Raw genomic sequence first — 54,592 nt, 5'->3', positions numbered from 1 at the left:
GCTCGTACCAAAGCGGCTGCACGGCGCATATGGACGCATTGTGCAAAATCACACCGCCGCCCTTTTCCCGCATTTGAGGCGCAAGACCTCTGGCAAGCCGGACGGCAGCCATGACATGCAGGTCGAAGTAGAATTGCCACTTTTCGTCATCGGCCTCCATGACAGTCTCGTTTGAGCCGGTGCCTGCATTGTTGATGAGGATATCCGCTCCCCCGGCTTCAGCAGCGGCGCGGATGACGCTGTTCGTTCCCTCGGCAGTCGCAACGTCGGCGGCAATGCCTGTCGCAGACACCCCGTATTTGGAAGCGATACGGGCGGCCTCTGCCTCAACTCTTTCCTTTCCTCTTGCAGCCAGAATGACGTTGGCGCCCTCCGCGGCAAGTCCTTCCGCAATCGTCAGGCCAATTCCGACACTGCCTCCGGTGATGACAGCATTCTTCCCTTTGAGACCCAGTTCCATTCTTTCTCTCTCCCCTTTTTGGCTTGTATAGAATTGCCGCCGATGTCCGTCATGACAAGTCGGTGGAATTGGTCGCTGGCATATCGGATGAGATTTGCCGGCAGCAGCAGGATAGCTTCGACGAACTGAAGCGTCTCGAAGTATCGAGCGATCGCGGGATTTCAGTGAAGCCACCTAACGCAGAAGGCCATCGCGCCCAAACTCTTCCCAGCCGCTCAGCGGCGAACGGTCATCGTCACCGCCACCTGTGGGATCAGACGAAGTCTTTTCGGTCTTCAGCGAACGGGTGAGCTTTCTCTTCCAGGACGCCTGCTGCCTTTTCTCGGCGGCGGCGATGACATCGTCTTCGCGCCACTCGTCCACCACGCTGCGGTTGAGCAGATCCTCGACAAACCTTGGATCGAAGACGTGGAACGTGATCTGTTTCGCCCGCCCGCGCAGTCTGACGGTGCGAATCCCGGCACTCTGCAGTCGCCCGTCCTTCAGCCACCGGTGCCTCTCCGTCGTCGTCATCGTCAGGATATCCTGGATCTCGCGGGGGATGACCGGAAGGCTTTCGATGTCCACAAGTGCCTCGGTGACGACAGCCGACACTGAGCGAAAAACGGTCTTCGAGGTTTCCGGCAGTACCAGTCTCAGGATCGAACCATCGATATCCAGCGATTTCCGGATCGCCAACGGCAACCGCGCCCGGATTTCAAGAAGAATGCCCTTGGCGCGCACGGATGAGCCGAGCGTCGCTGCTGGCGACAGCGCCCACTCCTTGAGCAGTTCCGGGGCATCGGTCTTTTCGGTCCTTGGCATGCCGACGAAATGGGCGTCGCCATAGTCGAAGTCAACACCGGGTGCGGTCTTCCCGGCATGCCGGAAAAGCGCTGACGGCCTAATTCAGTGCGTAGGTCACGACGCGGTGCGGATGCTCGACGCGGAACCTCGACAGCATTTCCGAAGCCTGTTGGGCTGCAAAGCCGGCATTCTCGACATCTTCCCGGGCCCAGTCATCGGCGTTGACGCGAATCGCATCGGCCATTCCCTGCGAGACCGCAGCGAAATGCTTGTTCCCTTCCACCAGTGCCTCTTTGGCAACACCCTCGAGGGCAATGGCGAGCCCGACCAGTAAATCCTCGCGCTCGCGAACGCTCAAGGTTTCGATCGCGGTGATGGGCGTGCTCATCTTGAATTCCTTCAAACGTGCTGTCGATCGGTCAAATAGGCCTCCGATAGACCGGTATCTGGTGACGATCCGACCTTGGGTCAACATTTCAGCTGCTGCATTCTCGCGCAATTTCGGGCGGCAGTTCACGCTGTGAAATGTTTGGTCACTTTAAATGAGTTTTGTTTTTCGCTTTATCAGGGCATCTGGGGGTGAAATCATCGAGACGCGTCGCGCTATGACGCATGATCAAGAGTGAAACTCATGGATAAGCCAATAGCTGTCAGTCGCCTGGCCAAGAATACGGTCTTCGGCAAGGGCGACGTTTTCGTGCTTTTCGGCGAACTGTTCGGTCGCGGCTATGCAACTGGCCTGCTTGACGAGGCACGCGCGGCTGGAATGGAGATCGTCGGCGTGACGGTTGGACGCCGCGATGAAAGCGGAAGCCTGCGCCCGCTCGATGCCGAAGAATTCTCAGCTGCCGAAGCTCGCCTGGGCGGCCGGATCATCAATATCCCGCTGATGGCAGGCTTCGACATGGACGCGCCCGACGGTGGTCCGACACCCACCGATATCCTCGGCGAAATGACCTTGGAGAACTGGCAGGACGAGAAACTTGACTGGGACTATCTGGCGCGCTGTCGCGCGACGGGGACAGCCCGGCTTACCAATGCGCTTGCCCAGGTGATGGATGTGCTTGACGGCATGATCGCCGATGGCAAGAACGTATTTTTCGCCCATACGATGGCCGGAGGCATTCCGAAGGCCAAGGTCTTCCTCGTGCTGGCCAACCGGATCTACAAAGGGCGCGGAGCGCGCCACATGTCGTCGCAGACCCTGCTCGACAGCGATATGGGCAAGCTCATCCTGCAGAATTTCGACGAGGTGTCGGCCGACACTTTCGGACATCTCATCGAGTTCAGCGCCGCCATACGCGACAGGATCGAGAACTCGGGCGGCACGGTCAGGTACACGGCCTACGGCTACCATGGCTCCGCAGTGCTCATCGATGGCGAGTATCGCTGGCAGACCTATACCAACTACACCCAGGGCTACGCCAAGATGCGGCTTGAAGGCATCGCGACGCGCGCCTGGGAAGCCGGGATCAAGGCGACAGTCTACAACTGCCCCGAAATTCGGACGAATTCTTCGGATGTCTTCACGGGCATCGAACTGCCGCTCATTCCGCTGCTGCTGGCGCTCATGCAGGAGGGCGGCGGTCAATGGGTCGACGACCAGTGGCAAGCCTGCGGGCAGCTTCTTGCGGACGGCTTTACGATGGAAGATGTCTTCCGCAAGATCGCTGAAATGCAGGCGAACGACGTCATGCGCCCCTTCTATGATTTTTCGGCGTGGCCTATGGCAAACAGCCAGAAGCAGACCGATCTTGTCATCGGCGCGTCGAGCGAGATCACCCAGATGCACCGCGATGGGAAGGCGCTGATCAGCGACCGCCTGAGTAGTCTGGTTGTGGAAGCCACCGGGAAACTGATATTCGGAGAGACCTCGGAGCCGTCGGGCCCTGTTCTCTGGCTCAACCACGATATTGTCGCGCGCCAGCTTTTGGCTTCGCATTCTGACAGCCTGCAGGACCATCAAGACCTCGCAGCTTGAGGCATCCTCAAATCGCAATGGACCGGCGATGTTTTGACGCCGGAGATTGAAACGGGCTGGCCCGCCGCTTGAGGCCTGCCCCAGGACGATCGACCGGATACTGCGCCCGACAGCAGCGTAAGCGCCATTAACTGACCTAACTGTGCTGAACTGCCGGTTCTCTACGCGGACCGGAGAGTTATGCGGGTGAGTTCCGCCGGCTTTCCCAAACGCAGGGCAAAACCCGGCCAAAGCCCCGTGCCGTTGTTCACATAGAGATGCATGCCTTCCACCTTGTAAAGGCCCGAAACGAACCCGTTATTGCCCCTCGCCACAAGGCTGGAAAGCCCGACGACCATTCCGCCATGGGTGTGGCCGGAAAGCTGAAGCGAGACCCCTGCCCTGGCGGCGCTTGCGGCTCCCATCGGCTGGTGATCGAGCAGGATAATCGGAGCCCCTTCGGGAGCGCCGAAAATGGCCGCACGCAAGTCCGGCCCAACATTGCCTGAATGTTCGGCGGAGCGGTCGGTTACGCCTGCTACGACGATCTTCGCCCCGTCGCGCTCGATGACGACATGCTGGTTCAAAAGCGGCTGAAGTCCCAGCATCCGGTATTCGCGCATCCATTCCTTGTAGTCGAAGAAGTACTCGTGGTTGCCGGGAATGGCCAAGACGCCGTCCCGCGCCCGCAGTTTCGCAATCGGCTGGACATCGAGACGTCGGTGCTCGACATCGCCGTCGATCAGATCACCCGTCATCACGATCAGGTCCACATCGAGAGCGTTCGCCTTCGACACCACCGCGTCTGCCCAGCGCCCGGGAAACAACCTGCTGATATGGAGATCGGTCAACTGCAGGAGGCGATATCCATCAAAGGCGGCGGGAAGACCGGATACCGGAATTTCGATATCCCTGAGCGCTGGAACGCGGATGGCTTGGCTCACGCCAAACATAGCGAGGCAAAGCGCAAAAATCCCCATTCCATAGCGCAACTCAGGACGAACGACTGGAAACGCACCCTTTATCGGCCAGAGGACAATCGAGACCAGGTCGAGGCCGATCTGGAATACCGCAAGCAGGACTGTCGCCCCGAAGATCACGTTGAAGGCGATGATGAGCGGCCTCGGAAACTCCGGCGAGAAAACCGATCCCGACGAAAGACGGCAGAACAGGAGGAATTGCGACGCAATCAGCAGGACGGCGGCGAGGAGCAATTTTATCGACCATGGCCATGGCAACGGTTCGATAAAGCGCACCACGACCAGAAGCCATGGCAGTCCGAGAATGATGTTGAACATGGATCAGAGGTTTTCCAGTGAAATAGATCGGGACGCGCAAGCCGCCTTTAGTTGGGAAACCAACCGATGGAAATCTATTTTTAAATGCGGTTCGGAAACGGTTCGACGCCCGGGCGGTAGAAATCATTGCTGATTTTCCCGCCCACGAGCCCCTGTCCGGCTTTTTCCACTCAGAACCGCTGCGGCGCGGCGGGTTTGTTTCCGAAGATGGCCTCAATGCGCTCCAGGACATCAGCGGTGAGCTTGTCCTTATGGCTGAGCGCCGCAAGATTGTCCTCCAGCTGGCTCAGGCGCGATGCGCCCAGGATCACGGTCGAAACATTGCGGTTCGACAGGCACCACAGAAGCGACAGATGGGTGATGGAGATTCCGATTTCGTCGGCAAGGTCGGCCAACTCGGAGACTCTCGCAAGCTGGGCGCGACCGGCTTCGCTCGACCATTTTTCCTTCAGCCACTCATAGCCCGGCAGGTTCATGCGCCCGTCGTTGGGAATGCCCTTGTTGTATTTCCCGGTCAAAACGCCGGAAGCCAGCGGCGACCAGATGGTCGTGCCCAGTCCCATCAGATCGTAGAGGGGCAGATAGTCGGCTTCGACCTTCTGACGCTCGAACAGGTTATACTGCGGCTGCTCCATCGTCGGCGGCGTGATGCGCAGGTCGCGGGCCACGGCATAGGCCTCCGTCAACTGTTGGGCAGACCATTCGGATGTGCCCCAATAGAGAATCTTCCCTTGAGCCACGAGATCGTGCATGGCGCGAACCGTTTCCTCGATCGGTGTATCGATGTCCGGGCGGTGGCAGAAATACAGATCGAGATAGTCCACCTGCAAACGCTTCAGGGCCGCATGGGCAGCGTCGGTCACATGCTTTCGCGAAAGACCGCGCTGCGTCGGCTTCTGGCCGCCCCAGAACACCTTGCTGGAAACGATGAAGCTGTCGCGGCTCCAGCCGAGTGTTTTGAGGGCCTCGCCCATGACGAGTTCGGACTTTCCGCTCTCGTAACCTTCGGCGTTGTCGAAGAAATTGACCCCGTTGTCATAGGCGTGCGCCATCATGCTGACGGCATCGCTGCCATCGACCTGCTTGCCGAACGTGACCCACGATCCAAACGAGAACTCGCTGACCTTCAACCCTGATTTTCCGAGACGGCGGTATTCCATGGCGTAGCTCCTCCCGCGATGCGCAAGAGGGCAACATAGCGCAAGGCGATGCGAAAGACAGTCCGGGCCGGCGACTATAGCGCTGACAGCAGGGCATGGATCGAAACCGGAGCAATCCTGCACTCGCCGGTTTAACGGTATCCAGCCGCCTGAAGTTCGAAGAGCTGCGCATACCGCCCGCCTTGCTGGAGCAGCTCGGTGTGGGTTCCGCTCTCCAGAATGCTGCCGTTTTCGAGGATAAGGATGCGATCCGCCATCCGGACGGTCGAGAAGCGATGCGAAATGAGAACCGCCGTCGTATTTTCGGCCAGGCTCTTGAACCGGGAAAAAACCTCCGCCTCCGATTTGGCATCCAAGGCCGCTGTCGGCTCATCGAGGATCACCAGCTCGGCATTCCGCATATAGGCTCGCGCGATAGCGAGCTTCTGCCATTCGCCACCGGAGAGATCGCGCCCCTTGTTGAACAGACGCCCGAGCGGCTGTTCGTATTTGAGCGGCAACTTGCTGATGACGGCGTCGGCAAGGCTCAGTTCGGCGGCGCCCTCGATCCTCTCCATGTCGGTCCGCGCCTCGATGCGTCCGACACCGATGTTGTCTGCGGCAGTGAAGCTGTAGCGCGTGAAATCCTGGAAGATGACCCCGACATGGGCGTGGATCTCGGCGATGTCCATTTGCCGAAGATCTACGCCATCGACGGTGATCCGACCTTCGTCGGGATCGTAGAGGCGCGTCAGAAGCTTGACGATCGTCGTCTTGCCAGCTCCGTTCTCGCCGACCAGCGCAAGGGTCTCGCCGCCACGTAATGTGAAGCTGAGGCCCCGGACGGCCCATATGTCGGTATCCGGATATCGAAACCCGACGTCGTCGAAAACGATGCCATCGCGTATCGGCTGAGGAAAGGGTTTTGGATCGACAGGTGAACTGATCGTCGGCTTGATTTCAAAAAACGAAAAGAGATCGTCGAGATACAGCGATTGCCCGGCGATCTGCGTGAACCCGAGGAGTATCTTCTGGAAAAGGCCATTGAGCCGCAGGAACGCTCCGGCGAGAAATGCGAGGTCACCGATCGAAAATACACCAACGATGGTCTGCCAGACGATATAGGCGTAGGCCCCGTAGTAGGTCAGGGTGCTGATCGCGGCGAGCAGTGATCCCCAGATCGCCCGGTGAATCGATAGCGTTCGTGTTTCTGCAAATATCGTCTCGGACAGCGATTTGAAACGGTCGACGAGGTACGTCCCGAGGCCGAAGAGCTTCATCTCCTTCGCGGTGCCGGCGCTGGCACCGATGAAACGAATGTATTCGAGCTGCCGACGCTCCGGTGTCCGGCCGCGCGTGAGGTCGTAAGACCTGATGTTGAAGCGCGTTTCTCCCCAGACGGCCGGAACGAAGGATAGCGCCAGCAGCAGAATGAGCCACGGTGCATAGGCCACCAGCCCGGCGGCCAGCGTGGCGACGGTAATCATGTCCTGGGCCTGCCCGAACATCTGCGGCAACAACGCATTGCGACCGGCCGCCTGCCGTCGGGCGCGCTCCAGCCTATCCTGATATTCCGGGCTTTCGAAGTGACGCAGGTCGAGCTTTGCAGCATGCTGCATCAGCTCGACGCTCACCGTATTGGAATGACGCTCGCCGAGGATAGAATCGACCAGCGTCGTTGCCCGCGTCAGCAGGTCGAGAGCGAAAACAAGTGCGAATTCCAGCGCCAGCAGCGGAAGAATGACGTTCAGCCGCCCGCTGGCCCACCACTCCGAGAGACTTGATGAGGCGGAATGGGTTGCGGCCAGGCGCACCACTTCGTCAATGATGAGCTTGCCGACAAAGAGGGCGAGGACCGGCTGGAGGGCGCGCACGAGCCTCAAGCACATGCTGGCAAGCGTCAGCCATCGGCTCGTTCTCCAGATTTGGGCGACAAGCCGCGCAAGAAGCCGCAGATTGCCCAGCTTGTCGCGGAGGCGGCTGCCGGATGATCCCGGTCCGCCAGCGGGGCCGGCGGGTTCAGACGCTTTCAAACCGGCAGCTTCGCCAGGACGAGACGTCACCTTTGACGGCGCTCTCAAGAGCGTTCGATCGTTTTCGCCGCGGCATCCAGCGCGCTGGCGATAATTTCAGCCGAATGGTCTTCCAGCGGACCGCGAAGCCGAAGTCGCAGAGCCAGCTTGACGTTTTCCATGGCTCGAATGATCGCCGCAGAGACAAGCGTGACGCCATCGCCACGCGCAGTCCCGACGCGTGCGACGAGGTCGTCTGCGGACGCTCTGTTGGCGATGAGAAATGCCTCGCCTTCGGAGGTGATGCGATATCGCTTCCGGCCAGGCTGGTCGATGTCGATGGTGGCGTAACCCATGTCCTCAAGCCATGCGAGGGTCGGATAGATTACGCCCGGGCTCGGCGAATAGCTGCCGCCCATGCGCTCCTCGATAGCTTTCATGAGGTCATAGCCATGCGAGGGATTGTCGGCAATCATCGTGAGAAGGAGGAGGCGCAGCTCCCCGTAATCGAAAGGACGTTTGCCCTCCCTGCCCCCGTGATGTCGGTGATGCTTGCTGTGGTGCCCGTGATGGCGACCGCCGTCGTGAGATTTGTTGTCCATGTTCCCGATATAGATCTCGATATATCGGGATTCAAGATTAAACGACCCTCTGCCGGGACCCGATTTCTGCGGTGATGTATTCGGCCAGCTTCTCGTCGGCCTCGCGGATGAACTTGGTCAACGCTCCACGGGTGAAGTTGCGATCCTTGTTGTTGACCGCTTTGATCCGCGCGCTATCGACCCCCAAGAGTTCGCGCCCGAAAAACCAAGCTGGCGCACAGGACGACGAACTCTCGGAAGACCTGCTTGAAGGCCGACCGGTTCACGCGGCGGAAAGGCGATGGTGCGGAAGTCCGGCTTCACGTGCCGCAGCAGCCAGATCACCTCGATGTTGCGATGGGCTTCTGCCTTCTGCCTCCAGTCGCCGACTCGAACGCACCCGGTTGATATAGCCGTACACGTAGAGCTTCAAAAGGTCGGCCGGATCATAACCCAGACGGCCGGTCTCCTTCGCGGCCACCTGTACAAAGCCTGCGGCAGCAAGATCGAGGCCATCCACGAAAGCCTTGATGAAGCGGACCGGGTTATCCGGCTCCACGTAATCGTCCATTGCTTCGGGCAGAAGCAACAATTGAGCGCGATCTGATCCTGAGAGATATGCCATGGCAAATTCTATCACGGAACCTTATTCTCTGGAATCTAGAGTCAAGTTTTCGTACCCTCCGTGAGATTTCCGCGATGATCTCTTGGAGGTATGATGCCACAATGGCCATGGCGAAATAGGCGGTCAGATGTCGACGAGTATGGTCGGAGTTCGCTTTGGCACTATGCTGCCGAGGGGAATCTTGTCGCGCTAGAAAATGAACTACGTAGCACTGACGATGTTTCCGCTGCCGATAAGGACGGATTCACAGCCTTACACGTAGCCGCTCAGAATGGGCACATTCCGATTGTTAGGAAACTGCTTGCTGCTGGCGCAGAGGTCAACGTTCTAGACTGTTACGGAAATGGACCGCTATGGACTGCAAGCAGGCAGGCGAGCTTGGCTATTGCAACAGAGCAGGCATTCGAAATTGCAGCGCTGCTGTTGAGAAGTGGGGCCAATCCGCATCATGTCAACAATGCCGGACGATCGCCCGTGATATGGGCGACCAGGAGTACCAAACTGCGAGAAACATATATTGCAGCAGGTGTGCCGGTCCCGACTAATCGAGAGTAGCGTTTTAGGACGGTCTGCAAGAGTTTCGCGACGCGGGACACACGTCGGGATGCGATCAGTCTTGCCTTACATGGCACGGCCTTCGAACGAGGCCAGTTGCAGCATGACGAGGGTGTCGGCGCTCTGCGTCTGGAGCGCCTCGCCATCTTCTTCCTGCCTGATGGAGCCGTAGCTGGCGTTTCCGCCTTCGGCGTATTGGGTCTGCGCGGCCTGCCTGCCGGACACAAAATTCCGGTCGGATTTGTACGGACCGCCTGTCTCAGTGTGGGGGTTGGACATGATGTGCTCCGAGAATTGCTTTGGGCTCGTAACGGGCTTGGCTTCTGATCGTTCCGTCATTCACGGCAATCAGCAGCGATTTGCGCCGCCGGTGCCGTGAGACGCTCTTTGCGATTGCGACTATTCGGGCTTCAGGCCACTTCCGCTTTCTGGTTTGGAAAAATAACCCAAATTTGGTCGCTCCTGCCACTCAACATTGTGTCGATTTTTCACCGGATTTACCGCAAGCTGATCACGAGCAAAGCCGTGGTCGCCTCTTTGCCTCGATAATAACACGCCGACCGCGCCCCAAGGATTTTCCCATGAAAAAATTGCTTCTCGTCGCCTCCGCCATGGCTTTCGCCTTCCCGCTTCTTGCCCAGGCGGAAACGCTGAAATTTCCGAGCGATGCACCGATTGCGTCCGTTACCATTCCCCATAGCTGGGCGCCGAAAGAAACCGAGACCGGCATCGATGCGACCTCCGACGACTCTGCAGTCTACTTCTCGATCGACGTCGCAGACGAGAAATCCTCCGACAAGGTCGTCAGCGATGCGATCGATTTCCTGACGAAGAGCGGCGTCAAGATCGATCCTGCAACCCAGAAGGACGAGGGCGACAACACCATCAACGGCATGAAGATGTCGACGCTCGGTTGGCAGGGCACCGACAATGATGGTGCCGTCGATGTGGAACTCGCCTTCCTGTCGCCTGTACCCGGCAAGCTGCTTGTCGTCACCTACTGGGGATCGAAGGATTCCGGCAGCAAGCACGACAAGGAGCTGACGTCGATCCTTTCGTCGCTGGTCGCCGTCAAATAGCGCCAAGCCGATAGACCTTGCCCCCGGGACACCGCAATAGCGTTGCCTCGGGGCTGGCGACCGGGATACCCCTCACCCGCAGCGGCGCGCACGCCGGTTGCGAGAGGCCAGACGTGCATCTGGCGCAACACTCCCATCAAATTCGTGACAAGGCCGCTAATGATAATTTGCTTTTATCGACTTTGACGGTAAAGCCGTGGGTGGGACAGACGGGAACGGCGCGGGACAGCGGCTTTTCCGACAGTCAATGCGCGAGAACGAGCTCAAGGACGATACGATGAACATCCGCATGTTTTCTGCGGCAGGGCTGATGATGGCCCTCGCCGGATGCACGACCGTTTCGAACGTTGCCACCATTCCGATGATGAAGGCCAATCCCGTTCAGGACTATTGGTCTGGCAGATCTGCCGGCAAGTTCTTTGCCGCCTACGGCCCTCCGATCTCCGACCATGACGACGGCGGCGGCCGGGTCTACAACTGGCGTGGCGGGTACAAGAAGGTCCGCGTCGAGACCAAGACTGCCGATGGAGCGCCGGGCAAGCCAGCCCGCACCGTCAATCTCAGCTGCAAGGCTGACATAACCACCTCGTCGGACTACGTTATCCGCTCGATCCGCATCGTTGGCGACATGCCCGGCGTGAACGGCCCATCTTATTGCGCCGAACTGCTCATCCCGACACCTCCTGCCGCCGCCAGCTAGTACACTGCCGACAGGATGGACATGGCGCAGGCGGCTCCAGGCCGCCTGTTTGCATTTTCGGGCTGTGCGGGGCGGCACCCCAGCGTGCCGGCTTGAACAACCCTGGCGCGATGCCCACCTTCATCCCTGAACGCTATCCGGCAAGCCTATCGTCCTGCCCCAGAACCATCAGAGTACGCCCATGACATCGATCGAACTTGGCCTTGATACTTTCGGCGACGTCACTTCGTCTGCCGACGGCGTGCCGCTCACCCATGCGCAGGTGCTGCGCAATGTCGTCGAGGAGGCCGTGCTGGCCGACACTCTGGGCATCGACTTCATCGGAATCGGCGAGCATCACCGCGCCGACTTTGCCGTGTCCGCTCCCGAAATCCTGCTGGCTGCTGCGGCCGTGCGCACGACGCGCATCCGGCTCGGCTCGGCGGTCACCGTGCTTTCCTCCGACGACCCTATCCGGGTGTTCCAGCGCTTCTCGTCCATCAACGCACTCTCGAACGGGCGCGCGGAGGTCATTCTCGGGCGCGGTTCGTTTACCGAGTCGTTTCCGCTCTTCGGCTTTGCGCTGCGCGACTACGAAACCCTGTTCGAGGAAAAGTTGGAGATTTTCGCAGCGCTGGTCTCGCAGAAGTCGGTCAGCTGGAAGGGCACTATCCGCCCGCCGCTGACCAACCAGCAGGTCTTTCCGCCGATCGAGACGGGGTCGTTGCGGACATGGATCGGTGTCGGGGGAAGCCCTGAGTCTGTCGTGCGCGCGGCACGCCACAACCTTCCCCTGATGCTGGCGATCATTGGCGGCGACCCGAAACGTTTCGTGCCTTATGTCGACCTCTCGAAGCGTGTCTATGACCAACTGAAGCTGCCGATGCAAGCGATCGGCGTGCACTCGCCGGGCTATGTCGCCGACACGGACGAGCAGGCGCGGGCCGAATTCTGGCCGGACTACAAGCGCATGCGCGATCAGATCGGTGCGGAACGAGGCTGGCCGCCGATGGAGGCATCGGAGTTCCGCCAGGAAATCGACCACGGCTCGCTCTATGTCGGCTCGCCGGAGACTGTGGCGCGCAAGATCGCTGCAACGATCAAGGTGCTTGATGTCAGCCGCTTCGACCTCAAATACAGCGCAGGCCCGCTTCCCCACGAAAAGCTGATGCGCTGCATCGAACTCTACGGCACCAGGGTTGCACCGACGGTCCGCGATCTGCTCGCCTGACGGTGATGCAGCAGGGCAGTGATTTGCCCTGCATTGCCGCTGAGTTTACATGGCTGCAGCGACCAGGCTCGTCAAAGCCTTGCGGCCGGTGCGGTAGACGAGGCTCGGCGCATCCATTGCCCTGCCGAGAAGACCCGGCTCCCTCTCCTGAAAACTGACCGTTTCCACCAGCGTGTCCCCCTCTTGCGGGAATGCGGCGGGCACCTGCGGCGCGGCGACGTGGCCGACGATCAGCGGATCCTTCGTTTCGCAGCCCGGCAGGCAGCTCTCGAAGCTGACGGTACCGGCGCTGGCGACGACCGCCTCCCTCACCGCCCGCTTGGCGGGGACGGGCGTATGCCGGGGAGCCGAATCCGCCGCTGCTACGGCGCGGAAGGTGGGGATCGGAATATTCGCGACGACGGGCGCTGCTGCCGGACTGGCATCGATCGCCGCCTGCGCCACGGAGACACCGGGGTTTACCACGACGCCGGGAAGCACTATCGCAACTCTCGGCGCATTGTTCATCGGTGCGGCGGCCAGCTCTTCCGAACCGTTACGGTGGGTCACATAGATGACGGCCGCCAGGGCGCCGCACATGGCGAGCGAAAATCCTGCCCGCGCGACGATGTCGCTGCCGGCCCTGTACCAGGTCTGCTGCTGCGAATTCATGATTCTCTCCGTGGCTGTTTCAGTTGCCCTATAGAGACCCTGAATTGCGGCAGGGGTTTTGTCGGAAAGAGTCCTTTCGCGGGCAGTTTATGTAACTATGTTCGCCACAGATTTTTGATTGCGTCCGGAAGCAGGCAAGGCTGGCGGATCTTTTCGATCCCGGGCGGCGGCCTATATGCGTCCACCACAGACTTTCGATAAAGAGGATTGGCCAGATGAGACCTCGCGTTATTTGCCTCATGCTCACATCGCCGGATGGCAGCTTGCATCCGAGCCGTTGGACGACAAGCCCGGATGGGAGCCGCTCCGACTGGTCGGCGCTTTATGAGAAGGTCCACAAGGCACACGATGCCAATGCCTGGATGGTCGGGCGCGTGACGATGGCCGAGATTTCCAAGGCCGGCGCCCATCCGCCAGCGGCACCCTTCGATGTCAGGCGGCCGCATCACTTCGCCAATACCGCCGCCACGAGTTTCGCGATTGCGCTTGACCGCTCCGGCAAGCTGCATTTTTCCAGCGACGCGCTCTATGGAGACCATGTCGTCGTGCTGCTCGGACGCGACGTGCCCGACAGCCATCTGGCCGAACTCACCGCCGACGGCGTCTCCTATGTCGTGTCGGAAACGCCCGAAATGGACATCGGCGCGATGCTCGACCTCATCGGCCGCGAACTCGGCATCACCCGCATTTTGCTGGAAGGCGGTGCTGCCGTGAATGGCTCGCTGATGGCTGCCGGACTGGTGGACGAACTCAGTTTCGTCGTTGCGCCGGCGCTTGAGGCACGCGAAGGCAGCGACCGCATCATCGCCTACGGCGAGGAAGGCCTGACGGGGAAAGCCGAGCTCTCGCTGATCTCCTGCGAACCCCTCGGCCACGGCGCATTGCATCTGCGCTATGCGGTAAAGCGGCCGCAGTGAGGACGGCTGGTCTCCAGCCCGTCACCTTGCATTGCTGACATCACCGCAAAGCGGCCTCTCAGAACCGGCCAATCCTCCGGATCACGAGGGACGGCGCGAAGGGGCTGGCACGTCGGGTACGATTTCTGTGGGCCACGTTCTGATCTCGTGGACCTGGCCGGGGATCTGGTCGCGCAGATAGGTCTCCTGGCCCGGCAAGCCCATCGGGTAAAGCGCATCGCGACTGGTCTCATAGGCTGCTGCTTTGGCCGTGCAGAGGCGGATACGCATGTCCTCCGGTGCGATATCGGTGCGATTTTGGACATCGTCGACGGGTCCTGACGGAGACAGCCGGCCCTCGAAGGCCTGCGTCAGATACAGCGCCGCCCGTTCGTTGCGCTCCCGCTCCGTCGTGGCGCCGAGAAGGACCACCATCACACGCCGCCCGTTCCGCGTGGCCAGCCCGACATAGTTTCGACCTGAAGCACAGAGGAAGCCGGTCTTCATGCCGATCGTGCCATTGAAGCTGGTAAGCAACGCATTGTTGGACTTGATCTCCTTGCCATCGATCGTCACAGCCGTCGCTGCGAAGAAGCGCCGGTACTCGGGAAACATCTGGTCGATCTCCATTCCCAAGATCGCAAGATCGCGTGCGGTAGTATAGTTTTTCCGGTCGAACAGGCCGTTGGGACTGGAAAAGTGGGTGCCGGTCATTTTGAGGCGCACGGCCTCCGCGTTCATGCGCTGGACGAACGACGCCTCATCAGGCGCCACCGCTTCGGAAAGGGCGACGGCGACATCGTTGGCCGATGCCGTGAGCGCCGCAAACAGCGCGTCCTCGAGCGTCATCGTTCGCCCAAGGGTCAGGCCGGATTCGAGAAAAGCCTGCTTCGTGGCATTGCGCGTCATGACCACAGGTGTCGTAAGGCTGACCTGACCGGCGCGCAGGGCTTCGAAAACAACCAGCGCCGTCATCAGCTTGGTCGTCGAGGCCGGATACCATGGCGCGCCTGCGTCCTCCTGGTACAGGACCTGGCGTGTTGCCGTATCGACAACCAGCACCGGCGTGGCACTGGCCGGCGCACTTGCGAAAAGGCAAGCAACCAACACCCAGGCCGTCCACCGCCTTGCCGCCAACAGCGCTCCGATCATAAACCCGCCTCCTGCACAAAGATCTCCTCATGCCATGATGAGCGATGCGGACACAAGAGTTTGGTGACGACCGAGGGCATGGCGATGGGTTACAGACGAAGTCTGGAGTGGACTGGCCGCATCTCCCGGAGCGGCGAAAGCAGGAAATTCCGATGCGGCAATAACATCGGCAAAACGATTGCGGACATTGCCTTCTATAGCTATGATAAACATCATCTATTTATCGGAAAAGAAAGCGGCAAAATGGCTTCGCTTGCAAGCATGGAACCGTTGCTTCCTGACAGCAACCGGGAACTGGAAGACCTGGCAATCGAGCTGACATCGGCAGCCAGTCGTTTTGCCGCGCGACTGCATCCGGTTTTGCGCGCATCGGTTGGCGATTTGGTTCGCTCGATGAACTGCTACTATTCGAACCTCATCGAGGGACATAACACGCTACCAATCGATATCGATCGTGCGATGGCCGGCGAGTATGCGGCGGAGACTGAAAAGAGAAACCTGCAGCTCGAAGCACGCGCGCACATAGAGGTCCAGCAGCTCATCGACCACGGTGACATGCCGTTCCCGGTCCTGTCCGTGGCGGGAATCTGCTGGCTTCACGGCGAATTCTGCCGTCGCCTGCCGGACGAGTTGCTGATCGTCGCAAATCCTGACACCGGCGAGGAAATCAGAATGGTCCCCGGTGAGCTTCGGACGCGGCATGTCAGGGTTGGCGACCATATTGCGCCGGAACCCGCGATGATCGCGCCATTGCTTCATCGTTTTGTCGAAGCCTATTCCATGAATATGCTTTCCAAGCTTCAGAAGATCATCGGCGTCGGAGCATCCCATCATCGCCTCGCCTGGATTCATCCCTTCTTCGACGGCAACGGTCGCGTCACCCGCTTGTTTTCACATGCGCTGCTGCGGGACCTCGGAATAGGCTCGGAACTCTGGTCCGTGTCGCGCGGACTTGCACGAAACGTTGATGACTACAAACGCCTGCTGGCGCGGGCGGATCAGCCACGCCGCGGCGACCTCGATGGTCGAGGTAACCTTACACAGGCAGGCCTGACCGATTTCACCACGTTCTTCCTCTCGTGCTGCGTCGATCAGGTGACCTTCATGGAGGGATTGCTTCAGCCCGAAGAGTTACTGAACCGGATCGAAGTCTGGTGTGCCGAGGAAGTGCAGATTCAGCGCCTGCCCAAGGGTAGTTGGCCGCTGCTGCGCGAAGCGGTGCTGGCAGGAGAATTTTCCCGATCCCAGGCGCAGGCGCTCACCGGCTACCAGGAGAGACAAGCGCGTACGGTTCTGACCGGCCTGCTTGAACGGGGCATGCTGGTATCCGATAGCCCCAAGGGCAAAGTCCGCCTCGGCTTCCCACTCGATGTCATCGAGCGATGGCTTCCAAGTCTCTACCCTGCTGTTCGTTAGTGTTACGCTAGAATGGGTCTCAATTTTCTGGCTGGGGCGCCTGGATTCGAACCAGGGTATGACGGCATCAAAGGCCGTTGCCTTACCGCTTGGCGACGCCCCAGCATGGTCGGGCGACCGTGTCGCCGAACCGAGGCCTGATTAGCAAAGCGGAGCCGCCGTCACAATCACTAAGTTTTGCAAGGCAGCATATTTTTCTGATGTTCGGGGGGCGCTATGCTAGGGCGGGAGGGGAAACGTACTATGGATCGTTCGGCCTGCTCCGGGCGAAAACTGGCAGAGTGACATGGCAAGCCCCGATTTCGACCGCTCCTTCGATCCCGGCTATGGCCGTGGTGTGCCTGTGGCTCCCGGCGTCGAGCGGCTGACGGTCGAAAATCCCAGCGCCTTCACCTTTCATGGGACCAACAGCTATATCGTCGGCGCCGGATCATCGGTCGCGGTCATCGACCCCGGGCCGGACAGTGCTGCCCATTTCAAAACGCTGATGGCGGTGCTTGCCGGCCGCACCGTCAGCCATATCCTTGTCAGCCATACCCACCGCGACCACTCGCCGCTGGCACGGCGACTGCAGCAGGAAACGGGCGCGCTTACCGTCGGACAGGGACCGCACTGGGCCGCACGCCCGCTGCATGAGGGCGAAATCAATCCCTTCGCTGAGAGTGCCGACATGGATTTCGTGCCCGATATCACGGTGGCCGACGACGAGACGATTTTCGGTGACGGCTTTGCGCTGACGGCGCTTTTGACGCCCGGCCACTGTGCCAACCATGCCTGCTTTGCGCTGGAAGGATCCGGCATCGTGTTTTCGGCCGATCACGTCATGGCCTGGGCCACCAGCGTGGTAGCCCCGCCCGATGGGGCGATGGCCGATTACATGGCTTCGCTCGAGCGCTTGCTGTCGCGCGACGACAAGATCTTCTTTCCCGGCCATGGCGGGCCGGTGCGAGAACCGGCCTCTTTCATGCGCGGCCTGCGCACGCACCGGCGGATGCGCGAAAGGGCGATCCATGAGCGCATCAAGGCCGGCGACCGGCTGATTTCCGACATGGTGCGGGCAATCTACCGCGATACCGATGTTCGCCTGCATGGCGCCGCTGCGCTTTCCGTGCTGGCGCATCTGGAAGATCTGGTGGAGAAGGGAGTGGTCGCAACCGACGGCCCGCCGTCCCTGCTCGGCACCTACCGCCCGGCCGCCTGAGGCTCACACATATTGGCCCGCACAAAAAGGATGACCATGGCGCGCACAAGAGACTTCAGCTATCGCGACGATGCTGCCGTTCCCGATTTCGACGACGGACGGCCGATCATCGTCTTCGACGGCCATTGTGTGTTCTGTTCGGCCTGGGTTCGCTTCGTCCTCAACCAGGACCGCAGGGATCGCTACCGGTTCATCGCCGCGCAGACGCCGCTCGGCGATGCGCTCTATAGGCATTACGGCCTCGAGACCCGCGATTACGAGACGAACATGCTGCTCGAGAACGGTCGTGCCTATCTGAAATCCGATGCGACGCTGCGCGTGCTGGCCGGGCTCGGCCTGCCGTGGTCGCTGGCCGGCGTGGCGCGCATCGTTCCACGCGGATGGCGCGATAGGCTCTATGGCTTCATAGCCCGACACCGCCTCGATATCGCCGGTCGCCTCGAAAGCTGCTATGTGCCAACGCCGCAGGAGCGGGCGCGGTTCCTGTCATAGCGCTTAGTTACCGGCGATGCCGAGAAGCTCCGCATCCAGCGCCTTCAGATAGGCCTCGGCCACGCCGGCGCTGACGCCCAGATCATGGGCGCCGTAGCGCGATGCGATGCGGATATCGACCAGCGTCGTCTCAGCCTCCTCGTGCAGGCGGATGACCACGTCGAGCGGCAGGCCGATGATTTTCGTCCGTGTCTCGCCCTGCAGCGTCACGTCGGTGACACGCTGTATCAGCGCGGCGATCGGGTCCTCTCCTTCCAGCACGCCCTCCGGCCGCTTCATCGGGATGGGGCCGATATCGGGCGCCATGACAATCGGCCCGCCACGCTGCGGCTTGACCGGCAGGTCGTCGATGGTGGGGTCGCGGATCTCCGTGCCTTCGGCCCTGACGAAGGCGATGCCGCGTTGTCGCGCGACTTTCCGCACCGCCAGCAGCACACGGTCCATCGCCCCCTCGTAGCGCCGGCCCGTCAGCTCCGGATAGGCTACGCCCTGCGCCTCGCGGGTGGCGGGCGTGATCCTTGCGTCCCTTGAAAGCCAGAGCGCATCGACGCGCGGCTGGGCAAGCCAGGCCGGCGGATTGGCAAGGTCGGTGGTCACGTCGAAAAGCTGCGGACGGGTGACGTATCGTTGCGTCGCAAGGCCAAGCAGCGCCAGCGGCAGGGCGGCATAGACCAGCGCCTTCATCGACGAGACACCGGCAACCGCGCCGGTTCTCCAGAGCTGCGCCAGGCCGATGACAGCCAGAAGCACTGCCACGGCTGCAAGAGCTGCCGACACCAGCAGGAAAAGGGCGAGATAGGGCGTGGTCAACGGCCCGAAGCGATGGTCGAGCAACGCCAGGATGCACAGCACCAGCGCGAAGGCGGCGACCAGTCGCGCCGCTTTTGCAGCACCGGAGATAGGTCGATCGAAACGAATGGTCATCGGGGGCTCATCGGATCGGCGGCCGGAAAGGACAGTATCGAGCCTCTGTTTAGAGCACGGTTCTGGTAAACGAAACGCCTCGCATCGTCACTTCCGTCCCTTGATCGTCGCCTGGGCGGCCGCAAGCCTTGCGATGGGCACGCGAAATGGCGAGCAGGAGACATAGTCGAGATCGATCGATTCGCAAAAATGGATCGAGGCGGGATCGCCGCCATGTTCGCCGCAGATGCCGAGCTTGATGTCGCCCCGGGTGCGCCGGCCGCGCTCCGTGGCAATCTGGATCAGCTCGCCAACCCCATCGAAATCCAGCGAGATGAACGGGTCGCGCTCGATGATCCCCTTGCGCTGATAGGTGGGGATGAAGGCGGCGGCATCGTCTCGCGACATGCCGAAGGTCGTCTGGGTAAGATCGTTGGTGCCGAAGGAGAAGAATTCGGCAGCCTCGGCGATGACGTGGGCCCTGAGGGCTGCGCGCGGCAATTCGATCATCGTGCCGACGAGATAGTCGATGCTCATGCCCGCCTCGCCCATCACTGCGGCGGCAACCGCATCGATGCACGCCTTGACGTAGTCGAGCTCGGACTTGAGACCGACCAGCGGCACCATGATTTCCGGCACCACCGCAGCCCCGGTCGCGCGCGCCGCTGCGACCGCCGCCTCGAAGATAGCCCGGGCCTGCATCTCGACGATTTCGGGGTGGGAAATCGCCAGCCGGCAGCCGCGATGGCCGAGCATCGGGTTGAATTCATGCAGCGCATCGACCCGCTGGCGCAGGAAGACCGGCGATATGTTCATGGCGGCGGCGACTTCGGCGATCTCGGCGTCGGTCTTCGGCAGGAATTCGTGCAGCGGCGGATCGAGCAGGCGGATGGTAACGGGCAGACCGTGCATGATCGCGAACAGCTCGGTGAAATCCGAGCGCTGCATCGGCAGCAGCTTGTCGAGGGCGGTGCGTCGTCCGGCCTCGTTTTCGGCAAGGATCATCTCGCGCATCACATGGATCCGGTCGCCCTCGAAGAACATGTGCTCGGTGCGGCAAAGGCCTATGCCTTCGGCGCCGAACGCCCGTGCGGCGCGCGCATCGGCCGGCGTGTCGGCATTGGTGCGCACCGTCATGCGACGTGTTCCGTCGGCCCAGGCCATGATGCGGGCGAAATCGCCAGAGAGAGCCGGCTGGGTCATAGGCACCGCGCCCTTGACGACGTGACCAGCCGAACCGTCGATGGTGATGATGTCGCCACGTCCGAACGACATGCCGGCGGCGATCAGCCGCTCGTTGCGGACATCGAGGCGGAGATTGCCGGCGCCGACGACGCAAGGGATTCCCATGCCCCGCGCCACCACGGCCGCATGGCTGGTCATGCCGCCGCGCGTGGTGAGGATGCCCTCTGCCGCGTGCATGCCGTGGATATCTTCCGGGCTGGTCTCGACGCGCACGAGGATGACCTTGCGGCCTTCCGCCCTTGCAGCCACCGCTTCATCGGCGGAAAAGACGATAGCGCCGGTGGCAGCGCCGGGCGATGCCGGCAGGCCGTTGCCGATGACTTCGCGATAGACGCGCGGATCGATGGTCGGATGCAACAGCTGGTCGAGCGTCGAGGGATCGATGCGGATAACGGCCTCGTCCTCGCTGATGATGCCCTCCGCGACCATATCGACGGCGACCTTCATCGCCGCCTGCGTCGTGCGCTTGGCGACGCGGGTCTGCAGCATCCAAAGCTTGCCGCGCTCGACGGTGAATTCGATGTCCTGCATGTCGCGGTAATGAGCCTCGAGCTCGGCGCAGATGCGGCTGAAGCTGGCGAAGGCTGCCGGCATCAGCTTTTCCATCGACGGGCGGTCGGAGCCGGAGGCGATGCGGCCAGCCTCGGTGAGGCTCTGCGGCGTGCGGATGCCGGCGACCACATCCTCGCCTTGCGCCTTGACCAGGAATTCGCCGTAGAGCTCCTTGTCGCCGGTGGACGGATTGCGCGTGAAGGCGACGCCGGTTGCCGATTCGTCGCCGAGATTGCCGAACACCATCGCCTGGATGGTGACGGCGGTGCCCCAGGCTTCCGGAATATTGTGCAGCAGCCGATAGGTGGCGGCGCGCGGGTTCATCCAGCTGGCAAAGACGGCGCCGACCGCACCCCAGAGCTGGTCATGCGGATTCTGCGGAAAGGTCTTGCCGAAATCCTCCTCGATGACGGCCTTGTAGCGGACGACCACCGCCTGCCACTCGCCGGCTGTCAGATCGGTATCGAATTCGTGACCGAGCCGGCCCTTCTCGTCCTCGAGGATTTCCTCGAAAACCTCATTGTCGATGCCCATGACGACATCGGCATACATCTGGATGAAGCGGCGATAGCTGTCCCAGGCAAAGCGCGGATCGCTGGAATCGATTGCCAGCGCCTCGACTGCCTCGTCGTTGAGGCCGAGATTGAGCACGGTATCCATCATGCCTGGCATGGAGGCGCGGGCACCGGAGCGCACCGACACCAGCAGCGGACGCTCGGCGCCGCCAAACCGTCGCCCGGCAATCGCCTCCATCTGTGCAAGGCCCGCCATGACCTCGCGCTTCATCTCGTCAGGAAAATTGCGGCCATTGCCGAGGTACAGGCAGCAGGCATCGGCAATGATGGTGAGCCCCGGCGGCACAGGCAGGCCGAGGTTGCACATTTCCGCCAGATTGGCACCCTTGCCGCCCAGAAGCTCGGGATCGCCGGCCCGGCCTTCCGCCTTGCCGTCGCCGAATGTGTAAACCCACTTGACCATTGCGCACGCCCCTCAAAGGCCAATCGTAATCGATCCCCGAAGAATTGAAAGGCGACAAATACGGCAGAATGTTGCGATGCGGTATAAAAGATGGTCGCAGCAGCTTCGGGCACGAGGAAGATAACAGGATGCGGTCCCCGCAAACTGCGCTTATCTCATTCTCAAGCAGTTTTTAGAGCATCGAGGTCGCCATTTTCGAGCGCGACCAAGTTCGCTTCGATTTTTTCGACCGGCCAATCCCACCACGCAATATCCAGAAGCGCGCTGATGACTTCTTCGGGGTATCGCATCCGAATGACCGCGGCAGGGTTTCCTCCTACAACGGCGTAAGGTGGAACGTCTCGAACGACCACGGACGCAGCAGCGATGATCGCTCCAGCGCCGATGTGCACACCCGGCATGATAGCAGCATTATGGCCGATCCATACGTCATGCCCGACAACGGTATCCTTCACCGGCAGATCTTTGTATCCGAAGGTCTCGGGGCTAAAGATACGGAATGGATAGGTTGTGAGGCCCGCCATCGGATGGTTGGCTGAACTGGTGATAAAATAGGCACCTCTCGCGATCTGGACAAACTTGCCGATGATCAGCTTCTCGCGGACGCTATGCCCGAGGTAGGGAGCAAGTATTTCGGCAGTGTCTTCAGGCTTGCCGGAGTGCGTAAAATAGCTGTACTCGCCGATCTCCATGCGCGGATGGCTGACAACGTTTTTAAGATAGACAGTATCGCGATACAAAGTTCCGTCAGGCAGAGTGATGGGATTGATTGCATTCGCATCGAGAAGAGGCATATGGACACCGTTCAGTACGAGGCCAGCGCGGTAGGAGCCGCAATGTTATTTTCCACGACCGAGGAAATCCATCGCGCCACCAAAATGCTTTCATCAATAATCTGAATAGCGATCCTACAGCGTCGCCAGACGCAGTCCGCAGCGACAAACCGTCCGCCTCCCGACTAAATCTCGATCCCGCTCGAACGAAACGGCGTCCGCCGGGTTAACTGGTGCTATCAACGCACGAGGAAAACCCAATGAAGTCCATTATAGTGACCGGATTAGCCATCGCCGCATTGACGACATCGGCCTTTGCCCAGACGGCTTCGCCGCAGCCGGCGCCGCCTGTCCCTCCGGCAGCACAGGAAAAAATGGCGCCACCGCCGCATTCCGCAGTGCCGGAAGTCATGAGTGACGCGAACGATGCTCCACCACCGCCAATGCCAGGTCGCGATGCGCCGCCGCCGCCGCCGCCCGGCCCTCGCGAGATGGGCCGCGAGATGGGTATGAGCGGGCACCACCGTCCGCCACCGTCGAAGGCCGCACATTTCCGGATCGAGGACGGTCGGACGAAGATCGATGTCAAATGCGCGGACGACGAACCGACCAAGGTCTGCTCGGATACGCTGATGCAGATCATCGAAAAGATGAGCGGCTCGTCTGACCGATCCAACGACGACCAGTACTGAGCACAAGCGCCCGGCTTGCTCCAAGGCGAGCCAGAAGCACGAGCCAGAAGCATTGGAACACTGTCGGGCTCAGCCGGCGGTGTTCTTTTTTTGACATCGACCTCTCAGCCCACCATGCGTACCTTGTCGGTCGATTTGAACGACGCTTTTGCGGCGAATGCCTAGCCATGCCGGCAGTGAAGATTGTTTCGCGTCAGTCCTGTGCACTGACATCGCTCCATCATCTACCTTCGCGGGCGACGCAGCGTCGAGGCAAATCCTACAGTCCCAGCGACTCCTGCCACTTCTCGGGGACATGTGCCTGGGCGGTGCCGCGCTGGGTCTGTTTTGCAGCATAAAGGGCGACGTCGGCGCGTTGCACCAGATCGCTGCGGCTGGTGACCGTGTCGTCCAGCCAGCATATCCCGATACTGCCGGAGATGTGCAGCAGCCCCTTCCCCTTGGTGACGGTGTGCCTCAGGTCGGAAAGCAAACGCGAGAGCAGGTTTTCGAAGTCGGCGACATCGGCCGGGTCCGAAACGACGACGACGAACTCGTCGCCGCCAAGCCGCGCGACAAAGCAGCGGGAGAGATACGGTGCTTTTAGCCGCTCGCCGATGAGACGCAGAAGGTCGTCTCCGGCAAGATGGCCGCATTGATCGTTGATCGCCTTGAAACCATCGAGGTCGATCAGCAGCAGTGCTAGAGTTTCATTGTGCGCCCGCGCATGATCCAGCCGCTCGTCGAGAACGAGGTTGAATTGCGCCCTGTTTGCCAGCTGGGTCAGATCGTCGGTTCCGGCGATGCGGCGGAGCGACTGCTCCATATGGTATCGAGCCGTGACGTCCTGAAAGACGCCGATCAGTGCCACCGGCGTGCCATCGCGGATCTCGACTTCACCGAGGCATCGCACCCTGCGGGCATTGGCTTTTGCCGTGATGAAGTCGGTCTCGACTTCGAAGGGTTCGCCTGTCTGGAGTGCCCGCTCGATGGCGGCAGAGACGGTTTCGCGGGCATGCGGCGGATAAAAATCCAATGCCTTTTCAAGCGGCGGCATCTGGCCCACCGGCAACTCGTGAATGGCGAAAACCTGATCGGACCACTCTGCCCGATTTTTGCCGAGAACCAGCCGCCATGAGCCGATGTTGGCCATGCGCTCGGCCTGTTTGAGCTGTCTTTGCTCGCGGTAGAGACTGCGGACGAGGCCTTCGCTTTCATCGGCAATCTGCGCGGTGAAAAGTGCGGTCAGTCGTGCATCGATGATCGATTCCACCAGATGCGCAATATCTGCGATGGAAGCAAGTTCTTCCGCACTGAGGACACGCGTCTTTTCGTCGACGACGCACACGGTGCCGATCGCCACGGACACATCGCTGCCGTAGGAGATTTTAGCGCGTATCGGCACGCCGGCATAAAAACGAATGTGAGGCGCACCTTTCACAAGCGGATGTTCTGCGAAACGCGGATCAACACTGGCATCCGGCACGATCAACGGCTCTTCCAGCGCGACCGCAGTCGAGCAGAACGAATGTTCGCGCGGTGTATCGGTAAACTGTACGCCGGCACTCGCCTTGAACAACAGGCGATCGGAGCCGACGAGAGAAAGCAGGGCGACGCTGCAGCCGAGGGTGCGTCGCGCCATCGAGACCAGCACATCGAAGTCACGTTCGGCCACTGGATCCAGCAAACCCAGCATCTCCAGCGTTTCGAGCCTGAGCCGCTCGGAGTCGAGCCTTCCTTCCTCTTTTGGTTTAACGCAATGATTTTTCATGCAAAAACACTATCCGTGAATAGTTACGAAAACACTTATATTCTCATTTCTTATCCGCAAGGATCACGACAGGAACGGATGATTACGGGACAAGTTTCAGTTGCCGGATGGCGATTGGATAAATGGTCTCACCTTTCCGGCTTGCTGCCCGACAGGACGGCTACGATGTTTTCGGCATGGACTGATTCATAGGGCGCGAAGTACAGGATTGCGCCGGTTGCGATGTCATCCGCGACAAAGCTTGCAAGATCATGATCCGGATCCATTTTCCCGGCCGCGACGTCGCTCATCGCGATGAGATATCTGCGGTTAGCATCGATCAGCGTGGGCTCGTAGCCACCGCCGGCGATGCGCTCCAAGGCTCCGTGATTGGGGAGAATGCGCTTGATCGGCAATTTGCGCATGCGCTCGAGTTCGCGGATGTGGGTGGCAATATTCTGCGGCTCGGAGATGTAGGTAACCGTGTCTTCCAGCGTATCACCGGCGAGCAATATGCCCTCATCCGGCAACCAGAGGACATTGCCGTCGGCGCTATGGATGTCGAAATGGTGAAGTTCAATGCGACGCTTGCCGACCGCCAGCTCGAGTTTCGTCTCAAAAAGCCGGGTGGGCATGACCACAGGCGCAATGGGTGGATCGCCGTTCTCCAGCTTTTCGCGATTGGCCGCCATCGCATCAGCAGTACCCTTCAGTGCAACGATCTCGCAATCGGCAAACGCGGCGTTACCGGCGATATGGTCGGTGTGCCAATGGCTGAGCACGACGCGGATCGACCGTGCACCCAGCGCCTCCAGATGGTCGCGGATCGCAGCGGCGTGGGCCAGCGACATGTGGGTGTCGTAGACCAGCGCCTCGACCCCATCGAGGATGGCATAGGAGGCAATCCCCAGCGAATAGGCCCCGTCGTCAAGCCAGTTCGGCCTGTCCGAATGAAGCCGCCTGCCCTCAATCCGTCCGTCGTAATAGGCAAAAATGCCGGGATAGGGTTCGCCAACGCGGAGCGACGCAGTGAAATCAGACATCGGGTTCCTCCGGTGGTGGGTTCCGCTTTGCCGCGCGAGTGCGACTTCGAACGGCCAGCTAACTTTATCGATCACCGCACCATAAAAAAAGCCTCCCAGAACGGCGTACCGCTACTGCGAGGCTTTTGCGACCGGTCAGGGGAAACCGGTTGTTTTGAAGCAGAGGTCAACTGCCGGACAGATAACGGTCCGGCGGGAAAACAGTTCCATCTCACTTAAAAGCCCAACAATCAGTGAGATCGACTCCGAGCCAGACACGAACGTTAACTATCAGAGAGCACACCATCCCGTTACCAGAATGGACGCTTCCGCGCCGACCGCGTGGCGCGCTGCAGCCTTGACGGCGACCATTTCGAAAATGACGGCGACCGACTGCGGGCGCTGTGCATTGCCGGCTGGACACCCCATCGGGAGTTATGACTGCTCGTCGCATCGGTCTTGCGGACTGTTGTCTCGATGGTCTCGCCGGGCCATCCGCCGTGATGGCAATGCAACCAGACCTCCGGCTCACGCGCTTTCGCGCAGCCGTTCCGCGGTTTGCAGATCGACGGAGACGAGTTGGGAGACGCCTTGTTCGGCCATGGTGACGCCGAAGAGGCGGTCCATGCGGGCCATAGTGATCGGATTGTGGGTGATGACGACGAAGCGGGTGTCTGTCGAGGCGGACATCTCGTCCATCAGATTGCAGTAGCGCTCGACATTGTGGTCGTCGAGCGGGGCATCGACCTCGTCGAGCACGCAGATCGGTGCGGGGTTCGTCAGAAAGACGGCGAAGATCAGGGCCATCGCCGTCAGCGCCTGTTCGCCGCCAGACAGCAGCGTCATGGTCTGCGGCTTCTTGCCAGGCGGGCGGGCGAGGATCTCGAGGCCGGCCTCGAGCGGATCGTCGGATTCGATAAGCTGCAGCTCAGCCGTGCCGCCCCCGAACAGATGGGTGAACAGCCGCTGGAACTGGACATTGACGATATCGAAGGCAGCAATCAGCCGTTCGCGGCCTTCGCGGTTGAGGCTCTGGATGGCGCCGCGCAGCTTGCGGATGGCGTCGATGATATCGTCGCGCTCCTTGATGAGCGCTGCCAGCTTGTCGCTGAGCTCCTTGCTTTCTTCCTCGGCCCGCAGGTTGACGGCGCCCAGCCTCTCGCGCTCGATCTTCAGCCGGTCCAGCTCGCGTTCGACTTCGCGCAGGTCCGGCTCGCCTCCGGTCGGGTTGCCGGCAATCCGCAGCGCCTCGTGCGGGGCGACGTTGAGGGCCTCGCGGATGCGGGCTTCGCTTTCCAGCCGCCTTTCGCGGGCAGACATCAGCCTTTCCTCGGCCCGGCCCCGCCGCTCGCGGCTTTCGGCGAGCTCGGAGAGCGCCGTCGTCGCCAGTTTGTCGGCCTCGCGCTGGACGATGTCGGCCTCGGCCAGGCGGTCGGCAGCCCCACGCCTGACTTCCTCCATCTTCTGCAATTCGCTCATTAGCGCCCGGCGCTTGTCGTCGAACTCATCGGGCGCAAGCTCCAGTTCGGCAGCCTCCTCGCGGGCCTCAGATTCGCGGTCGCGCAGCGTCTGGATGTGGCCGTCGGCGCTTGCCACGCGCTGGCGCCAGGTCTCGCGTTCCTGGCCGATCGCCATCAGCCGGCGCTGGCGTGCCTCGTTCTCGCGGTTAAGGCCCTCGTAGCGGGCGCGCGCCTCGGCCAGCACGCCACGGTCGGTGGCAACAGCCGCCTGCTGGTCGCGCAATTGCGCGTCGATGACGGTGAGGTCGGGTGCATCCTCGATCTCGATCCGGGCATTCTCGTCCTGGATGGCCAGATCCTCGATCTGCGCCTTCAGCTGGCTTACGGCCTCATTGAGAACGTCGCGACGACGAATGAGATCGCCAGAAGCGCGTTCGGCGGCCACCAGTGCATCGCGGGCCTCCGTCAGCTGGCGGGCCAGGATGCGGCTACGGTCGCGGGCTTCCGTCAGGCGGCGTTCCTCGGCACGGATTGCGTCGGCTGCAGCCGCCAGCAGCGCCTCGGCTTCCGCCAGGATTTTGGCGGCGAGCTCGACTTCCGCCTGCAACTCGGCAAGCCTGTTTCGCTGGGCGAGCCTCAGGGCTGCAGCGCTCGGCGCATCGGCGCCGGTGATATGGCCGTCCCAGCGGAAAACAGCGCCTTCGCGGGTGACCAGCCGCTGGCCGGGCTTGAGAACTGCCATCAGCCTGATTGCATCGCCACCGGCGACGAGGCCGATTTGCCGGAGCCGGCGTTTCAGGGCCGGTGGTGCGCCGACATGGGCGGTCAGCGGCACGGCACCCTCGGGCAGGTCAGGATCGTTGGAGCCATCGCCGTTATCCGACCAGTGGGCAGGCGCGCCTGGATCGAGCGGCGTATCGAGGTCGTCTCCGAGCGCTGCCCCCAGCGCCGTCTCGAAGCCGCGATCGACGCTGATATCGTCGGCAACCGGCGGAAAGCCCCCGGCAGCGCCGCCGCCGTCGAGCATGCGGGCAATGGTGCGTGCCTCGGTTTCGAGAGCGTTGAGGCGGGTGCGGGCCTGCTCTACCGGAGGGCGGGCCATGGCCTCGGTGCCGCGGGCTTTTGCCAGCGCCGCCTCGACAGATTGGGCGGCAGTTTCGGCATCCTCGACACCGATTTCGGCGGCCTCGACCTGCTCACGCCGCTCGACCGGATCCGGCAGACTTGCCATCTTCTCAGCGATGGTTGCAAGTTCGCCGTTTGCCTCGGCCATCTGCCGCTCAAGTCGCATCTTGCGGTCGCCGAGATCGCGGATGGCGCGCTCCAGCTGGTTGCGGACGGCGGCAGCCTCGGCGCGCTCCGCCGTCAGCCGGGCGAACAGCCCTTCGCTTTCGGCAAGCGTCGTGGCTGCGGCCTCGAATGCGGTGCGGCTCTCCTCCGATAACCGGCCGGAATCGGCGAGCATGTCCGAAAGCTCCGCCTCTTCGGCATCCAGGCGCTCAAGGATGGCGGCATTGTCGACCACCAGCTGTTCCTCGCGCCTGATGTCTTCGCCGAGCTGGGCCAGCCTGCGCATCAGTTCGTCGCGACGGCGCAAAATGCGGCCGACGTCTTCCTCCAGCTGGGTGCGGGCGATCTGCAGACGCTGCAGACCGGCGGCGGCTTTGGCCTCGGCCTCGCGCAGCTCCGGCATCTTCAGACTGGCGACGGCCTGCGCCTTTGCCGCTTCCATCTGGGCCTGCGCCTTTTTCACCACGACGACCGTCGCCTGGTTCAGGGCGCTCTCGCCCTCACCCTCGGCCTGCTTGGCCTGCACCCATCGAATATGCAGCAGCAACGCCTCGCGAGCGCGGATATCGGCCGACAGCATCTTGAAGCGGTTGGCCTGGCGGGCCTGACGCTTCAGGCTCTCGATCTGGCTATCGAGCTGGGTGGTGACGTCGTCGAGCCGTTCGAGATTGGTTTCGGCAGCGCGCAGGCGGAGCTCGGCTTCGTGGCGGCGGGAATGCAGCCCGGAAATGCCGGCGGCTTCCTCGAGCAGTTGGCGGCGTGCCTGGGGCTTGGCTTGGATCAATTCACCGATGCGCCCCTGGCCGACCATTGACGGCGAGCGGGCGCCGGTCGAGGCATCGGCGAACAGCAGCTGCACATCCTTGGCGCGGGCTTCCTTGCCGTTGATCCGGTAGACGGAGCCCTGCTCGCGCTCGATGCGGCGGGTGATCTGGATTTCATCGCTGTCGTTGAAGGCGGCGGGTGCGGTGCGGTCGGCATTGTCGAGATAGAGCGCCACTTCTGCCGTGTTGCGTGCCGGACGGTGGCCGGAGCCGGAGAAGATCACGTCGTCCATGCCTGACGCGCGCATGTTCTTGTAGGAATTCTCGCCCATTACCCAGCGAAGGGCTTCGACGAGATTGGACTTTCCGCAGCCGTTCGGCCCGACAACGCCCGTCAAGCCGCCCTCGATGACGAATTCCGAGGGTTCGACGAAGGACTTGAAGCCGACGAGACGGAGCTTGTTGAATTTCATTGCAAGGCCGGGGTGGTGTACCCGCCTCTGTCAGCTCGAGTGAGATGAAAGACATGCAGGGGGGGCAGGACGCCGGGCTTCGAGTGGAAGCTGCAGGGTGTCACACCATCATCCCTCATTCCTGTGCTTGTCACAGGAATCCAGTGCGCCCAAGTCCTTGGGCGCGAGAGGTCGTTTTTCGATTGCAGGAGAGTCTTCTCAAGGCGCAGACGCGCCTTGGCTGGATTCCTGTGACAAGCACAGGAATGAGGGGAGGAAACAGCGCAGCGTGAAGTGAACGGAACCTTGCCGAAACTTTGCCATAGGCTGCCGACGCGCCTCGAGAACGGTCCGACTGGGAAGCAAATGACGGGCGCAGCACGGCCGCCGCTGCCCGTCATTGAAACGTGGCGCGGGTCAGAGCATGCTGTCGATGATGGCCGACATAGAATCAACCGACATGTCCCCGGAGTAACGCTTCCCGTTGATCAGGAACGTGGGTGTGCCGTTGACGCCGAAAGTGACGCCGCGTGCCCGCACGGCGTTTATATCATCCACAAGTGCGCCGTTGTTCAAGCAGGCTTCGAAGCTGTCCTGTGTAAAACCGGCGATTTTGGAGATTTGAAGCAGCGAAGCGCGAACATCGGTGACCGCGGGACCAGCCCACTGCATCTGCTGCTTCATAAATGTCTCGAGCAGCGGCACGGATGGGCCGTTCGGGGCGCAGCGTACCAGCATGAAAGCGGCATAGGCTGCCGGATCCTGGTCCTGGCTGGCAATCGGGAATTCGCGGATGATGAAATAGACCTTGCCGGTGTCGATATACTTGGTCTTGATCGGATCGAAGGTGGTGGCTGCGAAATGGGCGCAATGCGGGCAGGTCGTCGACATGTATTCGATGATCTTGACCTTGGCGTTTGGGTCGCCCACCGCCATGTCGGGCGACTTGCCAGGCTGCAGCGCCTGCGCCATGTCGACCGTGCCTTCCGGCGTCGGAGCAGTCGCGGCAAACGCAGTGCCGGCACCGGTCGCGGCCAGCGCCATTGCGAATGCGCCAAGGGCAGCACCGCCGAGAAGATGGCGTTTGGTCAGAAGCATGTCGGACATCGGCATATATCACCCGTGTTGAGAGAAGATCGTCTGTTGATATCTGCGATATAACGGCTCCGCGCCGCGAACAAGGCAGGGGACCGGAACTTTCTTCAAAGAATTGTGACCGGTGGGGCGAATACGCGTTTGCTGTGGGAGGATTATTTTAGGCCATGCAGTCCGACAAATGTTCCCGGACCGACTTTTGCCACGGCCCGATGATCGTTCCTTTCGATCAGCGGCGATAGACGTCCTTCCGATTGCCAATGCGGACGACCAATATCCGGACAGTGCCGTCGTCTATGTCGACAATGATGCGATAGTCTCCAACACGATACTTCCAGAAGTTTCCAAGTTCCGATCCGCGAAGCGCCTCCCCTATCGACCGGGGGTCCTCGAGGCTGGCGACACGGGTGTGAAGGAAACGGAGTATCCTTTTCACGCTCTCATGGTCGAGCTTTTCAAGATCGCGTTCCGCTGACCGCTGGAACTCAATCCTCCACGCCATGGCGCGCCATCAACTCAGCGAGAGAAATACTATCACTGTCGCCTCTACGGAATTCTTCGAGCCTTTGCTCGGCGACGTAGAGGTCTTCCAGATCGTCCAAGTGTTCCAATATCGCTTGACGCGCATAGAAGCTCTTGCTCCGCCCGGTGCGTTTGGCGAGTTCATCTAGTCTTGCTTCGATTTCAGGCGGCAAACGCAGGGCAAGCATGGACATATCTCCCGGTGCTATACGTGTATAGCACCGGTGTCCGCAGACGCAAAGCGTCCAGATTATTTGCCGGTAATGCGCTTGCCCAGCACAGCCGTCCCGAGCCTCTGGACGGCGGCTCGCAGCTTGTCGCCTTCGATGCCCTCCATCATCCCCTCGAGCTTCACCGCGGCGGCGCCTTTCAGCGGCACCGGCGCGCGCGAGCGCTTGGCGTGCTGGGAGACCGGCTTCTGGATGATGCGGATCTGGTGCACGGCGGCAAAGCCGAAGAAGCCGTTGATGCGCTGGATCAGCTCGCCCTGGGCGTGGGTGAGGAACAGGGCGCGGGCACCTTCGCACGCGATGGTCAGCACGCCGGGCTGGTAGCCGCCCTCGCCCGGACCGTTACGCTTGGCCCAGGCGATCTTTTCAGGGCGGGTGCAATCGGCAAAATCGGCGCCGACTATATCGTCCCAGGAGCCGAGCAAGGCGGTGCTGATTCCGGCCCGGCGCGCCAGCACCGGATCGATCAGGCCATTCGCCACTTCGGAGATCTGCTTGGCGCCTTTGCGGGGATAACTCATCGACAGCACGCCTCGGGGGTCATTGTTTGGCGCTGCGGACCTTGATCCGCCGACGCAGCTCGGCCAAGTATAGGCCATATCTCCCTGATGCGGCAAATGATGACCTTGAAACAGCTTACGCCTCCGTCCGCCGCAGTGCTTCTTGCCTGGTACGACCGGCATCACCGCGACCTGCCCTGGCGTGTCTCGCCCTCGATGGCAGCGCGCGGCGTTCTGCCCGATCCCTATCACATCTGGCTGTCGGAAGTGATGCTGCAGCAGACGACAGTCGCGGCAGTAAAGGCCTATTTCGCCAAGTTCGTCAGTCGCTGGCCGACGGTGGGCGATCTCGCGGCCGCTCCTGTCGACGACGTCATGGCTGCATGGGCAGGCCTCGGATACTACGCCCGGGCGAGAAACCTGAAGAAGTGCGCCGATGCCGTCGCCGGCGAGCACGGCGGGCGCTTTCCTGATACGGAAGAAGGATTGCGTGCCCTGCCGGGCATCGGCGACTATACTTCGGCAGCGGTCGCCGCCATCGCCTTCGACCGGCAGGCGGCAGTCATGGACGGCAATGTCGAGCGCGTCATCTCCAGGCTCTATGCCATCTCCACGCCCTTGCCGGCGGCAAAACCGCTGATGAAGCAGAAGGTGGTGGCGCTGACGCCAGCGGTCAGGCCCGGCGATTTCGCCCAGGCGATGATGGACCTCGGCGCGACGATCTGCACACCGAAGAGGCCGGCCTGTGCGCTCTGTCCGTTCAATGGCAGCTGCGAGGCTCTTGCGCTGCATGACCCGGAGCATTTTCCGGTGAAGGCGGCGAAAAAGACAAAGCCGGTTCGCCAGGGTGCGGCCTTCGTTGCGGTCAACGATGCCGGCGAAATCCTGCTGCGACGGCGGATCGACAGCGGCCTGCTCGGCGGCATGACGGAGGTGCCTACAACAGCGTGGACGGCGCGGATCGACGGCGACATGACTGTCGATGCAGCACCCTTTGCCGCCAACTGGCAGGCCTGCGGCACCGTCGTGCACGTCTTCACGCATTTCGAGCTGCGGCTTTCGATTTTCCGCGCTTCCGTCGGCGCCAGATCCAAAAGCAATGACGGATGGTGGGAGCCGGTTATAAATCTTGACGCACAGGCCTTGCCGACCGTCATGAAAAAAGCGATCGCCCAGGCTATTCCCCGTGCTTTCGATTAGCGCATGAGAGGTTTCGATGACGCCCCAGATACAGCATATTGTTTTCGACATCGGCAAGGTCCTGATCCACTACGATCCGGACCTCCCCTTCGCCCGTGTCATTCCCGATGAGGCGGAGCGCAACTGGTTCTTTGCCAATGTCTGCACCCACGAATGGAATATCGAGCAGGACCGGGGCCGCACGTGGCAGGAGGCAGAGGACCTACTGATCGCCGAACATCCCGAGCGCGCCGAGCAGATCCGCGCCTTTCGCAAGCACTGGCACGAGATGGTGCCGCACCACTACGAAGACAGTGTCGCGATCACGGAGAAACTGATTGCCGAGGGCCGCGATGTGACGCTGCTCACCAACTTCGCCTCCGACACCTTTCGCGAGGCTCAGGAACGGTTTCCGTTCCTCACCAAGACGCGCGGCGTCACGGTGTCGGGCGACATCAAGTTGATCAAGCCGGACGTGGCGATCTACGAGACCCATGCGAAGAGCTTCGGCCTCGATCCGGCATCAACACTCTTCATCGACGACTCGCTGGCCAACGTCGAGGGCGCCAAGGCTGCCGGCTGGAACGCGGTCCATTTCACCGGCGCGGACAAGCTGCGCGCCGATCTTGCAACATTTGGCATCGAGGTTTGAGACCATGCAATTCGACCCGGCAGAACGCATCGAACTCTTCCATGAGGCCGTCAATGGCATGGACTATGCGGCAATGGAGCGGTTTTTCGCGCCCGAGGCCACCTATGTCTCGAACGGCGTCGGCAGCCTTGTCGGCCGCGAGGCGGTGCTTGCGGCCATCCGCCAGTATTTCGAGACTTATCCGGATCAGGTGGGCATCAACAGCCTCGTCGAGACGCTGACGCCGCTTTCCGGCCGCGCCGTCTGGTCGGTGCGGGCGACCCACGCGGTGACTGGCAAGCCGCTGGTGCGCGAAGGCGAGGAAACGATCATCTTCAACGAAGACGGCCAGGTGGTCAGCGTAGAAGTCACCGATTATCAGGCGTTCTGAACCAGGGACTAAAATGCAGGACGCCCAGGGTTTGTGACCCTGGGCGTCTTCGCGCCGCCTGCCGCAACTGGAGGTACAATCGGCAGGCGGTGAGCGTGGGACCCAGCGAGGCCGTCAGGCTTCGGCTTTCGCCAGATCGGCGCGGATGATGGAACGGAGTTCGTCGATCGGGCGCAGGGATTTCCCGTCGTCGAAATGCCAGAAGGTCCATCCGTTGCAGGCGTCGAGACCCTGAACTTTGGCGCCAAGGCGATGGATCGAGCCGGCGTCGCCGCCGGATGCAACCGTGCCGTCGGCGCGGACGATGGCGCTGTAGCGGCGACGGCTGTCGGTCAGGACCTGTCCGGGGCGGATCATGCCGTTCTCGACCAGCACGTTGAAGGCGACGCGCACCTCCTGCTTCTTGCCGGTCATGACGACGAGTTCCGCCTTGCCGAGCGTATCGACCGCAGCGATGCGGGCTGCGGCGTGGTCGATATATTCCTGCTCGCGCTCGATACCGACAAAGTGACGTCCGAGGCGCTTGGCGACGGCGCCCGTGGTGCCGGTGCCGAAGAACGGGTCGAGTATGATGTCGCCGGGCTTCGACGACGCCATGATGACGCGGGCCAGCAGCGCTTCCGGCTTCTGGGTGGGATGGGCCTTCTTGCCGTCCTCACCCTTCAGCCGCTCGCCACCGCTGCAGATCGGGAAGAGCCAGTCGGAGCGCATCTGGACGTCGTCGTTCGACGCCTTGAGGGCATCGTAGTTGAAGGTATAGCCCTTGGCCTTGGCGCTCGGGCTCGCCCAGATCATCGTCTCATGGGCATTCTGGAAGCGACGGCCCTTGAAGTTCGGCATGGGGTTGGTCTTGCGCCAGACGATGTCGTTAAGGATCCAGAAATTGAGATCCTGCATCATCGCGCCGACGCGGAAAATGTTGTGGTATGAGCCGATGACCCAAAGGGTACCGGTCGGCTTCAAAACGCGGCGGCAGGCGAGCAGCCAGGCGCGGGTAAATGCGTCATAGGCCTCGAAGGAGGCGAACTGGTCCCACTCGTCATCGACCGCATCGACCAGCGACTGATCGGGACGGTGGAGCGCGCCGCCGAGTTGCAGGTTGTAGGGTGGATCCGCAAAGATCACGTCGACGGAATGGGTGGGCAGGGCCTCCAACGCGGCGACGCAGTCGCCCTTGATGATCGTGTCGATCCAGGACCCCGGCCTCTCGGAAATCTTGAGGTCGGCAAGCGGGAAAACTGACGCCATGGGATACTCGCTCTTACGCTTACGCATTACGCTTTAACTGTCCGGTATGGTTACCTAAGTTGGTTACCAAACCCTGAAGCGCGGATCGATTTGGGAATTTATTTCGGCGTGGAACGAGATCGGCTTATTTGCTATGATGCCGCCATGACCCGAGATGAGGCCATCGAAGCGTTGAAACAGCAGGCTGATGCGCTGAAGGCGCTCGGCGCGACCTCGCTTTTCCTGTTCGGCTCGGTAGCCCGGAACGAGGCGGGCCCGACGAGCGATCTCGATGTGTTTATTGATTATGACAGGACAAAGAAATTCTCGTTAATCAATCTTGCCAGCATAAAGCTTCTTCTTGAGGACGCGCTACCCACCGACGTCGATGTTACCACGCGCAACAGTCTGCATCACAAGTTAAAAGACAGAATAGAAAGTTCAGCAATACGGATATTTTAGATGGCCAGAGATATTCAACTTATTTTCGACGATATACTTGGAATGATAGATTTTATTGAAAAGACTGTGGCGGGAAGAAGCCGTGAGAAGGTCATGATGGACCTCCTCACCGAGCTCGGCCTTCAACGAGCAATAGAAATTGTCTCGGAGGCAAGCCGTCATATCCCTGAAGAGCTCAAGAGGCTCACACCTGAGATCGAATGGCAAGCGATCCGAGCGATTGGAAATATCTTGAGGCACGAATATCATCGCATCGCCGACGAGATTATCTGGGACACAATTATCGGCGACGTCGCCGGCCTGAGGAGTGCAATCCATAAGATGAGAGCACAAACAAAAGCTGCTTAGAATCCCTACCAAGTCGTATTTCCTACCCCACTCCTCTCGCGGCTATCTTCCGGCACCTCCGTCCTGTCCTTCATCCCGTAATCACGCACGACGTGGCTGACGCGCAGGCGATAGTCCGCGAAGATGTTGTTGCGGCCGGCTTTTTGGGCGGCGCGGTGGACTTCGAGGTTTCGCCAGGTCTTGACCGCCTCCTCGTCGCGCCAGAAGGACAGCGACAGGAGTTTGCCGCGCATCGCCAGGCTTTCGAAGCGCTCGATCGAGAGGAAACCGTCGATCTTTTCGAGTTCCTCCCTGAGGTCGCCGGCAAGATCGAGATAGGTGTGGCGTTCGCCGAGATAGGGCAGGACTTCGAAGATCACGGCGATCATGGCTGCACCTTTGCCGCGTGCGGCAGCGATACGTTCTTCAGGAATATCCTGTCCTCCTTCAGGATGAAGCGCTCGCGCCTGGCAAAGGCATAGTTTTCCCGGCCGATAGGGTCTGCGGCCAGCCTGGCGCGGTAAGCCTCATAGGCGGCGAGATTTTCGATGGAATAGACACCGAAGGCTGTCGTTGCCGAGCCCTCATGCGGTCCAAAATAGCCGATGAGATCGGCGCCGCAGCGCGGAATTGCCTGGCCCCAATTGCGGGCATATTCGGCAAATACCTCGCGGCCGAAGGGGTCGATTTCGTAGCGGATGAAACAGGTGATCATGGTGACGCTCCTTTTCTGCCCCATCGTTCTGGCATGTTGCGAAACGACAATGCTTCGGCTACGGTCGAAGTATGAAAGAAGGACCGGACATCGCACAGATCGGCGCGCTCATTGGCGATCCCGCACGCGCCAACATGCTGACCGCGCTGATGGGCGGCAAGGCGCTGACAGCAACCGAGCTTGCGGCAGCGGGCGGGATTACCGTCCAGACGGCAAGCTCGCATCTGGCAAAGCTGGAAGCAGGACGGCTGCTCGCTCAGCGGAAGCAGGGTCGCCATCGCTATTTCACACTGGCCGACGACAGCGTCGGCAAATTGCTGGAAAGCATCATGGGATTTGCGGCCGGTCGCGGGCATCTGCGCCATCAGCCGGGGCCGAAAGAGCCGGCGCTGCGAAAGGCGCGTATCTGCTACGATCATCTGGCCGGCGACTACGGTGTGCGGATGCTCGACAGCCTGATCGCCAGCGGATCGATCGACACGCTCGGCGACGGACTGTCGTTGACAGCGACGGGTGAAACCCGCCTCCGAGATATCGGCATCGATGCGTCGCTGCTCAAGGCATCGCGGCGGCCGGTCTGCCGCTCGTGCCTCGACTGGAGCGAACGGCGGGCGCATCTGGCCGGCAGCCTCGGCAAGGCGCTGCTGAGCCAGTTTCTCGACGAAGGCTGGGCGCGTCGCGCGGAAGGCAGCCGCTCGATCCTGTTTTCCGCCGCCGGAGAGCGGCAGTTTCTCAAACACTTCCCCGTGGATCAATTGGCGGGATCGACGAGTATTCCGGAATAGCAGCCGGAGGCGATGCGGCTGCACAGCCCGTCCCACTCGCAACCGCTACAGGCCTGCCGTATCGTGCCCTCTGCAAAAGCCGTGCGAAGGGCGGCAAGCAGCGCGGCATCGGGCAGCAGCGTTGACCCGGGCCTGACCTTGCGACCCAGCAGCGCCGAGATGGACGCGGCTGCTGCGTTATCCCGGATATCCACGCTGGCAAGGAGGCAGTGGGCATCCGGGCCATCCAAAAGGGGCGCGCAGATGTCGTCCGGGCCGGAGACGAGCAGGATGTCCTCGCCTTCCGTCAACCGCCGCGCGATGCTGCGGTAGTTCTTGGTGAAGGCCGGATCGTAGCCCTCACCAATAAAGGTCAGCATGCACAAAAGGTGATGGAGCCGAAGCCTGACCGTCAATTCTCGTCAGTCTCGCTGCTCCGATTGCCGAAGCCCATCAGGATCGCCGCAGCAAGGGCAGATTTGAGCACGCCGCCGAGGATAAACGGTGCAACGCCGAACAACCAGCCCTTCTCTGCGCCTATCAGCGCTGCCAGCCATGCGCCGCCGATGGCAAGGCCGAGGAAATTGGCGATGAGATGGGCGAGGAAGCTGCGGACATAGCGGGCACCGGTCCAGCCTTTTTCGGCAAGCCAACCGGCCAGAGCCACGATGATCGGAAACGAGACGAGATAACCGGCGGTCGGCCCGAAGAACGGCGCAAGTCCGCCAGCACCGCCGGCGAGCACAGGAAGACCGACGGCGGCTTGCCCGAGCCAGGCAAGCACCGTGACTACGCCCAGGCGCCAGCCGTACAGCGCGCCGATCATGGTGATGGCAAAGGTCTGCATGGTGATCGGCACCGGCACCATCGGCACCGAGAGGCGCGATGCGAGGGCGAGGACCATCGTGCCTGCCAAGACGAAAAGCGCCTGCATCGGGCGCGACTGACTGCCAAGCCGCAGTGGATCGAAATTCGAGATGGCGTGGGACTGGGACATGATTGCTCCATATTATAGATAATTTCAGTGACTATCTATTTTATGCGCAAGACTTCATGGATGCGCAAGTGCCATAGACGAGTTTTCCCGCATCGAGGCAGCATTCGGTCGCAGGAATTCACATACCCAAGCCTCGAAAAAGACTGGCAGACACACGATTATCTATAATTTTGGAATCAGCCGACGATGACGAAAATTTCCTGCGGGGTGCCGCCGGGGGCGCGCGATGGTGCCTTGCCGATGCGCAGGACATGCTGCCCGAGGATCGCCGCGGCATCGTCGGCCCTGCCATGACGCAGGGCCGAGAGAATAGCGCGGTGATCCTGGTCTGTGCGCGTTTCCCAGCCGGATTGCCAGGCGGAGAAGAGAAAGCGGGCGCTGGCGGCGTGCAGGTCGTCGATCGCGGCGAGCAGGCGCGTCATACCGCAAGGCGTCAGGATGAGCCGGTGGAAGCGGCGGTTGGCAGCCTCCCAGGCGCGGACGTCTGCAGCCGCGTCGCCCTCCCGCGTCGCCTCTTCGGCGGCATCGAGTATCGCCGGCGTCAGATGCGGCGCGGCATGCTTGAGGGCAAGCCCCTCGAGGGCGGCGCGCATCTCGGCCACTTCGCGGACTTGCCGCAGATCGAAGGAGGCGACCCGCACGCCGCGGCGCGGCTCGCTGATGGCAAGCCCCTGCGCCTCGAGCAGGCGAAAAGCCTCGCGCACCGGCACGTGGCTGGCGCCGAACTCCTCGGCGATGTGGTCCTGCCGAAGACGCAGGCCGGCCGCAAGTTCGCCATGGATGATGCGCTCGGCAAGCACCCGGCTGATGCGGTTTGCGATGGTGTCGTCTTTTTCCCGGGCCATGCGGCGATCCTTACTGAGGCACCGGAGCCTTGTCGAGAAGAGAAAGCCTCCCCTCACCCGCAGGCCAGGCATGCCCGCGCGTCGGTTGAGCTTTCGGACCCCGTCGTGTAAAGCCGCACCATCTCATCCAAAGCTGCTCATCCAAAGGCTTGATCGACATGAACACTGGCTTCGACCTCATCATCTTCGACTGCGACGGCGTCCTCGTCGATTCGGAAATCATCGCGGCGGAGGTCGAATCCAAGCTGCTCACCGAGGCAGGATACCCGATCAGCGTCGAGGAAATGGGCGAGCGCTTCTCGGGCATGACCTGGCAGAACATCCTCTTCGAAGTCGAGCGGGAAGCGAGCATTCCGTTTTCGGCGTCGCTGCTCGAACGCTCGGAAAAACTTCTCGACCTGCGCCTTGCCAACGACGTGACCGCCATTCCCGGCATCGAACTGGCCCTGTCACGCATCGATCTGCCGCGCTGCATCTGCTCGAATTCGAGTTCTGCGCGTCTTGAGATGATGCTGACCAAGGTCGGCCTGCACTCCTCCTTCGCGCCGCATATCTATTCGGCCAAGGATCTGGGCCCCGACCGCGTCAAGCCGAAGCCGGACATCTTCCTGCATGGCGCAGCGCAATTCGATCTCTCGCCGTCGCAGGTCGTCGTCGTCGAGGACTCCGTCCATGGCGTGCACGCCGCCCGCGAAGCAGGCATGCGGGTAATCGGCTTTACCGGCGCCTCCCACACCTACCCGTCGCACGCCGACCGACTTACCGATGCCGGTGCTGAAACCGTGATTTCGCGAATGACGGACCTGCCGGGCGTCGTTGCAGCCCTCGCCGAATGGGACGGCGTCCTTTAGGATTTCACCGCACTAAAAAACCGGCCGCAATGCTTGCGACCGGCTCCAGTGGCTTCGATAAACGCCGTTATAATTGCGACGGCCGTTATTTTCTCTTGCGAACGGTGCGGGCGGTCTTGGTCGGGGCTGCGGGCGACTGTTCGAAGCTGACGTAGACGCTGACGAAGCCGGCCGCGCCGCCGGTCACGTGGATCTTGTTGTCGGTGTAGAGAAACTGCGCCGAGCCCTCGCCGGGCGGGATCGAGGCCTGGTAATTCGTCGTGTCGCTGTAGAGCACTGTCTGGCCATCCATGACGGAAACCTTGATCGGCAGGTTGACGCTGCCGGAACCGCCCATCGGACCCGCAACGAGGCGGCCCTGCACGACCACCGTCATGTTGAGCGCCGTACCGTCGGTGGTGCACTGGCGTGTGCCCTGCACCAGAGACGCCTGGTAGGCGAGCTGCGATGCATCGTCCTTGGCGCCCTTGGCGTAGGTCTTGTAAATCGCACCCTCGTCGCGAATGACGATTTGCGGGCACTTTCCGGCGACATAGGCCTGACCCACTGGCTGGGTGGCAGGCGTGGCGGATGCCGCTCCCTCCGGCGCAACGCTGATCTGCGTTGCGGGGTCCTTACTGTCCTTGCTACCGAGCCCAAGCGAGCTGCAGCCGCTCAATGCTGCTGTCAACGATACGGCGAGAAGTAGACGCGAAGCTCTGCCTGACACGATAAATCACCCTGTACACAATATGAATTTGCCAAGCCCGGGTTGAATTGCGGGCCTTTCATCGCACTTGGCGATGGTCTATATCAGCGGCGCTTCGAAAAATCGATTGGGTACGCTTCGTTTTGGTTCAATTTTCGAAATCCCTCCGCTGCAACGGCTTCCGGCGCGCTTCGACGGAGGCGTGCACAATCGTACGGTTGCGAAAACCAGGCCGCGGATTTGGCGCAAAAAGGCGCATCTACGGGCCGTTTCCGGCATAGACTTCAGACAACCCATCTTCCGTCCGACCGTCCACATCAGAGGTAAAGACCTTGGAATATATCTCAACCCGGGGAGAAGCCCCTGCCCTCGGTTTCTGCGATGCACTGCTGGCAGGCCTCGCACGCGACGGCGGTCTCTACGTTCCGCGTGAATGGCCGCAACTGAGCAAGAAGGACATCCGGGGCTTTCGCGGCAAGAGCTACCAGGAAATTGCCTTCCGCGTGCTGCTGCCGTTTACCAACGGCGAAATTCCGGAAGAGATATTCCGTAGCATGATCGACGAGGCCTATGCCACCTTCCGCCATCCGGCCATCGTGCCGCTGGTGCAGACAGGCCCGAACAGCTTTATCATGGAGCTCTTCCATGGCACGACGCTAGCGTTCAAGGACGTCGCCATGCAGCTGCTGGCGCGGCTAATGGACTATGCGCTGGCCGAGCGCGGCGCGCGGGCAACGATTGTCGGTGCCACATCGGGCGACACCGGCGGCGCGGCCATCGATGCCTTTGCCGGTCGCGATCGCACCGACATCTTCATCCTCTTCCCGCATGGCAAGGTCTCGCCGGTGCAGCAGCGGCAGATGACATCCTCGACGGCTTCCAACGTTCACGCGCTGGCCATCAACGGTAATTTCGACGATTGCCAGAACCTCGTGAAGGCGATGTTCAACGACGCGCCGTTCCGCGACGGCGTCGGCCTTTCCGGCGTCAACTCGATCAACTGGGCGCGCATCATGGCGCAGGTGGTCTACTATTTCACGACAGCCGTGGCGCTCGGCAGCCCGGACCGGAAAATCTCGTTCACCGTGCCGACCGGCAATTTCGGCGATATCTTTGCCGGCTATGTCGCCAAGCAGATGGGCCTTCCGATCGACAAGCTGGTGGTCGCCACCAACGAGAACGACATCATGGCGCGGACGCTGAAGACCGGCCGCTACGAGATGCGGGCCGTCAAGGCGACAACCTCGCCATCGATGGATATCCAGATCTCGTCCAACTTCGAACGGCTGCTCTTCGAGGCCAATGGCCGCGATGCCTCCCGGGTGCGCGCCGCCATGGAAAGCCTCAAGCAGTCGAGCGGTTTCGACATCGCCCCGGAAGCCATGCGCTTCATTAAGCGCGATTTCCGTGCCGGCCGGGCGACCGAGAAACAGGTGGCCGAGACCATCCGCCAGACCTATGCCGACACCGGCTACCTGCTGGACCCGCACACCGCGATCGGCGTCTTCGTCGCCAGTAAATTTGAAAAGCCGAACAGCCCGATGGTGACGCTGGCCACCGCCCATCCCGCAAAATTCCCCGCCGCAGTAAAATCAGCCTCCGGTATTGACCCGGCGCTTCCGACGTGGCTTGCTGATCTGATGCACAGGGAGGAGCGCTTCGACATCCTGGATCCCGACCTCAAAGCCGTGGAAAGCTTTATCGGTGACCATGTTCAGGCCTCAAGACGTTAAGCGCAGAAAGATCTAATATGACAGTTGAGTGCACCCGGCTGAAATCCGGGCTGACGGTAGTAACCGAGTTGATGCCGCATCTTGAAAGCGTTGCACTCGGTGTGTGGATCAAGTCGGGATCGCGGAACGAGACCGAAGCCGAACACGGTATTGCCCACCTTCTGGAACACATGGCGTTCAAGGGCACGGCTCGCCGCACAGCACGCGAGATTGCCGAGGAAATCGAGAATGTCGGCGGCGAGGTCAATGCCGCGACATCGACGGAAACGACATCCTATTACGCGCGCGTGCTGAAAGAAGACGTGCCGCTCGCTGTCGATATTCTCGCCGACATCCTGACGGAATCGGCCTTCGACGAGGACGAATTGCAGCGTGAAAAGCAGGTTATCCTGCAGGAAATCAACGCTGCCAACGACATGCCGGACGACGTCGTATTCGACAAATTCTCGGAAGTCGCCTATCGTGACCAGACGCTCGGGCGCGCCATTCTGGGGACGCCGGAAACCGTGCTCGGCTTCACGCCGGAGCAGATTCGCGGCTATCTCGGACGCAACTACACCTGCGACCGGATGTTCGTGGTGGCAGCCGGTGCCGTCGATCATGACAGCTTCGTCAAGCAGGTCGAGACCCGCTTTGCAAGCCTTCCGACAGCGCCATCTGCAGCGCCCGTCATCGAGACAGCCCGCTACGTCGGCGGCAGCGTTCGCGAGACGCGCGACCTCATGGATGCTCAGATCCTGCTCGGCTTCGAAGGCCGCGCCTACCATGCGCGGGATTTCTACTGCTCGCAGATTCTTGCCAATATCCTTGGCGGGGGCATGTCGTCGCGGCTGTTCCAGGAAGTGCGCGAGACGCGCGGCCTCTGCTATTCGGTCTATGCCTTCCATTGGGGCTTTTCCGACACTGGCATCTTCGGCATCCATGCCGCAACCGGCGGAGAAAACCTGCCGGAACTGCTGCCTGTGATCGTCGATGAGCTGCGCAAATCTGCCGACAAGATCCACCAGCAGGAAATCGACCGCGCCCGCGCCCAGATCCGGGCCCAGCTGCTCATGGGTCAGGAAAGTCCTGCCGCACGGGCCGGCCAGGTCGCGCGACAGATGATGCTTTACGGCCGGCCGATCCCCAACCCGGAGATGATGGAACGGCTGGAGGGCATCACCATCCAGCGGCTGACCGATCTCGCCGGCCGTCTGTTCTTCGACGCCGTGCCGACCCTCTCCGCTATCGGTCCGCTGGACGAGCTGGCGCCGATGGAAGACATCATCGCCTCGCTGGCCACACCACGCCAGGCATCCAAAGCCGCCAACGGCTGATCCCAGCCGGAGGCCCCTCACGATCCAGTTCCGGGAGACATGGACGAATGCCAAAGTCGGTTTTTCGGTTTCTGTCTCGGCAGCCGGACACGATCGAACTTGAGGGCGCCGACCATATTCTCCGCTTGCCGCGCAACGCCGACTTCAGCCAGTGGCAGAAGCTTAGGGCCGAGAGCCGCCGGTTCCTGGAACCGTGGGAGCCGACCTGGCGTACCGACGAACTGACCGAGGGCGCCTACCGGACCCGCGTCGTGCGGGGCAAGCAGGAGTACAACTCCGGCCAGGCAGTACCGTTTCTGGTCTTCAAGCGCGACAACTCCACGCTGCTCGGCGGGCTCACTGTCGGTTATATCAGGCGCGGTGCCGCGCAGAGCTGCATGATCGGTTACTGGATGGGCGAGCGCTATTCCGGCCAAGGCCATATGTTCGCCGCACTTGAGATAGTTATACCCTATATCTTTTCCGGGCTGGAGTTGCACCGTATCGAGGCAGCCTGTATTCCGGAGAATGAGCGTAGCGTGCGGCTTTTGCAGAAGGCCGGGTTCCAACGGGAAGGCCATTTGCGCGGCTACTTGAAAATCAACGGCCAATGGCGTGATCACGTGATGTTTTCTCGCTTGGCCACAGACACGGACCCGCTCGGGAAGACCACACGCTGATGATTGCCGACACTCCTTCCCAACCACACTTCCTTCGCCATTCCCTGATCGCGTTCCTTGTTGCCCTGTTTGCGATGACGGCCCTGTTGGCGATGACGGCTATGCTTGCGACCGGCGCGCGGGCTGCGGAGCCGGTGAAGATCTCGCGCGACGACACGGCGCTCGACCTTACGAAGACGACCGAGATCTACGCCAACCAGGGCGAGGCCTTCCAGGTGTCGACGGCCGCTGGTGCCGACGGTATCCGCCGCCGCATCGAGGTGCGCTCGAGTTCGCCGGGTCACCAGGGCGACTGGGCGGTGTTCGCACTGGCCAACGTCTCTGAAGAACAGCTGGAGCGCGTCATCGTCGCGCCGCATTTCCGTCTGGTGAATTCCAAGATGTTCTGGCCCGACCTCGGCTCGCAACGCATCATCGCCATCACGCCGAGCGAAGGTTTTGCGCTCGACCGGCAGCCGAGCGACGAGGCGGACGTGTTCCGCATCACACTCAATCCCGGCGCCGTCATCACCTTCGTCGCCGAACTGTCGTCCCCGGAATTGCCGCAGATCTATCTCTGGGAGCCGAACGCCTACAAGGATACGGTCAACGCCTTCACGCTCTATCGTGGCATCGTGCTCGGCATTTCCGGCCTGCTGGCGGTGTTTCTCACCATCCTCTTCGTGGTCAAAGGCACGTCGATGCTGCCGGCGACGGCGGCGCTTGCCTGGGCGGTGCTCGGCTATATCTGCGTCGACTTCGGCTTTCTCGGCAAGCTGATCAGCATCACATCCGGGGACCAACGAATATGGAGGGCCTGCGTCGAGGTGGCGCTGGCCTCCAGCCTGGTGATCTTCCTGTTCACCTATCTTAATCTCAACAGATGGCACGCCCATCTCGGCTATGTCACGCTTGCCTGGATACTGGGGCTGGCGCTGCTGTTCGGCGTGGCCGTCTACGATCCGTCGATTGCCGCCGGCATTGCCCGCCTCTCCATGGCCCTGACGGCAACCGCCGGCATCCTGCTCATCGTCTATCTCGGTATCAACCGCTATGACCGGGCGATCCTGCTGGTGCCGGCCTGGGCGTTGATCCTCGTCTGGCTGTTCGGCGCCTGGCTAACGGTCACCGGCAAGCTCGACAACGACATCATCCAGCCGGCACTCGGCGGCGGTCTGGTGCTCATCGTACTTCTGATCGGCTTTACCGTCATGCAGCACGCCTTTGCCGGCGGCGCCTTCCAGCAGGGCCTGTTTTCCGATCTGGAGCGCCAATCGCTGGCACTCACCGGCTCCGGCGATACCGTCTGGGACTGGGACGTGGCGCGCGACCGAGTCGTCACCATTCCCGATATCTCGCAGAAGCTCGGACTCTCGCCCGGTAGCATGCACGGTGCTGCTCGCAACTGGCTGCCACGGCTACACCCCGACGACCGCGACCGCTTCCGCGCGACGCTGGACGTGCTGCTGGAGCACCGTCGCGGCAGGCTGAACCACGAGTTCCGCATCCGCGCCGAGGACGGCCATTTCCATTGGCTCGCAATCCGCGCCCGGCCGGTGCTGGGATCGAACGGCGAAATCATCCGCTGCGTCGGCACCGTCGTCGATGTCACCGAGCAGAAGAACTCCGTCGAGCGCCTGTTGCACGACGCGCTGCACGACAACCTCACCGGACTACCGAACCGGCAGCTTTTCCTCGACCGACTGCAGGCCGTGCTGACCCTTGCCCCCGCCGGCGATCTGGTCCGACCGACGGTGATGGTCATCGATATCGACCGGTACAAGATGGTCAACGACGCGCTGGGCGTTGCCGCCGGCGACAACATTCTGGTCGCCCTGACACGTCGCCTGCGCCGCCTACTGAAGCCGCAGGACACGCTGGCGCGGCTCTCCGGCGACCAGTTCGGCCTGATCCTGGTGTCCGAGCGCGATCCGACCAAGGTGGCGGATTTCGCCGATGCCGTCAGCAAGGCGATCATGGTGCCGCTGAACTTTGCCAATCGCGAAATCGTGCTGACCGCCTCCATCGGACTGACTTCTTGGGTCGACCAGCAGGAAAGCGCTGCCGGATTGCTCAGCGACGCCGAGCTTGCGATGTATCGCTCGAAGCGCGCCGGCGGCAATAAGGTCGAACCTTTCCTGCCAGCCTTCCGCAACTTCGGCACCGACCGCCTGCAACTGGAATCCGATCTCCGTCGCGCCGTCGAGCGCAAGGAGTTGTCGATGGTCTACCAGCCCATCGTCCGGCTGGAAGATGCCGAGATCGCCGGCTTCGAGGCGCTGATGCGCTGGGAGCATCCGAAACGCGGCAACATTTCGCCGACCGAATTCATTCCGATTGCCGAGGCAACCGACATCATCGGCCCGCTCGGCATGTTCGCCATGGAGCAGGCGACAAACGACCTGATGGCCTGGACACGCCAGACGGGCGAGTTGCCGCTGTTCGTATCCGTCAACCTGTCGAGCGCCCAGCTGCTCAACAACGAGCTCTACGACGACGTCCGGGCGCTGCTTGCCAAGACCCATTGCGATCCGTCCCGCATCAAGCTCGAACTGACGGAAACGATGGTCATGGAAAATCCGGAACAGGCGCGTCTCGTGTTGGCGAAGTTGCGCGAAGCAGGCCTCGGCCTCGCACTCGACGACTTCGGCACCGGCTACTCGTCGCTCTCCTACCTCACCCGCTTCCCCTTCGACACGATCAAGCTGGACAAGGGCCTGGTACGCGACGAGAGCGACAAGAAATCCGTGCTGCTGCGCTCCGTGATCTCGATGGCGCGCGAACTCGGAATGAAAGTCGTCGCTGAGGGTATCGAGACCGAGGAAGATGCGCTGGAACTCGCCAAGATGGGCTGCACCTACGGCCAGAGCTTTCTCTTCGGACCGCCGATGGGCTCGGAATCGGTGCTGCGATTGCTGAAGGAACGTTTTCCGCTGACAAGGCGCGCCTGAGGCACGCCTCCCCGCCTCGCGCTGGTCAGGCCGCCTGCATCGTCTGGCCTGCTGCTGCGTCACGGATGAGCCGCAGCAGGTAATCGAGTTTCCTCACCACCGGCGGCGACAGGACAAATGGGTACGAGTCCGGCTGTCCCATGCTCCTCTGGATGCTGTTCACGGCGACACTGAGCGGCACCCAGGCGGAAACAAGCTGCTCGGCATCGTGCGCCCTGTAGGGATTGAAATCCACCTCCGACGCCATCTCCTCATGCCCGCGCGGATCGACCGCGATGCCGAAAGCACGGGCTGTCTCCAGCGTATCGACGATGTGGAGATAGTGCGCAAAGCACTCGGCGAAATCTTCCCAGGGATGGGAACTGGCATAGGCGCTGATAAAGCTACTCTGCCAATCCGCACGCACCCCGTTCTCGTAATGGCGCCGCAGTGCTGCGCCATAGTCCTCGCGTTCGTCGCCGAACACCTCGCGGAAGCCGTCGAAATTATTGACGTCGCGGACCAGCTTGTTCCAGATGAAATGGCCGGTCTCGTGGCGGAAGTGGCCGAGCAGCGTCCGGTAGGGCTCGTGCATCGACATGCGCGCCATTTCGCGCGTCACGTCGTCCGCCTCGGCGGCGCGGATGGCAATCAGGCCGTCGTCGTGGCCGGTCATGGCGGGCACGACGAAGCCGGCGCTGTTGATCTTGTCCTCGAGGAAATCGAACACCAGACCGCCCTGCGGATCTTCGCTGCGATCGGGATGCGGCAGTTCGAGGCGCAAAAGTGAATAAAACAGATGGCGCTGTGCCTGCCCTATCCGGCGCCAGCGGTCGACACCCTCGGATGTCCCGGTATTCGGCACCAGCCTGTTATGGCGGCAGGCCGCACAGAAGCCTTGCGGATCGTCGGAATCGACCATCCAGTTGCAGAGATCCAGCGCCGCATTCGAGCAAAAGCGCAGCGAGCGAGACGGTTCTGAAACGATGTGCCAGTCCGGCTCCTGGTCGGGTTCCAGCGCGTACATCTTCAGCCGGTCTGGAACGAAACCCAGGCGGTGGCCGCAGCGGACGCACTGGCGATTGTCGAAATGCACCGACTGTCCACAGGAGTCGCAGTCAAACAATCGCATGGGCCCGGTCCTTTTCGACGACGGTCTTAAATGTCGAAAAGCCCGCCACGCTTTGGCGCGGCAGGCTTGAAGTCTTTATTCAGTTCGCTCAGGCGCGATCGACGGCGTCCTTGAGCTTGTCCTTGGCCTTGCCTTCGGCAACCTGGGCCTTGCCTTTGGCTTCCTGAACGGCGCCCTTAGCACGCGTCTCGTTGTCGCCAGTGGCCTTGCCGACGGCTTCCTTCGCCTTGCCGGTCAATTCATTGGCCTTACCGGAAATCTTGTCGCTGGTGCTACCCATGTGTCTCACTCCCTGGTTGGCGACGTACGTTGCGTGCGTCGTGCAGGAAAAACGTCAACAGTCGGATATCGTTCCAGTGGTGGCGCTGGTTTATCAGGCGTGGCCTGCTTCGCTCGACAACATCGCCGGCGTGACGCCGAGCAGTGCCAGCGCCCGCTCGTATTTATCATCAAGGCTGCGGTCGAAGATAAGCTCTTCACTCGGCGCGCAATTCAGCCAGCCGTTATTGCTGACTTCGGCCTCCAGCTGCCCGGCGCTCCAGCCGGCATAACCGAGCAGCATCGTCGCCTTTTTCGGGCCGTTGCCGTTGGAAATCGCGCGGATGATATCGAGCGTTGCCGTCAGGCTGATGTCATCGCTGACAGCGATGCTGCTCTCGCTCTTGTAATCGTCGGAGTGCAGGACGAAGCCTCGACCGCTCTCGACCGGGCCTCCGGTCTGGATCGGAAAACTGCGGGCACGATCCGGCAGCATGATGGCATCGTCAGTCTTGATCATGTCGAGATGCAGAAGAACATCGGTGAAGCTGAGGTTCTGCGACCGGTTGATAATGAAACCCATCGCTCCGGCATCCGAATGGGCACAGATATAGACAACCGTCCGGGCAAAGTTACTGTCCGCCATTCCCGGCATTGCGATCAGAAACTGACCGTCGAGAAAGCCGCGTGCACCTTTGTACTTCAGCGTCGATAACGACATCCTGTCTCCTCACTGCTCTTGATTATGCCCCCCGGATAAAGATGGGGTAATGTGACGGATCAATCAACTGAAAATGATCGATTGCTAAAAATCGCATGATGCGCGTGCGGCCGCCTTCGTCTAACGCTGTTTCCATGATTTTCTATCCCAGACTTTTCCGGATCCCGATGACGGCGGCAGGTATTTTTGCCGTCTCCTTGATGCTCGCGTCCGCTACCCATGCGGCGACAAGCGACTGGGCAACCAGCGATGGCGGCCGGATGCGGGTGGTGGCAACGCCCGCCGACGTCAGCGGCCACGTAAAGGCTGTATTGCAGATCGAGCCGGGTCCCGGCTGGATCACCTACTGGCGCGAGCCCGGTGAAAGCGGCATCCCGCCGCAACTCACGCTGCCTGCGGGAAGCAAGGCGACAATCGACACTATCGGCTATCCGGTGCCAAAGCTCATCTCGCTCGGAAATGTCCATGAGGTCGGCTACGATGCGCCCATCAGCCTGCCGCTCGATATCAATGCCGCCGGCGAGCGAAAACTCGATATCACGGCCTTTATCGGCGTCTGCAAGGATATCTGCGTTCCCTTCCAGGCAACCATGAGCGTGACGTTGCCGCCGCCGGGTTCGTCCGACGATGCCGGGGATGCAGCCATCGTCACCGATGCAGCGGCAGCGCTTCCACAGAAACCTTCGGCCGATTTCGGCGTCAAGAGCCACAGCCTGTCGCCAGACGGCAAGACATTGTCGTTGCATCTCACCTTGCCGGACGCTGGCGACGCCATTCCCCAGATCTACGTGACCGGCCCCAGCGGCTATGTGTTTTTCAAGCAGGCCAGCGCCAGCCGCAGCGGTCGCGATGTGGAGGTCGCACTGACAATCGGCAAATTGCCGAAGACCTATGTTGTACACGGCAAGAGTTGGGGCATACTGGTCGTGAACGGCAGCCGCGCGATGGAAACGACGCTTGTCATGGAGTAGAGCGATCATAGATATCGACGGGCGTTCAGACGCACGCGACAGAAAAAACCAGGAGAGACGCATGACTATTGCCATCGGCGAGAAAATTCCCGCCGCCACGTTCAAGGAAAAGACAGCCGACGGCCCGACCGAAATCTCCACGGACACGCTGTTTTCGGGCAAGCGCGTCGTGCTCTTCGCCGTCCCCGGCGCCTTCACGCCAACCTGCTCGCTGAACCATCTGCCGGGCTACCTCGAGAACCTCGATGCCATCCTCGCAAAGGGTGTCAATGAAGTTGCCGTCGTTTCCGTTAATGACTGGCATGTGATGGGTGCATGGGCACAGCAATCGGGTGGCATGGGCAAGATCCATTTCCTCGCCGACTGGGATGCCGCCTTCACCAAGGCGCTCGGCCTCGACGCCGATCTCTCGGGCGGCGGTCTTGGCGTGCGCTCGAAGCGCTACTCGATGCTGGTAGAAGACGGCGTCGTCAAGACACTGAACGTCGAGGAAAACCCCGGCGAAGCGACGGTCTCGGCCGCAGCAACGATGATCGGGCAGCTCTGATCAGGCACAGCTGGAGGGATGCCGGACATCCCTCCAGATCCTTCTACCTGCACCGTTTTCAGATATTGAGATCGAACACCAGCAATCCGGCCAGGCCGCCATCGGTGGACGAGACGATGCGTTCGCCGACGGCGACGTGCTCGGGGTGGACGAGATAGGCATCGCGGGCAGCGCCGCTTTCGAAGGTCACGGCGAAGCCATCGACGAAGCCGCCATGCAAGCCTTCCGGCGAGACATTCGGGCCATATTTTACGTCGAGAATGCCTGGAATAACCTGCTTCAATGCGACGATCGCTTCAAATATGGATTGCTTTTCCGGCGCCGTGACGGCGGCCTTGAAGCGCAGAAATACGCAGTGCAGGATCATGTGAAACCTCCCCGGGTGACCGCCGCACCATACCGGGAAAACGACGGGCGGCAACATGCTTGTTGTCTGTCTTGCAGCCGGCTTCAGCGCTTCTTGAACGGCTCCATGCCCTTGCGGGCGAGTTCATCGGCACGCTCGTTCTCGATGTGGCCGGCGTGGCCCTTGACCCAGTGCAGGGTGACCTTGTGGCGGCTGTGGGCGGCGTCGAGAGCCTGCCAGAGCTCGGCGTTCTTCACCGGCTTCTTGTCGGCGGTCTTCCAGCCGTTCTTCTTCCAGCCGTGAATCCATTTCGAAATGCCGTCCATGACGTATTTCGAGTCCGTGTAGAGATCGACCTCGCAGGCATCCTTGAGCGCACCCAGCGACGAGATCGCCGCCATCAGTTCCATTCGGTTGTTGGTCGTCTCGGCCTCGCCACCGCAGAGGTCCTTCTCGACATCGCCGTAGCGCAGCACGGCGCCCCAGCCGCCCGGCCCAGGATTTCCCGAGCAGGCGCCGTCGGTGAAGATATCGACATGTTTCATGCTTTGGCCAACCCATATTCGGCGCCCGTGGCAACCGTGCGATGAAAGCGCAGCTTGCGCAGATATTCCAGCGGGTCCTTCTTGGTGACCATGGCGCCGGCCGGCGTCATCAGCCAATCGTAGAGCCGCGTCAGGAAGAAGCGCAGCGCCGAGCCCCGCGCCAGCGTCGGCAGCGCCTCGATCTCGGCGTCGCTGAGCGGCCGGATGCTCTGGTAGCCATCGAGCATGGCCATACCCTTGGTGACGTTGTAAGCGCCGTCCTTTTCGAAGCACCAGGCATTGAGGCAGATCGACACGTCATAGGCCAGCATGTCGTTGCAGGCGAAGTAGAAATCGATCAGCCCGGAAAGCTGGTCGCCGAGGAAAAAGACATTGTCGGGGAACAGGTCGGCATGGATGACGCCGGTCGGCAGGTCTTTCGGCCAGTTCGCCTCGAAGAAAGCCAGTTCCGACCGGATCTCATCCCGCAGGCCGGGCTCGACCTCGTCGGCGCGGGCTTCAGACTTGTCCCACAGCGGCTGCCACCCGGCGCAGGAGAGCGCGTTCGGCCGGGCGATGGCAAAGCCCTCGCCTGCGACATGCATCTTTGCAAGCGCGATGCCGACCTCGCGGCAGTGGTGCGCCTCGGGCTTGCGCAGCCACATGCCCTCGAGAAACGAAATCAACGCGGCAGGGCGGCCGGAGAGTTCGCCGAGAAGAGCGCCATCGCGGCGCGGCAGGGGAAGCGGGCACGACAGGCCCCGCGCCGAAAGATGCTGCATCAGGCCCAGGAAGAACGGCAAGTCGTCCTTTTCGACGCGTTTTTCATAGAGCGTCAGGATCAGCGGCTCGCGCGTCGTGTGCAGCAGGAAATTAGAATTCTCGACACCCTCTGCGATCCCCTTGTAGGAGGTGAGTTCGCCGCAATCATACTCTGTCAAAAAGGTCTTGAGATCGTCTTCGGTAATGTCTGTGTAAACGGCCACGGATTATTCCTGGGTTGGCGTCGCTGATGTTATTTATTCGCCGTTGACGAAAGCCATGTCGGCAGTCGTCAACTCGACATCCCGCAGCTCGCGATTGACCAGGAAGTTCTCGGTTTCCTTGACCGTCTCGGCAAGTTCGACCGCCGCATCGTAGCGCTGCCGGAAAGCCTCGATGATCTCGTTGACGATCACCTCCGGGGCAGAGGCGCCGGCGGACAGGCCCACCGTAGCGATATCGCCCATATTGTCCCAGTCGATTTCCGACGCGCGCTGGACGAGAACAGATTGTTTTGCGCCCGCCCTCAACGCCACCTCGACAAGCCGCTTCGAATTTGAGGAATTCGGCGCACCGACGATGATGAAGAGGTCGCAGCCGGGTGCCGCCTGCTTCACCACTTCCTGGCGGTTGGTGGTGGCATAGCAGATCGAATCGGCAGACGGCGCGGTCAGGTTCGGAAAGCGCTCCTGCAGGCGAGCGATGACGCCGGCCGTGTCGTCCACCGACAGCGTCGTCTGCGTGACGTAGCCGAGATTGTCCGGATCGACCGGCACATAGGCATCGACATCGGCAATCGTCTCGACCAGCGACACCGTGCCTTCGGGCAGTTGACCCATCGTGCCGATCACTTCCGGATGGCCGGCGTGGCCAATCAGCACCACATGGCGGCCTAGCCGGTTGTGGCGCATGGCCTGTTTATGGACCTTGGAGACCAGCGGGCATGTCGCATCGAGATAGAAGAGGTTGCGGCTGTCGGCATCGGCCGGCACGGATTTCGGAACGCCATGGGCGGAGAAGACGACAGGCTGCTTGCGGTGTTCCGGCGGGATTTCGCCGAGTTCCTCGACGAAGATTGCGCCCTTGGCCTCAAGACCTTCGACGACGTAGCGATTGTGGACGATCTCGTGGCGGACATAGACCGGCGCGCCATAGGCCTTGAGCGCCAGCACAACGATCTGGATGGCACGGTCGACGCCGGCGCAGAAGCCGCGGGG

At 61.4% G+C, this 54,592-nt stretch carries 58 protein-coding genes and 1 tRNA gene (2 of these 59 cut by a window edge); 22 read left to right on the top strand and 37 right to left on the bottom strand.

What is annotated here, in order from left to right:
* From EQW76_RS10265 to EQW76_RS10255, 3 genes are all read right to left on the bottom strand, one after another.
* Positions 1–460, bottom strand: the 5' portion of a protein-coding gene (locus EQW76_RS10265) for an SDR family oxidoreductase (protein ID WP_142824258.1). 329 nt of this gene lie to the left of the window's left edge; only the first 460 of its 789 coding nucleotides appear in the window; it begins with the start codon at positions 458–460; its stop codon lies off the left edge, out of view.
* Positions 461–634: 174 nt separating this feature from the next.
* Positions 635–1,264 carry a hypothetical protein gene (locus EQW76_RS10260; RefSeq protein ID WP_142824257.1) on the bottom strand — a complete coding sequence of 210 codons (630 nt, stop codon included), beginning with the start codon at positions 1,262–1,264 and terminating at the stop codon, positions 635–637.
* Positions 1,265–1,343: 79 nt separating this feature from the next.
* On the bottom strand, positions 1,344–1,634 hold the full coding sequence (locus tag EQW76_RS10255; RefSeq protein WP_142824256.1) for a hypothetical protein: 291 nt from the start codon (positions 1,632–1,634) through the stop codon (positions 1,344–1,346).
* 243 nt (positions 1,635–1,877) lie between these two features.
* Between EQW76_RS10255 and EQW76_RS10250 the strand changes: the two genes are divergently transcribed.
* Positions 1,878–3,227, top strand: a complete 1,350-nt coding sequence (locus tag EQW76_RS10250) for a hypothetical protein (RefSeq protein WP_142824255.1) — start codon at positions 1,878–1,880, stop codon at positions 3,225–3,227.
* A gap of 161 nt (positions 3,228–3,388) precedes the next feature.
* Here the strand turns inward: EQW76_RS10250 and EQW76_RS10245 are convergent, their stop codons facing one another.
* The 7 genes from EQW76_RS10245 to EQW76_RS10215 form a co-directional block, all read right to left on the bottom strand.
* Positions 3,389–4,504, bottom strand: coding sequence for a metallophosphoesterase (locus EQW76_RS10245; RefSeq protein ID WP_142824254.1), 1,116 nt, complete (start codon positions 4,502–4,504; stop codon positions 3,389–3,391).
* Positions 4,505–4,674: 170 nt separating this feature from the next.
* Positions 4,675–5,664 carry an aldo/keto reductase gene (locus EQW76_RS10240; protein ID WP_142824253.1) on the bottom strand — a complete coding sequence of 330 codons (990 nt, stop codon included), beginning with the start codon at positions 5,662–5,664 and terminating at the stop codon, positions 4,675–4,677.
* A 131-nt stretch (positions 5,665–5,795) separates the two neighbouring features.
* Positions 5,796–7,676, bottom strand: a complete 1,881-nt coding sequence (locus tag EQW76_RS10235; protein ID WP_142824252.1) for an ABC transporter ATP-binding protein — start codon at positions 7,674–7,676, stop codon at positions 5,796–5,798.
* Positions 7,677–7,720: 44 nt separating this feature from the next.
* Positions 7,721–8,257, bottom strand: a complete 537-nt coding sequence (locus tag EQW76_RS10230) for a PadR family transcriptional regulator (protein WP_142824251.1) — start codon at positions 8,255–8,257, stop codon at positions 7,721–7,723.
* A 37-nt stretch (positions 8,258–8,294) separates the two neighbouring features.
* The gene (locus EQW76_RS29670; protein ID WP_224128070.1) at positions 8,295–8,444 is read right to left on the bottom strand and encodes a hypothetical protein; all 150 of its coding nucleotides are present in this window, start codon (positions 8,442–8,444) and stop codon (positions 8,295–8,297) included.
* A 75-nt stretch (positions 8,445–8,519) separates the two neighbouring features.
* A complete protein-coding gene (locus EQW76_RS29665) occupies positions 8,520–8,861 on the bottom strand; it encodes a transposase (RefSeq protein WP_224140283.1) in 342 nt (113 codons plus the stop codon).
* A 621-nt stretch (positions 8,862–9,482) separates the two neighbouring features.
* Positions 9,483–9,695 carry a hypothetical protein gene (locus EQW76_RS10215; RefSeq protein ID WP_142824249.1) on the bottom strand — a complete coding sequence of 71 codons (213 nt, stop codon included), beginning with the start codon at positions 9,693–9,695 and terminating at the stop codon, positions 9,483–9,485.
* A 302-nt stretch (positions 9,696–9,997) separates the two neighbouring features.
* Between EQW76_RS10215 and EQW76_RS10210 the strand changes: the two genes are divergently transcribed.
* From EQW76_RS10210 to EQW76_RS10200, 3 genes are all read left to right on the top strand, one after another.
* Positions 9,998–10,495, top strand: coding sequence for a histidine kinase (locus EQW76_RS10210; RefSeq protein ID WP_142824248.1), 498 nt, complete (start codon positions 9,998–10,000; stop codon positions 10,493–10,495).
* Between the two features lie 247 nt (positions 10,496–10,742).
* Positions 10,743–11,195, top strand: a complete 453-nt coding sequence (locus tag EQW76_RS10205) for a hypothetical protein (protein WP_224128074.1) — start codon at positions 10,743–10,745, stop codon at positions 11,193–11,195.
* Between the two features lie 181 nt (positions 11,196–11,376).
* A complete protein-coding gene (locus tag EQW76_RS10200) occupies positions 11,377–12,405 on the top strand; it encodes an LLM class flavin-dependent oxidoreductase (protein WP_142824247.1) in 1,029 nt (342 codons plus the stop codon).
* A 45-nt stretch (positions 12,406–12,450) separates the two neighbouring features.
* On the opposite strand, the gene EQW76_RS10195 is transcribed toward EQW76_RS10200, so the two are convergent.
* A complete protein-coding gene (locus tag EQW76_RS10195) occupies positions 12,451–13,056 on the bottom strand; it encodes a hypothetical protein (protein ID WP_142824246.1) in 606 nt (201 codons plus the stop codon).
* A 215-nt stretch (positions 13,057–13,271) separates the two neighbouring features.
* On the opposite strand from EQW76_RS10195, the gene EQW76_RS10190 reads away from it, so the two are divergent.
* A complete protein-coding gene (locus EQW76_RS10190) occupies positions 13,272–13,973 on the top strand; it encodes a RibD family protein (RefSeq protein WP_142824245.1) in 702 nt (233 codons plus the stop codon).
* Positions 13,974–14,054: 81 nt separating this feature from the next.
* On the opposite strand, the gene EQW76_RS29660 is transcribed toward EQW76_RS10190, so the two are convergent.
* Complete coding sequence (locus EQW76_RS29660; RefSeq protein WP_224128076.1) at positions 14,055–15,104, bottom strand: D-alanyl-D-alanine carboxypeptidase family protein; 1,050 nt, start codon at positions 15,102–15,104, stop codon at positions 14,055–14,057.
* 63 nt (positions 15,105–15,167) lie between these two features.
* Between EQW76_RS29660 and EQW76_RS10180 the strand changes: the two genes are divergently transcribed.
* On the top strand, positions 15,168–16,520 hold the full coding sequence (locus tag EQW76_RS10180) for a Fic family protein (protein ID WP_224128094.1): 1,353 nt from the start codon (positions 15,168–15,170) through the stop codon (positions 16,518–16,520).
* Positions 16,521–16,548: 28 nt separating this feature from the next.
* Here EQW76_RS10180 and EQW76_RS10175 read toward each other — a convergent pair.
* Positions 16,549–16,623, bottom strand: a tRNA-Gln gene (locus EQW76_RS10175).
* Positions 16,624–16,806: 183 nt separating this feature from the next.
* Between EQW76_RS10175 and EQW76_RS10170 the strand changes: the two genes are divergently transcribed.
* Both EQW76_RS10170 and EQW76_RS10165 read left to right on the top strand, forming a co-directional pair.
* Entirely contained in the window at positions 16,807–17,721 is a 915-nt protein-coding gene (locus EQW76_RS10170; RefSeq protein ID WP_142824244.1) for an MBL fold metallo-hydrolase, read from the top strand.
* A gap of 30 nt (positions 17,722–17,751) precedes the next feature.
* Positions 17,752–18,213 carry a DCC1-like thiol-disulfide oxidoreductase family protein gene (locus EQW76_RS10165; protein ID WP_142824472.1) on the top strand — a complete coding sequence of 154 codons (462 nt, stop codon included), beginning with the start codon at positions 17,752–17,754 and terminating at the stop codon, positions 18,211–18,213.
* Positions 18,214–18,216: 3 nt separating this feature from the next.
* On the opposite strand, the gene EQW76_RS10160 is transcribed toward EQW76_RS10165, so the two are convergent.
* The 3 genes from EQW76_RS10160 to EQW76_RS10150 form a co-directional block, all read right to left on the bottom strand.
* A complete protein-coding gene (locus EQW76_RS10160) occupies positions 18,217–19,137 on the bottom strand; it encodes a DUF1499 domain-containing protein (RefSeq protein ID WP_142824243.1) in 921 nt (306 codons plus the stop codon).
* Positions 19,138–19,224: 87 nt separating this feature from the next.
* Positions 19,225–21,891, bottom strand: coding sequence for a pyruvate, phosphate dikinase (ppdK, locus tag EQW76_RS10155; protein WP_142824242.1), 2,667 nt, complete (start codon positions 21,889–21,891; stop codon positions 19,225–19,227).
* A 161-nt stretch (positions 21,892–22,052) separates the two neighbouring features.
* Positions 22,053–22,685, bottom strand: a complete 633-nt coding sequence (locus EQW76_RS10150; protein ID WP_142824241.1) for a CatB-related O-acetyltransferase — start codon at positions 22,683–22,685, stop codon at positions 22,053–22,055.
* Positions 22,686–22,924: 239 nt separating this feature from the next.
* Here EQW76_RS10150 and EQW76_RS10145 point away from each other — a divergent pair, with 239 nt between their 5' ends.
* Complete coding sequence (locus tag EQW76_RS10145; RefSeq protein WP_142824240.1) at positions 22,925–23,356, top strand: hypothetical protein; 432 nt, start codon at positions 22,925–22,927, stop codon at positions 23,354–23,356.
* Positions 23,357–23,615: 259 nt separating this feature from the next.
* Here EQW76_RS10145 and EQW76_RS10140 read toward each other — a convergent pair whose 3' ends face one another.
* From EQW76_RS10140 to EQW76_RS10110, 7 genes are all read right to left on the bottom strand, one after another.
* Positions 23,616–25,106, bottom strand: coding sequence for a diguanylate cyclase (locus EQW76_RS10140; protein WP_142824239.1), 1,491 nt, complete (start codon positions 25,104–25,106; stop codon positions 23,616–23,618).
* Positions 25,107–25,234: 128 nt separating this feature from the next.
* A complete protein-coding gene (locus EQW76_RS10135; RefSeq protein WP_142824238.1) occupies positions 25,235–26,128 on the bottom strand; it encodes an MBL fold metallo-hydrolase in 894 nt (297 codons plus the stop codon).
* A gap of 507 nt (positions 26,129–26,635) precedes the next feature.
* Positions 26,636–30,094 (bottom strand): chromosome segregation SMC family protein, encoded by a 3,459-nt coding sequence (locus EQW76_RS10130; protein ID WP_142824237.1) that lies wholly within the window; start codon positions 30,092–30,094, stop codon positions 26,636–26,638.
* A gap of 396 nt (positions 30,095–30,490) precedes the next feature.
* Positions 30,491–31,186 carry a DsbA family protein gene (locus EQW76_RS10125; protein ID WP_142824236.1) on the bottom strand — a complete coding sequence of 232 codons (696 nt, stop codon included), beginning with the start codon at positions 31,184–31,186 and terminating at the stop codon, positions 30,491–30,493.
* Between the two features lie 211 nt (positions 31,187–31,397).
* Positions 31,398–31,670 (bottom strand): type II toxin-antitoxin system RelE/ParE family toxin, encoded by a 273-nt coding sequence (locus tag EQW76_RS10120; protein ID WP_142824235.1) that lies wholly within the window; start codon positions 31,668–31,670, stop codon positions 31,398–31,400.
* The gene (locus EQW76_RS10115; protein ID WP_142824234.1) at positions 31,654–31,878 is read right to left on the bottom strand and encodes a DUF6290 family protein; all 225 of its coding nucleotides are present in this window, start codon (positions 31,876–31,878) and stop codon (positions 31,654–31,656) included. Before EQW76_RS10115 ends, EQW76_RS10120 begins: the two co-directional genes overlap by 17 nt.
* A gap of 62 nt (positions 31,879–31,940) precedes the next feature.
* Positions 31,941–32,441 carry a DUF721 domain-containing protein gene (locus EQW76_RS10110; RefSeq protein WP_142824233.1) on the bottom strand — a complete coding sequence of 167 codons (501 nt, stop codon included), beginning with the start codon at positions 32,439–32,441 and terminating at the stop codon, positions 31,941–31,943.
* A 99-nt stretch (positions 32,442–32,540) separates the two neighbouring features.
* Between EQW76_RS10110 and mutY the strand changes: the two genes are divergently transcribed.
* Genes mutY through EQW76_RS10095 form a run of 3 tightly spaced genes read left to right on the top strand, consistent with a single transcriptional unit; the run spans position 32,541 to position 34,621 of the window.
* Positions 32,541–33,620, top strand: a complete 1,080-nt coding sequence (mutY, locus tag EQW76_RS10105) for an A/G-specific adenine glycosylase (protein WP_142824471.1) — start codon at positions 32,541–32,543, stop codon at positions 33,618–33,620.
* 16 nt (positions 33,621–33,636) lie between these two features.
* On the top strand, positions 33,637–34,251 hold the full coding sequence (locus EQW76_RS10100; RefSeq protein WP_142824232.1) for an HAD family phosphatase: 615 nt from the start codon (positions 33,637–33,639) through the stop codon (positions 34,249–34,251).
* 4 nt (positions 34,252–34,255) lie between these two features.
* Positions 34,256–34,621, top strand: coding sequence for a nuclear transport factor 2 family protein (locus EQW76_RS10095; RefSeq protein WP_142824231.1), 366 nt, complete (start codon positions 34,256–34,258; stop codon positions 34,619–34,621).
* Positions 34,622–34,735: 114 nt separating this feature from the next.
* On the opposite strand, the gene EQW76_RS10090 is transcribed toward EQW76_RS10095, so the two are convergent.
* Complete coding sequence (locus EQW76_RS10090; protein ID WP_142824230.1) at positions 34,736–35,869, bottom strand: site-specific DNA-methyltransferase; 1,134 nt, start codon at positions 35,867–35,869, stop codon at positions 34,736–34,738.
* 144 nt (positions 35,870–36,013) lie between these two features.
* On the opposite strand from EQW76_RS10090, the gene EQW76_RS10085 reads away from it, so the two are divergent.
* Both EQW76_RS10085 and EQW76_RS10080 read left to right on the top strand, forming a co-directional pair.
* Positions 36,014–36,310 carry a nucleotidyltransferase domain-containing protein gene (locus EQW76_RS10085; RefSeq protein ID WP_142824229.1) on the top strand — a complete coding sequence of 99 codons (297 nt, stop codon included), beginning with the start codon at positions 36,014–36,016 and terminating at the stop codon, positions 36,308–36,310.
* Complete coding sequence (locus EQW76_RS10080) at positions 36,311–36,658, top strand: HepT-like ribonuclease domain-containing protein (protein ID WP_142824228.1); 348 nt, start codon at positions 36,311–36,313, stop codon at positions 36,656–36,658. It begins immediately after the preceding gene.
* A 5-nt stretch (positions 36,659–36,663) separates the two neighbouring features.
* Here EQW76_RS10080 and EQW76_RS10075 read toward each other — a convergent pair whose 3' ends face one another.
* Positions 36,664–37,026, bottom strand: coding sequence for an antibiotic biosynthesis monooxygenase (locus tag EQW76_RS10075; protein WP_142824227.1), 363 nt, complete (start codon positions 37,024–37,026; stop codon positions 36,664–36,666).
* Positions 37,023–37,352 carry an NIPSNAP family protein gene (locus EQW76_RS10070; protein ID WP_142824226.1) on the bottom strand — a complete coding sequence of 110 codons (330 nt, stop codon included), beginning with the start codon at positions 37,350–37,352 and terminating at the stop codon, positions 37,023–37,025. The genes EQW76_RS10075 and EQW76_RS10070 overlap by 4 nt, the downstream gene beginning before the upstream one ends.
* Positions 37,353–37,423: 71 nt before the next feature.
* Between EQW76_RS10070 and EQW76_RS10065 the strand changes: the two genes are divergently transcribed.
* On the top strand, positions 37,424–38,137 hold the full coding sequence (locus tag EQW76_RS10065) for a helix-turn-helix transcriptional regulator (RefSeq protein ID WP_142824225.1): 714 nt from the start codon (positions 37,424–37,426) through the stop codon (positions 38,135–38,137).
* On the opposite strand, the gene EQW76_RS10060 is transcribed toward EQW76_RS10065, so the two are convergent.
* The 3 genes from EQW76_RS10060 to EQW76_RS10050 form a co-directional block, all read right to left on the bottom strand.
* A complete protein-coding gene (locus tag EQW76_RS10060) occupies positions 38,104–38,496 on the bottom strand; it encodes a DUF1284 domain-containing protein (RefSeq protein ID WP_244615279.1) in 393 nt (130 codons plus the stop codon). The two genes, EQW76_RS10065 and EQW76_RS10060, sit on opposite strands and share 34 nt — an antisense overlap.
* A gap of 32 nt (positions 38,497–38,528) precedes the next feature.
* Entirely contained in the window at positions 38,529–39,113 is a 585-nt protein-coding gene (locus tag EQW76_RS10055; protein ID WP_142824223.1) for a biotin transporter BioY, read from the bottom strand.
* 176 nt (positions 39,114–39,289) lie between these two features.
* Entirely contained in the window at positions 39,290–39,958 is a 669-nt protein-coding gene (locus EQW76_RS10050) for a GntR family transcriptional regulator (protein ID WP_142824222.1), read from the bottom strand.
* Positions 39,959–40,116: 158 nt separating this feature from the next.
* Between EQW76_RS10050 and EQW76_RS10045 the strand changes: the two genes are divergently transcribed.
* Positions 40,117–40,809 carry an HAD family phosphatase gene (locus tag EQW76_RS10045; protein WP_111217934.1) on the top strand — a complete coding sequence of 231 codons (693 nt, stop codon included), beginning with the start codon at positions 40,117–40,119 and terminating at the stop codon, positions 40,807–40,809.
* Between the two features lie 85 nt (positions 40,810–40,894).
* Here EQW76_RS10045 and EQW76_RS10040 read toward each other — a convergent pair whose 3' ends face one another.
* Positions 40,895–41,518 (bottom strand): hypothetical protein, encoded by a 624-nt coding sequence (locus EQW76_RS10040; RefSeq protein ID WP_142824221.1) that lies wholly within the window; start codon positions 41,516–41,518, stop codon positions 40,895–40,897.
* 311 nt (positions 41,519–41,829) lie between these two features.
* Here EQW76_RS10040 and thrC point away from each other — a divergent pair, with 311 nt between their 5' ends.
* From thrC to EQW76_RS10020, 4 genes are read left to right on the top strand one after another with little or no spacing between them, the layout of a single operon-like run.
* Complete coding sequence (thrC, locus tag EQW76_RS10035) at positions 41,830–43,230, top strand: threonine synthase (protein ID WP_142824220.1); 1,401 nt, start codon at positions 41,830–41,832, stop codon at positions 43,228–43,230.
* A 17-nt stretch (positions 43,231–43,247) separates the two neighbouring features.
* Entirely contained in the window at positions 43,248–44,546 is a 1,299-nt protein-coding gene (locus EQW76_RS10030; protein ID WP_142824219.1) for a pitrilysin family protein, read from the top strand.
* A gap of 47 nt (positions 44,547–44,593) precedes the next feature.
* On the top strand, positions 44,594–45,205 hold the full coding sequence (locus EQW76_RS10025) for a GNAT family protein (RefSeq protein ID WP_142824218.1): 612 nt from the start codon (positions 44,594–44,596) through the stop codon (positions 45,203–45,205).
* On the top strand, positions 45,205–48,135 hold the full coding sequence (locus EQW76_RS10020) for a sensor domain-containing phosphodiesterase (protein ID WP_142824217.1): 2,931 nt from the start codon (positions 45,205–45,207) through the stop codon (positions 48,133–48,135). The genes EQW76_RS10025 and EQW76_RS10020 overlap by 1 nt, the downstream gene beginning before the upstream one ends.
* 25 nt (positions 48,136–48,160) lie before the next feature.
* On the opposite strand, the gene EQW76_RS10015 is transcribed toward EQW76_RS10020, so the two are convergent.
* The 3 genes from EQW76_RS10015 to EQW76_RS10005 form a co-directional block, all read right to left on the bottom strand.
* Positions 48,161–49,246 carry a putative zinc-binding metallopeptidase gene (locus EQW76_RS10015; protein WP_142824216.1) on the bottom strand — a complete coding sequence of 362 codons (1,086 nt, stop codon included), beginning with the start codon at positions 49,244–49,246 and terminating at the stop codon, positions 48,161–48,163.
* Between the two features lie 88 nt (positions 49,247–49,334).
* Positions 49,335–49,526, bottom strand: a complete 192-nt coding sequence (locus tag EQW76_RS10010; protein WP_111217804.1) for a CsbD family protein — start codon at positions 49,524–49,526, stop codon at positions 49,335–49,337.
* Between the two features lie 93 nt (positions 49,527–49,619).
* Entirely contained in the window at positions 49,620–50,225 is a 606-nt protein-coding gene (locus EQW76_RS10005) for a YqgE/AlgH family protein (protein WP_142824215.1), read from the bottom strand.
* A gap of 134 nt (positions 50,226–50,359) precedes the next feature.
* Between EQW76_RS10005 and EQW76_RS10000 the strand changes: the two genes are divergently transcribed.
* Positions 50,360–51,196, top strand: a complete 837-nt coding sequence (locus EQW76_RS10000; protein WP_244615283.1) for a protein-disulfide reductase DsbD domain-containing protein — start codon at positions 50,360–50,362, stop codon at positions 51,194–51,196.
* Between the two features lie 61 nt (positions 51,197–51,257).
* Positions 51,258–51,743 (top strand): peroxiredoxin, encoded by a 486-nt coding sequence (locus EQW76_RS09995; RefSeq protein ID WP_142824214.1) that lies wholly within the window; start codon positions 51,258–51,260, stop codon positions 51,741–51,743.
* Between the two features lie 58 nt (positions 51,744–51,801).
* Here the strand turns inward: EQW76_RS09995 and EQW76_RS09990 are convergent, their stop codons facing one another.
* The 4 genes from EQW76_RS09990 to ispH all read right to left on the bottom strand — a co-directional run.
* Positions 51,802–52,110 carry a Dabb family protein gene (locus EQW76_RS09990; RefSeq protein WP_111217796.1) on the bottom strand — a complete coding sequence of 103 codons (309 nt, stop codon included), beginning with the start codon at positions 52,108–52,110 and terminating at the stop codon, positions 51,802–51,804.
* A gap of 83 nt (positions 52,111–52,193) precedes the next feature.
* Positions 52,194–52,634, bottom strand: a complete 441-nt coding sequence (gene rnhA, locus EQW76_RS09985; protein ID WP_142824213.1) for a ribonuclease HI — start codon at positions 52,632–52,634, stop codon at positions 52,194–52,196.
* Positions 52,631–53,599: a homoserine kinase gene (locus EQW76_RS09980; RefSeq protein WP_142824212.1), complete on the bottom strand. Its 969-nt coding sequence runs from the start codon at positions 53,597–53,599 to the stop codon at positions 52,631–52,633. Before EQW76_RS09980 ends, rnhA begins: the two co-directional genes overlap by 4 nt.
* 33 nt (positions 53,600–53,632) lie before the next feature.
* On the bottom strand, positions 53,633–54,592 hold the 3' portion of the coding sequence (gene ispH, locus EQW76_RS09975; protein ID WP_142824211.1) for a 4-hydroxy-3-methylbut-2-enyl diphosphate reductase. It continues 48 nt past the right edge of the window; the window shows 960 of its 1,008 coding nt (coding positions 49–1,008); its start codon lies beyond the right edge, outside the window; it ends in the stop codon at positions 53,633–53,635.

This window comes from Rhizobium sp. rho-13.1 (assembly GCF_007000305.1).
In the GTDB taxonomy this organism is placed as follows: domain Bacteria; phylum Pseudomonadota; class Alphaproteobacteria; order Rhizobiales; family Rhizobiaceae; genus Rhizobium; species Rhizobium rhododendri.
The sequence above is the reverse complement of the archived record's forward strand: the minus strand, read 5'-3'. Positions and strand labels throughout refer to the sequence as shown.

Bases quoted from the DNA above. Each gene is read 5' to 3' on its own strand.
- EQW76_RS10260 (WP_142824257.1), bottom strand. From the start codon at position 1,264: ATGCCAAGGACCGAAAAGACCGATGCCCCGGAACTGCTCAAGGAGTGG.
- EQW76_RS10255 (WP_142824256.1), bottom strand. From the start codon at position 1,634: ATGAGCACGCCCATCACCGCGATCGAAACCTTGAGCGTTCGCGAGCGC.
- EQW76_RS10250 (WP_142824255.1), top strand. From the start codon at position 1,878: ATGGATAAGCCAATAGCTGTCAGTCGCCTGGCCAAGAATACGGTCTTC.
- EQW76_RS10245 (WP_142824254.1), bottom strand. From the start codon at position 4,504: ATGTTCAACATCATTCTCGGACTGCCATGGCTTCTGGTCGTGGTGCGC.
- EQW76_RS10240 (WP_142824253.1), bottom strand. From the start codon at position 5,664: ATGGAATACCGCCGTCTCGGAAAATCAGGGTTGAAGGTCAGCGAGTTC.
- EQW76_RS10230 (WP_142824251.1), bottom strand. From the start codon at position 8,257: ATGGACAACAAATCTCACGACGGCGGTCGCCATCACGGGCACCACAGC.
- EQW76_RS29665 (WP_224140283.1), bottom strand. From the start codon at position 8,861: ATGGCATATCTCTCAGGATCAGATCGCGCTCAATTGTTGCTTCTGCCC.
- EQW76_RS10215 (WP_142824249.1), bottom strand. From the start codon at position 9,695: ATGTCCAACCCCCACACTGAGACAGGCGGTCCGTACAAATCCGACCGG.
- EQW76_RS10210 (WP_142824248.1), top strand. From the start codon at position 9,998: ATGAAAAAATTGCTTCTCGTCGCCTCCGCCATGGCTTTCGCCTTCCCG.
- EQW76_RS10205 (WP_224128074.1), top strand. From the start codon at position 10,743: ATGCGCGAGAACGAGCTCAAGGACGATACGATGAACATCCGCATGTTT.
- EQW76_RS10200 (WP_142824247.1), top strand. From the start codon at position 11,377: ATGACATCGATCGAACTTGGCCTTGATACTTTCGGCGACGTCACTTCG.
- EQW76_RS10195 (WP_142824246.1), bottom strand. From the start codon at position 13,056: ATGAATTCGCAGCAGCAGACCTGGTACAGGGCCGGCAGCGACATCGTC.
- EQW76_RS10190 (WP_142824245.1), top strand. From the start codon at position 13,272: ATGAGACCTCGCGTTATTTGCCTCATGCTCACATCGCCGGATGGCAGC.
- EQW76_RS29660 (WP_224128076.1), bottom strand. From the start codon at position 15,104: ATGATCGGAGCGCTGTTGGCGGCAAGGCGGTGGACGGCCTGGGTGTTG.
- EQW76_RS10170 (WP_142824244.1), top strand. From the start codon at position 16,807: ATGGCAAGCCCCGATTTCGACCGCTCCTTCGATCCCGGCTATGGCCGT.
- EQW76_RS10165 (WP_142824472.1), top strand. From the start codon at position 17,752: ATGACCATGGCGCGCACAAGAGACTTCAGCTATCGCGACGATGCTGCC.
- EQW76_RS10160 (WP_142824243.1), bottom strand. From the start codon at position 19,137: ATGACCATTCGTTTCGATCGACCTATCTCCGGTGCTGCAAAAGCGGCG.
- ppdK (WP_142824242.1), bottom strand. From the start codon at position 21,891: ATGGTCAAGTGGGTTTACACATTCGGCGACGGCAAGGCGGAAGGCCGG.
- EQW76_RS10150 (WP_142824241.1), bottom strand. From the start codon at position 22,685: ATGCCTCTTCTCGATGCGAATGCAATCAATCCCATCACTCTGCCTGAC.
- EQW76_RS10145 (WP_142824240.1), top strand. From the start codon at position 22,925: ATGAAGTCCATTATAGTGACCGGATTAGCCATCGCCGCATTGACGACA.
- EQW76_RS10140 (WP_142824239.1), bottom strand. From the start codon at position 25,106: ATGAAAAATCATTGCGTTAAACCAAAAGAGGAAGGAAGGCTCGACTCC.
- EQW76_RS10135 (WP_142824238.1), bottom strand. From the start codon at position 26,128: ATGTCTGATTTCACTGCGTCGCTCCGCGTTGGCGAACCCTATCCCGGC.
- EQW76_RS10130 (WP_142824237.1), bottom strand. From the start codon at position 30,094: ATGAAATTCAACAAGCTCCGTCTCGTCGGCTTCAAGTCCTTCGTCGAA.
- EQW76_RS10125 (WP_142824236.1), bottom strand. From the start codon at position 31,186: ATGCCGATGTCCGACATGCTTCTGACCAAACGCCATCTTCTCGGCGGT.
- EQW76_RS10120 (WP_142824235.1), bottom strand. From the start codon at position 31,670: ATGGCGTGGAGGATTGAGTTCCAGCGGTCAGCGGAACGCGATCTTGAA.
- EQW76_RS10115 (WP_142824234.1), bottom strand. From the start codon at position 31,878: ATGCTTGCCCTGCGTTTGCCGCCTGAAATCGAAGCAAGACTAGATGAA.
- EQW76_RS10110 (WP_142824233.1), bottom strand. From the start codon at position 32,441: ATGAGTTATCCCCGCAAAGGCGCCAAGCAGATCTCCGAAGTGGCGAAT.
- mutY (WP_142824471.1), top strand. From the start codon at position 32,541: ATGACCTTGAAACAGCTTACGCCTCCGTCCGCCGCAGTGCTTCTTGCC.
- EQW76_RS10100 (WP_142824232.1), top strand. From the start codon at position 33,637: ATGACGCCCCAGATACAGCATATTGTTTTCGACATCGGCAAGGTCCTG.
- EQW76_RS10095 (WP_142824231.1), top strand. From the start codon at position 34,256: ATGCAATTCGACCCGGCAGAACGCATCGAACTCTTCCATGAGGCCGTC.
- EQW76_RS10090 (WP_142824230.1), bottom strand. From the start codon at position 35,869: ATGGCGTCAGTTTTCCCGCTTGCCGACCTCAAGATTTCCGAGAGGCCG.
- EQW76_RS10085 (WP_142824229.1), top strand. From the start codon at position 36,014: ATGACCCGAGATGAGGCCATCGAAGCGTTGAAACAGCAGGCTGATGCG.
- EQW76_RS10080 (WP_142824228.1), top strand. From the start codon at position 36,311: ATGGCCAGAGATATTCAACTTATTTTCGACGATATACTTGGAATGATA.
- EQW76_RS10075 (WP_142824227.1), bottom strand. From the start codon at position 37,026: ATGATCGCCGTGATCTTCGAAGTCCTGCCCTATCTCGGCGAACGCCAC.
- EQW76_RS10070 (WP_142824226.1), bottom strand. From the start codon at position 37,352: ATGATCACCTGTTTCATCCGCTACGAAATCGACCCCTTCGGCCGCGAG.
- EQW76_RS10065 (WP_142824225.1), top strand. From the start codon at position 37,424: ATGAAAGAAGGACCGGACATCGCACAGATCGGCGCGCTCATTGGCGAT.
- EQW76_RS10060 (WP_244615279.1), bottom strand. From the start codon at position 38,496: ATGCTGACCTTTATTGGTGAGGGCTACGATCCGGCCTTCACCAAGAAC.
- EQW76_RS10055 (WP_142824223.1), bottom strand. From the start codon at position 39,113: ATGTCCCAGTCCCACGCCATCTCGAATTTCGATCCACTGCGGCTTGGC.
- EQW76_RS10050 (WP_142824222.1), bottom strand. From the start codon at position 39,958: ATGGCCCGGGAAAAAGACGACACCATCGCAAACCGCATCAGCCGGGTG.
- EQW76_RS10045 (WP_111217934.1), top strand. From the start codon at position 40,117: ATGAACACTGGCTTCGACCTCATCATCTTCGACTGCGACGGCGTCCTC.
- EQW76_RS10030 (WP_142824219.1), top strand. From the start codon at position 43,248: ATGACAGTTGAGTGCACCCGGCTGAAATCCGGGCTGACGGTAGTAACC.
- EQW76_RS10025 (WP_142824218.1), top strand. From the start codon at position 44,594: ATGCCAAAGTCGGTTTTTCGGTTTCTGTCTCGGCAGCCGGACACGATC.
- EQW76_RS10020 (WP_142824217.1), top strand. From the start codon at position 45,205: ATGATTGCCGACACTCCTTCCCAACCACACTTCCTTCGCCATTCCCTG.
- EQW76_RS10015 (WP_142824216.1), bottom strand. From the start codon at position 49,246: ATGCGATTGTTTGACTGCGACTCCTGTGGACAGTCGGTGCATTTCGAC.
- EQW76_RS10010 (WP_111217804.1), bottom strand. From the start codon at position 49,526: ATGGGTAGCACCAGCGACAAGATTTCCGGTAAGGCCAATGAATTGACC.
- EQW76_RS10005 (WP_142824215.1), bottom strand. From the start codon at position 50,225: ATGTCGTTATCGACGCTGAAGTACAAAGGTGCACGCGGCTTTCTCGAC.
- EQW76_RS10000 (WP_244615283.1), top strand. From the start codon at position 50,360: ATGATTTTCTATCCCAGACTTTTCCGGATCCCGATGACGGCGGCAGGT.
- EQW76_RS09995 (WP_142824214.1), top strand. From the start codon at position 51,258: ATGACTATTGCCATCGGCGAGAAAATTCCCGCCGCCACGTTCAAGGAA.
- EQW76_RS09990 (WP_111217796.1), bottom strand. From the start codon at position 52,110: ATGATCCTGCACTGCGTATTTCTGCGCTTCAAGGCCGCCGTCACGGCG.
- rnhA (WP_142824213.1), bottom strand. From the start codon at position 52,634: ATGAAACATGTCGATATCTTCACCGACGGCGCCTGCTCGGGAAATCCT.